Source organism: Nesterenkonia sandarakina (assembly GCF_003003175.1).
Classification (GTDB): Bacteria; Actinomycetota; Actinomycetes; order Actinomycetales; family Micrococcaceae; genus Nesterenkonia; species Nesterenkonia sandarakina_A.
Window position 1 is genome coordinate 1 of the sequence record NZ_PVTY01000016.1, and the last position, 56783, is coordinate 56783.

Consider the following 56783-nt stretch of genomic DNA (forward strand, 5'->3'; position numbering starts at 1 on the left):
TTCTGTGACCCGCACTCGCCCTGGCAGCGGGGCACCAACGAGAACACCAACGGGCTCTTACGACAGTACTTCCCGAAGGGCACTGACCTGTCGTTCCATGGACCAGGGATCCTTGAGAACGTCGCAGCGGAATTAAACAGCCGGCCCCGAAAGCGCCACGGCTACCGAACTCCGGCAGAGGTCCTCGACGGGATACTCTCAGGTCCAGAGAATCAAACCGGTGTTGCGCTCACCGCATGAATTCGCCGTCTTATAAAACTACGATTTTCTGAGACACCGTCGTCTCGACGAGGCCAGTCGATCTCTCGGCGTCGCGGCGTGGTTGAGCTCCGTCTAGCGTCGGCCTGCTAAGGCTCGCTCCAGCGGGATGCTGCCGTCCTGCCACGGCGTCAGAACCCAGACCAGCAGATACGCTCCGACTCCCAACACCGGAAGCAAGAAGGACAGGAAGATCACCAGGCGGACCAACCACACGTTGAATCCGAACTTCTCGGCAATGCTTCCCCCGATGCCTCCGACGACGCGCCCAGGTCCCCGCCGGTAACCGATCCTGCGGATAGATCCAAAGAGTTTTTCCATGCCCTTGATAGTACGCGAGTCCCGCCCGGCCGCCCCGGCCCCGTCAAATCGCTTCGGCCTGGTCATGGCCCCTATCCGGGCAGTGCTGGCTGGCCGATCCTGGAGGCCTGGGCGCACTGAAGAGGAGTCACCGCTGCGGAGGCAGTCCCTGGATGACCTCGTGGTCCTTCTCGATCAGCCCGACCTTGGCCGCGCCGCCGGGTGACCCGACCTCGTCAAAGAACTCGACGTTGGCGCGGTAGTACTCGGACCACTGCTCAGGCACATCGTCTTCGTAGTAGATGGCCTCCACCGGGCAGACCGGTTCGCAGGCGCCGCAGTCCACGCATTCGTCGGGGTGGATGTAGAGCGAACGCTCACCCTCGTAGATGCAGTCCACAGGGCATTCGTCGATGCAGGCCTTGTCCTTCAGATCCACGCAGGGCAGCGCGATGATGTAGGTCATCGGGTGGCCCCCTGCAGTGCCCGGGAGATCTGCACCATATCCTCCCGTGAGACCACCTTGACCCGTTCGCGACTGGAGCCGTCGGCGAGCTGGTGCTGAGTCCCGAGGCGCTGCTCGTGGGCGTCCAGGGCCAGCCACCCGTCCCAGGAGGTCGTCTGCACACCGCGCTCCTGGAGCAGCTCGACCACATCCGCGTCCGACGCCTCGAGGTCCGAGAGATGCGGCAGGTCCTCGAGCAGGTTCCCGATGGTCTCGGCGGCGTCGCTCTTGGTATGACCGATCAGTCCCACCGGACCGCGCTTGATCCACCCGGTGGCATAGAGCCCGGGGATGGGCGCGCCGTCGGCGTCGATCACGCGTCCTGCGCGGTGTGGGATCACGCCGCGGTCGGCGTCGAAGGGCACCTGTGCCAGCGGGCTGCCGAAGTAGCCGACGGCGCGATAGACGGCCTGGACCGCATAGTCGAGGTGCTCTCCGGTGCCGCGCGCGTTACCGCTGCCGTCGAGCTGCTGGCGTTCGAACCGGATGCCGGTGACCTTGCCGTCCTCCCCGGTGATCTCCACCGGGGAGTGCAGGAAGTGCAGGTGGAGTCTGCGTGAGGCCGGCTGCACCTGCGGGTCGGACTGCCGCTCCTCCTGCTCGAGCAGCCAGTTCGTCAGCGTGCTGACCATCGTCTTCACCTGGTTGTTGGACTTGATCAGGGCGTCCGAGGCGTCGTCGAACTCGAAGTCCTCCTCGTAGAGCACGATGTCGACGTCGCGGCTGTGCGAGAGCTCGCGCAGCTCCAGCGGGGTGAACTTCACCTGGGCCGGGCCGCGACGGCCGAACACGTGCACGTCGGTGACGGCGGAGGATCTCAGGCCCTGGTAGACGTTCTCCGGGATCTCCGTGGTGAGCAGATCATCGGCGTGCTTGCTCAGGATCCGTGCGACGTCCAGCGCCACGTTGCCGTTGCCCAGCACCGCGATCTGCGCGGCGTCCAGCGGCCAGCTGCGCGGGTAGTCGGGGTGACCGTCGTACCAGGACACGAAGTCCGCTGCGCCGAAAGATCCCTCCAGCGCGATCCCCGGGAGGTTCAGCTCCGCGTCACCGATCGCGCCGGTCGCGAAGATCACCGCGTGGTAGCGCCGCCGCAGGTCCTCCAGGGTCAGGTCCGTGCCGTAGTCCACGTTGCCGATGAACCGGATCCGGCCGCGGTCCATGACCTTGTGCAGCGCCTTGACGATGCCCTTGATCCGCGGGTGATCAGGGGCGACACCGTAGCGGATCAGCCCGAAGGGCGCCGGGTATCGATCGAACAGGTCGATCGTGATGTCCTCCCCGTCCTCGGAGCGGGACAGGAGGTCTGCGGCGTACACGCCGGCCGGGCCGCTGCCGATGATGGCGATGCGAGGGGTCTGCTCAGTCATGGTGGGATCTCTCCAGGGAAGCGCCTGCCAGGGCAGGCGCCGGGATCTTAGATGTGGGGACTGTGGATGCGGGGGTCTCGGATGCGGGGCTCGTCGGGGCCGGGAACTGGGGCCAGTCGTGGGCGAGGGTGACCACGTCGCCGACGACGATCACGGCGGGGTTCTGCACGCGGCGCTGCACCGCCAGGTCCGCGATTCCGCCGAGCCGGCCCAGCGTCACCCGCTGGTCCGGGGTGCAGCCGGACTCGATGATGCCCACCGGGGTCTCAGCGTCGAAGCCGTGGACCATCAGCTGCGTGGCCGAGCGGCGGAGGGTCTTGACCCCCATCAGGATCACCAGCGTGTGTCCGGAGGCGCGCGGCACGACGTCGAGGTCCTCATGCCCGGAGATCACGGTGAATCCCCGGGAGAGGCCGCGGTGGGTCAGCGGGATCCCGGCGGCGGCCGGGACCGCGATCGCCGAGGTGATGCCCGGGACGACCTCGGTCTCGATGCCGAAGCGGCGGCAGTGTTCCCGCTCCTCCGAGCCGCGGCCCAGGATGTAGGGATCACCTCCCTTGAACCGGACCACCCGCCGGCCGGCGAGCGCGTGGGTGACCAGCAGCGCGTTGATCTCGTCCTGGGTCGCGGCGTGGTTCCCCGGCGCCTTGCCGACGTCGATGATCTCCACGTCCGGGGCGAGTTCCTCGAGCAGTCCGCGCGGTCCGAGCCGGTCGGCGATCACGACGTCGGCGAGGCCGAGCAGCTCCCGGCCGCGGACCGTGACCAGCGCATCGTCGCCGGGGCCGCCTCCAATCAGCGCGACGGGACCGATCGTGGGGCTTGTCAGACTTGTCATGAGTTCAGCCAATCTTCGTCGCTGTCCGGCGCGGTCGCGTCGGCGTCCTGTGGATCGGGAAGCTGGATCATCGCCGCGGCCAGGGTGTTGCCGTCCGCAGGGTCGATCAGCAGTCCGGCACCGGTGCGTTTGGAGACCGCGTAGTCATCCACGGGCAGCACCGAGGCGAGCCGGAGGGTCACGGTGCCGATGTCGTTGAGCTGAAGCTGATCTGCCGGCCCGGAGCGCAGCGTGGTCAGATCGAGACGATCGCTCACCTCGGTCACCAGGGCCTTGATCGTGGCGGTGCCATGTTTGAACAGCACCCGGCTGCCCGCGACGGCGGGACGCTGATGCAGCCAGGCCACCTGCAGGGTCACCTCATCGAGTTCGACGGCGGGGCGCTGCGGATCGGTGAGCACGCTGCCGCGCGCGACGTCGTGGTCTCCGGCCAGGCGGATGGTCAGCGACTCCCCCGCGGCGGCGACCTCTGGCTCCGGGCCGGACGTCCCGGCTGTGGACGTCGCTGCTGTCGATGTGTCAGCCGCGTGCTGTGCCTGCAGCCTGGTGCGTTCCAGCGCCGTGACCTCGGTGAGCTGGTTCCCCGGCTGGATCCGCACCCTGTCACCCGCCCGCAGGGTCCCCGCGGCGATCTGCCCGGCATAGCCCCGGTATCCGTCGTGAGCGCGGATCACGCTCTGGACCGGAAGTCGCAGCGGTTCGGCCCGGCGCGCAAGGGCGTCGGCGTCGGGGAGCTGCTCCAGGATCGGCAGCAGCGCCTGGCCGCTGTACGCCGAGGCACCCTGGGCCTGCGGGGTGTACCAGGGGGTGCGCGCGGAGGTGGTGACGACGTTGTCCCCGTGCAGCGCGGAGACCGGCACGACGATCGGCTCGGGGCCATCCGGGGACCCGTTCCGCCCAGGGCCGCGCAGCTCCCGGGCGACCTGGAGGATGTCACGCTCCGCCGCGCGGAAGGCCTCCTCGCGGTAGTCCACGGCGTCGATCTTGTTGACCGCGACGATCACATGCTCCACGCGCAGCAGGGTGGCCACCGCGAGATGCCGGCGGGTCTGCTCGACCACGCCGTGGCGCACGTCCACCAGAAGCACCACGGCATCGGCGGTCGAGGCGCCGGTGACGGTGTTGCGGGTGTACTGGACGTGGCCCGGGCAGTCAGCCAGCACGAAGCTGCGCCGATCGGTGGCGAAGTAGCGATAGGCCACGTCGATGGTGATGCCCTGCTCGCGCTCATCGCGCAGTCCGTCGGTCAGCAGCGCGAGGTCCAGGGCCGGCCCGGCGTCGGGGTCGTCCCCAGCGTCAGAGCCCGCGGGGGCCGCGCCGAAGCCTCGCTCTGCGGAGCTGCGGGTCACGGCGGCGAGCTGGTCGGAGAGGATGGCATGGGCGTCGTGGAGAAGCCGCCCGACCAGGGTGGATTTGCCGTCGTCGACGCTTCCGGCGGTGGCCAGGCGCAGCAGCGTGCCCGGGGTGGGTGTCTGGGTCATCAGAAGTATCCGTCCTTCTTGCGGTCCTCCATGGCGGCCTCGCTGAGCCGGTCATCGGCGCGGGTGGCGCCGCGCTCGGTGACGGTCGCGCTGGCGACCTCGTTCAGGACCAGGTCGTTGGTGGTGGCGAGGGAGCGCACGGCACCGGTGCAGGACATGTCCCCCACGGTCCGATAGCGCACCCAGAGCCGTTCGACGGGCTCGTCCTCGGCGGGCAGGCTGTGGGGTCCGACGGCGCGGACCATGCTGTCGCGGTGGAAGACCTCACGTTCGTGGGCGTAGTAGAGCGAGGGCAGCGCGATGTCCTCCAGCGCGATGTAGCGCCAGATGTCGAGCTCGGTCCAGTTGCTGATCGGGAAGGCGCGGACATGCTGACCGGGCCGGTGCCGACCGTTGTAGAGGTTCCACAGCTCCGGACGCTGGTTGCGCGGATCCCACTGGCCGAACTCATCACGCAGCGAGAGGATCCGTTCCTTGGCCCGGGCCCGGTCCTCATCGCGGCGCGCACCGCCGAAGAGCGCATCGAACCGGTGCTCCGCGATGGTGTTCAGCAGCGGCACGGTCTGCAGCGGGTTGCGGGTGCCATCGGCGCGTTCCTGCAGGGCGCCGGCGTCGATGAGCTGCTGCACCGAGCCGATCACCAGGCGCAGACCGTGACGCTCCACGGTGCGGTCCCGGAACTCGAGGACCTCCGGGAAGTTGTGCCCGGTGTCGATATGGACCACCGGGAAGGGGACGGGACCGGGAGCGAAGGCCTTGATCGCGAGGTGGAGCATCACCACCGAGTCCTTGCCGCCGGAGAAGAGCATCGCGGGGCGGTCGAACTCCGCCACGACCTCACGGATGATGTGGATCGCTTCGGCTTCCAGTCGTGCCAGCACCGCGGTGCCCGCAGGTGCCGGCGGAGCGGTCGGTGCCTCGGTGGAGAGCGCACTGGTCATGGGGGGCCTTTCGGTATGGGTCAGGCGGAGCAGAGGATGGTCGGTGAGACGACGACGGCGCCGCCACCGGGGGATCGGCGGAGCGTCTGCAGGGCTGGGAGCGCCCGACGGCGGGTGCGGCTAGGCCGTCGCCTCGGTGGTGTGGATGCCGCATTCGACCTTCCCTGATCCGGCCCAGCGGCCCGAGCGAGGGTCCTCCCCCGGCGCCACCGGGAGGGTGCAGGGCTTGCACCCGATGGAGGGGTAGCCGTTGTAGAGCAGCGGATTCACCGGCAGGCCGTGCTGCCGCGAATACTCCACCAGGTCATCGAAGCTCCAAGTGGCAAGCGGGTTGACCTTGATCAGGCCGTGCAGCTCGTCCCAGGTCACCAGGGGCGTGTCGACCCTGGTCGGCGCCTCGTCGCGGCGGACACCGGTGAACCAGAGCCGGTAGCCGGTGAGCACCTCGCCCAGCGGGTCCATCTTGCGCATCCGGCAGCAGGCGGCCGGATCGGTCTTGAACAGGTCCTTGCCGTGGACCCGGTCCTGCTCGGCCACGCTGAGCCGAGGCAGGACATCGACGACGGTGACGTCGAGCGCGCGAGCCACCTCGTTGCGTGCCGCGATGGTCTCCACGAAGTGATAACCGGTCTCCAGGAACAGCACGTCCACGCTGGGAAGCTGGTCGGCGACCAGGGCCGGCAGGACCGAGTCCTGCATCGAGCAGGCCACTGCGACCTCACGCGGGGAGAAGTTCTCGGCCACCCAGGCGATGACGTCCTCAGCGCGGGCCTCCCAGCCCAGCGCCTCCGCCCCGGATGCAGCGAGGGCGCGGGACGCCTCGGCGCTGGGCGCAGGGCCGTCGCCGGTGGTGTTCGGGGTCGGGTTCGTCATGAGACCGTCTCTTTCTGGGGTTCCTCCAGCTGCGGCTCTGGTTCCTCCAGCTGCAGATGGTCCTCGTCCACCCGATGGGCCCAGGCTGCGAAGGTCTCATTGGAGCTGTCCCGGGTGGCCAGGTAGCGACGGATCAGCGCCTCGGTGTAGTCGACCAGCCCCTCCACGGTGACCTTCAGGCCGCGGACCGTCCGTCCGAGCCCTGGATCCTCCCGATCGGAGGAGGCAAGTCCCCCGCCCAGGTGGACTTGGAAGCCGGGCGTCTTCTCGCCGTCGGGGTCGGGCAGCAGCTGTCCCTTGAGCCCGATGTCGGCGGTCTGGATGCGGGCGCAGGAGTTCGGGCAGCCGTTGATGTGCAGGGTGAGCCGCTCGGGCAGCTGGTCGGCCACGTCCGCGAGCCGGATCTCCAGCGCCGAGATCGTCTTCTGGGCGGTGGTCTTGGTCTCCACGATCGCCAGCTTGCAGAACTCGATGCCGGTGCAGGCCATGGTGGATCGGCGGAAGACCGTGGGGTCGGGGTCGAGTCCCAGCTCGCTCAGTCCGGCCTTGACCGTGGCGAGGTTCTGCTCGGGCACGTCGAGCACCACGAGCTTCTGGTGCGGGGTGGTGCGCAGCCGGTAGGACCCGTTGGCCTCCAGCAGCTCGGCCAGCTTCACCAGCAGCTCCCCGTTGACCCGGCCGACGACGGGAGCGGCGCCGATGTAGTAGCGCCCGTCCTTCTGCCGGTGGACGCCCACGTGATCCCCTGGGCGGCTCGGCGCGGGAGCAGGCAGCCCGTCCCGCAGTCGGTGGCCCAGGTACTCGTCCTCGACGACCTGCCGGAACTTCTCCGGGCCCCAGTCGTTGAGCAGGAACTTCAGCCTCGCCTTCTGCCGCAGTCGCCGGTAGCCGTAGTCGCGGAAGACCTGGGTCACCGCGTGCCACACATCCGGCGCCTCGTCCTCGGTGGTGAAGACCCCGAGGCGCTCGGCCAGCCGCGGGTTGGTGGAGAGTCCCCCGCCGACCCAGACGTCGTAGCCCGGGCCGTGTTCGGGGTGCACCACGCCGACCAGGCCGAAGTCGTTGATCTCATGGACCACGTCCTGGCTGGGGTGTCCGGTGATCGCGGTCTTGTACTTGCGCGGGAGGTTCGAGAGCGTCGAATCCCCGATGTAACGGCGGGCGATCTCCGCGATCACCGGAGTCGGGTCGATGATCTCCTCTGCGCAGATGCCTGCCACGGGAGAGCCCAGGATCACCCGCGGAACGTCTCCGCAGGCCTCCGTGGTGCCCAGGTCCACGGACTCGAGACGGCGCCAGATCTCCGGGACGTCCTCGACCCGCACCCAGTGCAGCTGGATGTTCTGCCGGTCGGTCAGGTCCGCGGTGTTGCGGGCGAAGTCCACGGCGATCTGACCGACCACACGCAGCTGCTCGGTGGTCAGTGCGCCGCCGTCGATCCGGACCCGGAGCATGAAGTACTTGTCGTCGACCTCCTCCGGGGGCAGCGAGTTGTGCGCACCGGCGGGGACGCCGGGGCGACGCTGGGTGTAGAGGCCCCACCAGCGGAACCGGCCGCGCAGATCATCGGAGTGGATCGAGTCGAAGCCCTCCTTGGAGTAGACCTGTTCGATCCGCTCGCGGACGTTCAGGCCGTCATCTGCCTGCTTGAGCTCCTCATTGTGGTTCAGCGGGTCCTTGCCGTCGATCTTCCACTGCCCGTTGGGCCGTGGGGATGAACGGTCGGGCCGCCGGCTTGCGGCGGACGTCGTAGCTGTATCGGTCGACAAAATGCCTCCATCGTTCCCGGCGTGAGCACCCGGCATGTGCATGTCAGATCCGGGTTGCTGCGGCGTCGTCGAGCCAGGTCTCTCAGCCGCTCTGGATGGTCGGTCGCCCTCGTGCGGGGCGATAGCTCCACACTAAAATACAATGATGAACTTATCAAACCTATGTGTCATTAAAGTTCACGCTGTGGTGAAACGTGGATCGCGTGACGCCCGTCGTGGACCCACTGGCCGAACCCTCCCGGGAAGAGCACCGGGTCGAAGCCTGCCGCGCTGAGCGCGAGCACCGCATGCGTGGAGTGGACTCCGGAGGCGCAGTAGCAGTGGAGGGGAACTCCGGGCACCACCCCGAGCTCCAGGTAGCGCTGGCGCAGCTGGGCGGCCGGAAGCAGCCGACCCCGCTCGTCGACGTTTCCGGTGACCGGTGCGTTCAGCGCCCCCGGGATGTGCCCGTCCCCGGCGAAGCGCTGGGCGGATCGGGCGTCGATCAGCTGCGCCTCGGGTCCGAGGGCCGCGATCTCATCCGGGGCGGCAGTCTTCATCGTCCCGAACCTGATCTGCGTCTCCGTGGCCTCGGGCAGCTCGAAGCCCTCGGCGAGTGCATGCCCGGCCTGGGTCCAGGCGCGCAGCGAGCCGTCGAGCACCCGCACATCGGCCAGCCCCGCATGGCGCAGCAGCCACCAGGCGCGCGCCGAGGAGAAGTTCTTCAGATCGTCATAGACCACCACGGTGTCCTGCGGTCCGATGCCCCAGCGGCGCACCGAGTCCTGGAACGCGGCAGGGTCGGGAAGCGGATGCGGGCCCTCGGCTGCGGGCCGTCCCGGGGCGCTGAGCTCGTACTCCAGGTCGACGAACACGGCCCCCGGGATGTGCCCGGCCAGGTATTCGGGAAGGCCCTCCGGGCGGTCTTGCCGCCATCGGACGTCGAGCAGGGTCAGCGGCGCACCGGTGCGCTGGAGGGCGCGGAGCTCCTCCACGGTGATGCTGACCTCCGGCGAGGCGGGCGCGCCGGTCATGGCGTCCCCTGCAGCTCGGCCACGGAGGCTGGCACGGACGCGGAGGCCGGCACGGGGACGGCCTGGGAATACCGCTCCAGCACGAGGTCGACCAGCTGTGCCGGAGCCGTGGGGCGGCCGGGAGCCAGCAGCGGCTCGGTGGTCAGGTCGGCGCCGGCCGACTCCAGCAGGGTCTGGAAGTAGCCCGGTGCCAGCAGGTAGCTCGCCACCACCACGCGCCGTCCGGGGTGCTCGGCGCGGGCCCGCGCCACGGCCGCGGTGACGCTGGGCTGCGCGAAGGAGAGATAGGACTCGTGGACTGTGACTCCGAGGTGGTGGGCGAGCATCGCGGCGGCGGTTCCGCAGTCGCGGACCGCTGAGGTGTCGGAGGAGCCTGCCGCACCGAGGATGATGATGTCGCGGTCGGGATCGGCGCCGACCTCCCCCAGCCGGTGGGCCAGCAGCTCGGTGAGTCGATCATCGGGTCCCAGCGCGCGGCACAGCGTGGCCGGCCGGTCGAGGTCCTGCATCGCCTCGCGCAGATCCACGTTGACGTGGAACCCGGTGGAGAGCAGCAGCGGCACGATGGTCGCGCCCATGCCCGCAGGAAGACTCGCCAGGGTGGCGTCGACGTCGGGCTGCTGCACGTCGACGTGGCCGAGCCGCACCGAGGGCGGGCTCGCCGGCGCAGTCCCGGGTGACGCTGGGGCGTGAAGCCGGTGGGCGACGTCGTCGATGAGCTGACGCACCACGGCCTGACCGCGCTTCGAGGAGGTGCCGTGCGATATGCCTACGAGCGCTGCTGTCTGTGTTCGCATAGGTGCACAGTAGTGGCCGACGTCAGAGGATGCACCATTATGAACATTGATATGAACGTTTATTTCCTGGTGCAGCGGTCAGCGCGGTGGGAGCAGCGGCGCGGTCAGCCCCGGCCCTCGGCGAATCCGGTGAAGCGCTGCGCCACCGCGGCGCCTCCGTCGGCCTCGGTGGTGACCACCATGATCGTGTCGTCTCCGGCGATGCAGCCCAGGATCTCCGGGATCCCGGCGTGGTCCACGGCGCTGGCGAGGAACTGCGCCGCACCAGGCGGGGTGCGCAGGATGACCAGGTTCGCGCTGGGCTCGGCGGAGACCAGCAGGTCCTTGCACAGCGCGATCAGCCGCGCCGTCGTCGTGGCGTCGGTCTGATCGGCCTGCAGCTCACGGTCGTGTCCGTCGGAGGGCACCGCGTAGATCAGCGCGCCCTGGGTGCCGCGCACCCGGGCGGCGCCGATCTCCACCAGATCCCGGGAGAGCGTCCCCTGGGTGACGGTGACGCCGGCGTCGGCGAGGCGTTCAGCCAGCTCGGCCTGGGAGCGTACCTGGGAGCGCGAGATCAGCTCGCGGATCTTCGCGTGCCGGGCGGTCTTGGTGGTGGGAGCCATCTCAGCGCTCCGCCGCCCGGACCAGCTCCACGGTCTGCGCATCGGCCAGCCCGGAGTGCACCAGCAGCCAGGCCATCAGCGCCTTCTGCGCGTGCAGCCGGTTCTCCGCCTCGTCCCAGACCACCGACTGCGGGCCCTCGATGACCTCGGCGCTGATCTCCACGCCGCGGTAGGCCGGCAGGCAGTGCAGGACGACGGCGCCCGGTGCGGCGTGTGCCATGGCGGCGGCGTCGACCCGGTAGTCCCCGAAGAGCTGGAGCCGCTGCTGCTTCTCCTCCTCCTGCCCCATCGAGACCCAGGTGTCGGTGGCCACCGCGTCGGCGCCGGTCAGCGCCTGGACCGGGTCGGTGGTGATCAGCACCTTGGCTCCGGTCTGCTCGGCGCGGGCCTGGGCGGCGTCGATGATGTGCTGCTCGGGCAGGTAGCCGGCGGGACCGGCGATGCGCACGTCCATGCCGGCGTTGACCCCGGCGAGCAGGTAGGAGTTCGCCATGTTGTTCGCCGCGTCCCCCAGGTAGGCCAGCGATCGGCCCGCGGTGGAACCGAGGTGTTCGCGCAGGGTCAGCAGGTCCGCCAGCAGCTGGCACGGGTGATAGTCATCGGAGAGCGCGTTGATGACCGGGACGGCGCTGTGCTGGGCCATCTCCTCCAGTCCCGAGTGGGCGTAGGTGCGCCAGATGATCAGGCTGACCATGCGATCGAGCACCCGGGCGGTGTCCGCGATGGTCTCCTTGTGCCCGAGCTGGGACTCCCCGGGGTTGACCACCAGCGGGGAGCCGCCGAGGGCGGAGATCCCGGCCGCGAAGGAGAATCGGGTCCGGGTGGAGGTCTTGTCGAAGAACACCGCGGCCGTCTGTGGGCCCGCCAGGGCCTTGATCGCATACGGATCGGCCTTCATCTGCGCGGCGAGGGTGAGCACCTGGTCGAGCTCGGCGGGGCTGAGGTCGAGGTCGGTGAGGAAGTGGCGGACGGTCATGAGGTGCTCCTGCGGTGGATCTCGGGAAGGGCGTCGATGAACTGCTGGATCTGTTCCACGCTGATGATCAGCGGCGGAGCCAGGCGCAGGGTCCTCGGTCCCGTGGCGTTGATGATGAAACCGGCCTCGAGCGCGGCGGTGACCATGGCGGGCGCGAGCGCGGCGCCGGTCCCGGCAGCGTCCTCGGCTCCGGCGGTCTCGACGTCGAAGCCGATCAGCAGTCCGTGGGCACGGACCGCGGTGACGAAGTCCAGGGCGGCGAGCCTGCTGGCCGCGTAGGCGCTGACCTCCCGGACGTGACGGAGCAGGTCGGTGGACTCGATGACGTGCAGGGTGGCCAGCGCGGCTGCCGTGGCGGCGGGATTGCCGCCGAAGGTGGTGCCGTGCTGGCCGGGGTTCAGCAGCGAGCTGGCATGGTCCCCGAAGGTCAGCATCGCCCCGATCGGGAATCCGCCGCCGAGTCCCTTGGCCAGGGTCATCGCGTCGGGGAGCACCGGGGCCGGACCCGCACCGGAGTCATCTGAGGCGCCTGAGCCGCCAGAGCCGCCATGGGCCGACTCTTCACCCGAGCCGGCCGGGGCGGAGGCGAACCAGGATCCGGTGCGGCCGATGCCGGACTGGACCTCGTCGAAGATCAGCAGCGCCCCGGCGGCGCGGGTGATCTCGCGGGCCGCCTCGAGGTAGCCGGCTGGGTGGCCGTGGACCCCGGCCTCGCCCTGGACGGGTTCGATGATCACGGCGGCCACGGTCTCATCGACCGCTGCGCGCAGCGCCTCGGCGTCTCCGGCGGGCACCCATTCGACGCCGCCGGGCAGCGGCTCGAAGGGTTCGCGGTAGCTGGGCTTGTGCGTCATCGACAGCGCGCCCATGGTGCGTCCGTGGAAGCCGTGCTCCAGCGCGATGATCCGTGGTCGGGCTGTCCCGCCGTGGCGGCGGGCCAGCTTGAACGCGGCCTCATTGGCCTCGGTGCCGGAGTTGGTGAAGAACGCCTTGGAGCCGGCAGGGGCCTGTGCCAGGTGCAGCAGCTTCTCGGCCAGCGCGATCTGGGTCGGGCTGGTGAAGAAGTTCGAGATGTGCCCCAGCGTGCTCAGCTGGGAGGAGACCACGCTGGTGATCAGCGGGTGGGCGTGGCCCAGCGCGTTGACCGCGATGCCGCCGAGCAGGTCGAGGTACTCCCGGCCGTCGGCGTCCCAGACGGTGGCGCCGGAGCCGCGGACCAGCACCCGCTGCGGGGTGCCGAAGACGCCGAGCAGGGATTCGGTGTAGCGCGCCAGCAGCTGCGCCCCGGGCTCGACGGCGAGTGCCGCGGTGTTGAGGTCAGCACTGTTGAGGTCAGCACTCCTGAGGTTCCCCCTGTGGAGGTCATTGCCGTCTGCGCCTGAAGAGCTGTGGTCTGAGTGTGCGGCGTGCGCGTCGGGCGTGCTCTGCGGGCTCATGCGGTCTCCTCATCGGGAACGATCTGGGTGCCGACGCCCTCGGTGGTGACGATCTCCAGGAGCATCGAGTGGGGCGCCCGGCCATCGACGACGTGGGCGCGCGGGACCCCGGCCTCCACGGCCTTCAGCGCCGCGGTCATCTTCGGGATCATGCCCGACTCCAGGCTGGGCAGCATGGCGCGCAGATCGGTGGTGCTCAGCGAGGAGATCAGCGAGGACTTGTCCGGCCAGTTGGCGTAGAGGCCCTCCACGTCGGTGAGCATGACCAGCTTGGCGGCGCCCAGCGCGGAGGCGACGGCGGCGGCGGCAAGGTCTGCATTGACGTTGAGCACCTCCCCGGTGGGGGCGGCGTCGGCGGCGGTGGAGTCGAACTCCGGGGCGATGGTGGAGATCACCGGGATGCGTCCGGCGGCGAGCAGGTCGGTGATCGCGTCGGGGTTGACCCCGCTGACCTCGCCGACCAGGCCGAGGTCAACGGTCTCGCCGTCGATCTCCACGGTGGTGCGGGTGGCGCGCAGCAGCGCGGCGTCCTCCCCGGAGAGGCCCACGGCGTAGGGGCCGTGGCTGTTGATCAGGCCGATGAGCTCGCGGCCGACCTGCCCGGTGAGCACCATCCGGACCACGTCCATGGCCTCGGGTGTGGTCACCCGCTGACCGGCGCGGAACTCGGATTCGATGCCGAGGGTCTCGAGCATCGCGTTGATCTGCGGGCCTCCCCCGTGCACGACGACCGGGTTGACCCCGACGTGGCGCAGGAAGACCACGTCCTCGGCGAAGGCGCGGCGCAGCTCGTCGTTGATCATGGCGTTGCCGCCGTACTTGATCACGATGGTCTCACCGGCGAACTTCTGGATCCAGGGCAGCGCCTCGACCAGGACGGAGGCCTTCTCACCGGCGGAGCTCAGGCTCCCGGCGTCGCGCGGTTTCATGCTGGAGGTCATCGGGGTCCTTCTTCAGCTGGAGTAGGCAGAGTTCTCATGCACGTAGTCATGGGTCAGGTCGTTGGTGAGGATCGTGGCCTCGGCGGCGCCGGCCTTGAGGTCGATGACGACCTTCACGTGGCGCCCGCTGAGGTCCACCAGGTCTCGGTCATCGCCGATGCCTCCGGCCCGGCAGATCCACACCCCGTTGACGCTGACGTCGATGGTGGAGGGGTCGAAGTCGACGTCGGTGGTGCCGACCGCGGAGAGGATCCGGCCCCAGTTGGGGTCCTGTCCGAAGATCGCGGTCTTGAACAGGTTGGACCGGGCCACGGAGCGGCCCGCGGTCTCGGCCTGTTCCTCGGTGGCGGCGTTGATCGTGGAGATCGCGATCTCGTGGTGGGCGCCCTCGGCGTCGGCGATCAGCTGGGTCGCGAGGTCCTGACACACCTGGTTCAGCGCTGCCTGGAACTCGGAGAGGTCCACGCCGGAGGGGTCGGCCTCCGGGTGCGCACCCGAGGCCATCGCGATCACGGTGTCATTGGTGGACATGCAGCCGTCGGAGTCGGCGCGGTTGAAGCTGAGCCGCACGGCCTCGCGCAGCGCGGCGTCGAGGTCGGGCTGCGCGATCACGGCGTCGGTGGTGAGAACCGAGAGCATTGTGGCCATCCCGGGGGCGAGCATTCCGGCGCCCTTGGCCATCCCGCCGATGGTGAAGTCCGCACCGGTCGCGGTCGAGACCTTCATGACCGAGTCGGTGGTCATGATGGCCTGCGCCGCCCGATGTCCGGCGGTCTCGGCCGGTTCCAGCTGCCCGACGGCGGCGTCGATCCCGGTCAGCAGCGCGGGCATGTCCAGGCGCACCCCGATCAGCCCGGTGGAGCAGACCAGCACGTCACCGGCGGAGACGTCCGCCCCGGTGGCCTGCAGCTTCTCGGCCACGACCTCGGCGGTCTGGTGGGTGTCAGCGAAGCCCGGGGCTCCGGTGCAGGCATTGGCGCCGCCGGAGTTCAGCACCACGGCGTCGGCGCGCCCGTCGGTGATCGCCTGCTGGGACCAGAGCACCGGGGCCGCGGCGACCCGGTTGGTGGTGAACACGGCGGCCGCGTGCTTATCGGGTCCGTGGTTGAGCACCAGCGCGACGTCGCGCGGCGCGTGGCCCTCGGCGTCGGCGGACTTCAGCCCGGCGGCGATGCCTGCGGCGCTGAATCCGGTCGCGGCGGTGACACTCATGGGGAGACTCCCAGCAGGTTGAGCCCGGTGGTCTCCTCGAGACCCAGGGCGATGTTCATGGACTGCACGGCGCCGCCGGCGGTGCCCTTGGTCAGGTTGTCGGCGGCCGAGATGACGACGGCGCGTCCGGCGTGCTCATCGATCACCAGCTGCACGGTGACGTGGTTGGAGCCCACGACCTGCTTGGTGGCGGGCCACTGGCCCTCGGGCAGCAGGTGGACGAAGGCTTCGCCGTCGTAGTGCTCGCGGTAGGCCGCGCGCAGCTGGGCCTCGGTGGTGCCGGGGGTGATCTTCGCGGTGGAGGTGGCCAGGATGCCGCGGGGCATCGGAGCCAGGGTGGGGGTGAAGGAGACCTGGACCGGGACCCCGGCCGCGTGGCCGAGTCCCTGTTCGATCTCCGGGGTGTGCCGGTGCACTCCGCCGACCCCGTAGGGACTCATCCCGCCGATGACCTCGGCGCTGAGCAGATGGGGCTTGAGCGCCTTGCCTGCGCCTGAGGTGCCGGTGGCCGCGACGATGACGATGTCGGTGGGCTGGAGCAGTCCGGCGGCCAGCCCCGGGGCGAGGCCGAGCATGACGGTGGTCGGGTAGCAGCCGGGCACCGCGATGCGCCGGGCCTCGGCGAGCCTGGCCCGCTGTCCGGGCAGCTCGGGCAGGCCGTAGGGCCAGGTGCCCTGGTGCGCGGAGCCGTAGAACTTCTCCCAGTCGGAGGCTGATTCCAGCCGGTGGTCTGCGGCGGCGTCGATCACGATGGTGTCCTCGCCCAGCTGGGCGGCGATCTCCGCGGAGGCGCCGTGGGGCAGGGCCAGGAAGACCACGTCGTGTCCGGCCAGGTTCTCCGCCGTGGTGTCGACCAGCACCCGGTCCGCCAGTGAGAGCAGGTGCGGCTGCACGCTCCCCAGCCGCTCCCCCGCGCTCGAGTGGGCGGTGACTGCACCGATCTCCACCTCGGGGTGGCCGGCCAGCAGTCGCAGGACTTCTCCCCCGGCATAGCCTGAGGCTCCGGAGACAGCGATCGAATAGGTCATGCGGAGCAGTCTAGGCGGATATATGCGCCATCTCCAATATTTATGCATAAGTCGGGCCCCCCGACTTCGCCGCTCCGGGCCTGCGTTGGGTACGCTTGCCGCCATGAATGAACAGAGCGTTTTCCCAGAGGATCTGCCCGACAGAGCACGAGTGGTGCATGCCGAGCAGGCAGGCGGGACCGAGGTGCTCGTCGAGGCCCAGGTGTCACTGCCTGAGCCTGGACCGAACCAGGTGCTGGTGGAGACTGCCGCAACCGGGGTCAACTTCATCGAGACCTACCAGCGCAGCGGCGTGTACCCCGTCGAATACCCCTTCACTCCCGGCACCGAAGGCGCCGGGAGGGTGATCGCCGCCGGCGAGGGCGTGGAGTCGCTGTCCATCGGTCAGCGCGTCACCACCCTGGAAGCCTCGACCGGCACCTATGCCTCCCACTTCCTCGTCGACGCCGGCAAGGCCGTGGGCGTCCCGGACGAGGTCACCGACGAGCAGGCGGCAGCTCTGCCGCTGCAGGGCATCACCGCCCACTACCTGGTCAACTCCACCTACCGGGTCTCCCCCGGGGAGACCGTGCTGACCCACGCCGGCGCCGGAGGGGTGGGTCAGATCCTGACCCAGCTGCTCAAGGCCAAGGGCGCCCGGGTGATCACCACCTGCTCCACCGAGGAGAAGGCCCAGATCGCTCAGGCCGCCGGCGCGGACTACGTGCTGGGCTATGAGAACTTCGCCGAGCGGGTCCGTGAGATCACCAAGGGCGAGGGCGTCGCCGCGGTCTTCGACGGCGTCGGCAAGGACACCTACCTCGGGTCCCTGGACTCGCTGGCGATCCGCGGGATGTTCGTCCTCTACGGCGGCGCCTCCGGTCAGGTGCCTGCGCTGGATCCCCAGGAGCTCAACCGCCGCGGCGGACTCTATGTCACCCGTCCGGCCACGCACTGGTACCTGCGCAACGCCGAGGAGCGCAGCTGGCGCTATGCCGAGCTCTTCAGCGCGCTGACCAGCGGCGAGCTGAAGCTGAGCATCGGCGCCAGCTACCCGCTCACTGAGGCCGGCCGCGCCCACGATGACCTGGAGAACCGCCGGACCACCGGCAAGCTGCTGCTGAAGCCCTGAGCGGCACACCGCATGCGGAGTCCGAGGAGCCGTCGGTGACCCAGCTGCTCGTCGCCGACTCCGCGCTGACCCCGGACGGGACGATAGGCCCGTACTGGCTGCGCCTGGCCGGGGATCGCATCCTCCAGGCCGGTCATGGCCGCCCGACGACGACGCCGGATCTGCACCTCAGCGAGGGGGTCCTGGCCCCCGGATTCGTCGACGTGCACGCCCACGGCGGAGGTGGCGCGGCGTTCACCGACGGTGCAGATGCTTCCCGGACCGTGCTGGCGGCACATCGCCGGCGCGGCACCACGACCATGCTCGCCTCCCTGGTCAGCGCGCCGATCCCTGCGCTGCTCGACCAGGCCGAGCAGCTTCGACCCCTGGTGGAGGCGGGCGAGCTCGCCGGGATCCACCTCGAGGGCCCGTGGCTGAGCCCCGCCCATCGCGGCGCCCATGACGCCTCCCTGCTCAGCGACCCCACCCCGGAGGCCGTCTCCGCGGTGCTTGCGCACCCCGCGGCCTCGCTGCTGCGCTATCTCACCCTCGCCCCGGAGCGCGCCGGTGCCGTCGAGGCCGCTGCCCGGCTGCGCGCCGCAGGAGTGGCCGTGGGGATCGGGCACACCGGTGCCGACGGTGCACAGACCCGCGCGGCCCTGGCCGCCGGCGCCAGCGCGGCCACCCACCTGTTCAATGGAATGAAGGGGCTGCACCATCGCGACCCGGGTCCGGCGCTGGCGCTGCTGGAGGACCCCGCCGCGTTCCTGGAGCTGATCCATGACGGGGTGCACCTGCACCCGGAGATGGTCCGCCACATCTGGCACACCGCGACCCGCCAGGGCGGTGCGCGGCGGCTGGTGCTGGTCTCGGATGCGATGGCCGGCGCCGCCGCACAGGAGGGCCGCTACACCCTGGGCGCCCTGGAGGTCGACGTCGCACACGGCGTCGCCCGGCTGGTCGAGCCCGACGGGACGCTGGGTGCGATCGCAGGCTCCGCGGTGACTCTGGCCGAGGCGGTCCGGCGCAGCATCCTCGACGCGGGCATCGACCCGGCGCAGGCGCTGAGGGCCGCCACCGCCAACCCCGCGGAGATGATCGGGCTCGACGACGTCGGCCGGCTGCTGCCCGGAGGACGCGCCGACCTGGTGCTGCTGGATCCAGACTGGCAGGTGCGCCGGGTCATGCACCGCGGCCGGTGGGTCGAGGGAGCGAATGACGACGGTCCGGCCGCGGGCGCCGCACAGACCGATGGTCCGGCAGACTGAGCGTCTGCCGGATCATCGGTGCCTTCACGAGTGAGGCGCGCGCTTCCGCTGCACTCTCACCTGAGCGCTGCATCGACAGCGCAGGGCCGTTAAACCGGCGCTGTCACCGCTGCACAGCTCCGTGGCGCTGCTGCGCCAGGGCGACGGCGCCGGCTCGGGCCTCGGAGGCCTCCTCCGCGGTGAGCGTGCGGTCCTCGGCGCGGAAGCGAAGCGCGAAGGCCAGCGACTTCTGCCCGGCCTCGATGTGCTCGCCGGAGTACACGTCGAAGAGCTCGATGCTCTCGAGCAGCTCTCCAGCCCCCTCGACCAGGGTGGCCTGCAGCGCGGCGGCGGGAAGATCGGCCGCGACGATCAGCGAGACGTCCTGGGTGGTCGGCGGGAAGGTCGAGATCGGCTCGGCGCTGATCTGTTCCGGGGCGCCGTGGATGAGCGCCGAGAGATCCAGCTCCATCACCGCGGTGCGCGCCGGCAGGTCCAGCTCCTCGATGACCTTCGGGTGCAGCTCGCCGGCGTGACCGACTCGCTCCCCGTTGAACCGCAGCTCGGCGGTGCGCCCGGGGTGGAAGGCCTGATGCCGGCCCTGGACCACCTCGAGCTCCACGCGCAGCAGGTCGGCGACCTTCTGCGCCGCGTCCACCGCGTCTGCCCAGTCACGACGGCGCCCGGGAACCCCGGGCAGCTCGGCCGCCTCGGCGCCGCTGAGCGCGGCCGCGATGTGCAGCGGCTGATCTGGGATGCCGGCGTCGAGCCCTGCCAGCACCTCCTCGCCGGGGTAGACGCCGAGATCCGGGATGCTCGGCGAACCGAGCGGGGACTTCGGGTGGAAGACCGAGCCGGCCTCGAAGAGCGCGACGTCAATGAACCCGCGGGAGACGTTGCGGCGCAGCGCCTCGAGCAGCCCGGGAAGCACCGTGGTGCGCAGCGCCGGGTGCTGGCTGGCGATCGGGTTGGCCAGGCGCAGCATCGGCATGGGCTTGCCGGTGTCCTCGGCCTGCCCGAAGCGGGTGTTGGCGGCCTCGGAGTAGAACGGGTAGCTGAGCACCTCGGTGAAGCCGGCGGCGGCCATGCCGGCGTAGACGCTGCGGCGGCGCTGCTGGGATGCGGTGAGGCCGCGGCCGGCCGGTGGCACCGGAAGCCGGGAGGGGATCTGGTCGTAGCCGACGAGTCGGGCGATCTCCTCGACCAGGGCGGCGGGGATGGTCAGGTCCGGGCGCCAGCTGGGCGGGGTGACCAGCAGGTGCTCCCCATCTTCGTGCAGCTCGGCGCCGATGGCTTCCAGCGTGGAGCGGATCTGCTCCTGGGTGTAGGCCACCCCGGTGAGCTTCTCCGGCAGCGTGCGCTCCAGCCGGATCGGCTCCGGCAGCACGGGAGCTCCCGCGTCGGTGACGTCACCCGAGTCGGTGCCGCCGGCGAGCTCGACGAGCAGGTCCACCACGCGCTGTGCGGCGAGCGGGGGCAGCAGCGGGTCCACGCCGCGCTCGAAGCGCTTGGACGCCTCGGAGGGCAGCTTGTGCCGGCGCTTGCTGCGGCTGATGCTGATCGGGTCGAAGTGCGCGGCTTCGACGATGACCGTGGAGGTGGTGGAGTCCACCTCGGTGCGGGCTCCGCCCATCACCCCGGCGATCCCGATGGGGCCGGACTGATCCGCGATCACCAGGTCCTCAGGGTTCAGCGTGCGCACCTTCTCGTCCAGGGTGGTGAGCTTCTCGCCGGCCGTCGCGCGGCGGACCTCGATGCCGCCGTCGAGCTTGGCCGCGTCGTAGCAGTGGTTGGGCTGTCCCAGTTCGAGCATCACATAGTTCGAGACGTCCACCGCGATGCTGATCGAGCGCATCCCGGCCAGGCGCAGCCGGGCGGCCATCCACGGCGGGGTGGGCGCCGCCGGGTTGATCCCGGTGACCTTGTGCGTGACGAACCGGCTGCAGCCCTGGACCCCATAGATGGGTGTGTCGTCGGTGAGCGTCACCTCGTGACCGGGCCGGGCGGCGTCGTCGTCCTGGGCAGTCTTGATCTCGGCGGCCGGGTCGGTGAACGGGGTGCCGGTGGCGTGGGAGTACTCGCGGGCGATCCCGCGCAGCGAGAACGCGTAGCCGCGGTCGGGGGTCACGTTGAGCTCTGCGGCGGAGTCGTAGAGGCCCAGCAGCTCCATGGCGTCGGTGCCGGGCTCCGGGTCGAGCCCGAGGGTGGAGAGCACCAGGATCCCGTCGTGGTCCTCGCCGATGCCGAGCTCGCGCACCGAGGCGATCATGCCGGCGGAGACGTGGCCGTAGGTCTTGCGCGCGGCGATCCGGAAGTCACCGGGCAGCACGGCACCCGGGAGGGTGACCACGACCTTGTCCCCGACCTCGAAGTTGTGCGCGCCGCAGACGATGCCCTGGACGCCTGAAGGGTCGATCCCCTCGTGGGTCAGGGTCTGGGCGGTGCCCTCGGGCACCACTCGGACCTGGCACCAGTTGATGGTCTTGCCGTTGGACTGGGGCTCGGGGAGCTTCTCCAGCACCTCGCCGACGACGATCGGGCCGCTGAGCGAGTCGGTGGGACGGTGCACGTCCTCCTCTTCGAGGCCGACCTTGACCAGCTCGGCCATCAGGTCCTCAGCGGTGCCCTCGGCGGGGAACTGGGTGTATTCACGAATCCAAGAGAGCGGAATGCGCATGTCTCAGACCTCCATTCCGAAGTGCTGGCTGAAGCGGATGTCGCCTTCGATCATGTCGCGCATGTCGGGGACCCCGTTGCGGAACATCAGGGTGCGTTCGATGCCCATGCCGAACGCGAAGCCGGTGTACTCCTCCGGGTCCACGCCGGCGGCGCGCAGCACGGCGGGGTTCATCATGCCGCAGCCGCCCCATTCGACCCAGCGCGGGCCGCCCTTGGCCTGGGCGTGCCAGACGTCGAGCTCCGCGGAGGGCTCGGTGAAGGGGAAGTAGCTGGGGCGCAGCCGGATGGCGGCGTCGGGGCCGAACATCTGCCGGGCGAAGTGCTCCAGGGTGCCCTTCAGATCGGCCATGGTGAGGCCCTTGTCCACGGCGAGACCCTCGAACTGGTGGAACACCGGGGTGTGCGTGGCGTCGAGCTCGTCGGTGCGGAACGTCTTGCCCGGGCAGAGCACGTACACGGGCAGCTCGCGGGTGAGCAGCGACCGGATCTGCACCGGGGAGGTGTGGGTGCGCAGCACCAGGTGAGCCTCGGGGGGCTCCACGAAGAAGGTGTCCTGCATCTCCCGGGAGGGATGGTCCGGGGCGATGTTCAGCGCGTCGAAGTTGAACCACTCGGATTCCACCTCGGGGCCTTCGGCGATCTCCCAGCCCATGGCGATGAAGACGTCGGAGACCCGCTCCTGCAGCACCGAGAGCGGGTGCCGGGCACCGAGCGGACGACGGCGGTGGGCTGCGGTGACGTCGACGGTCTCCTCCACCAGGATCCGCTCCGCGTGCTCGACCTCGAGCACCGTGGTGCGCGCCGCAAGGGCCTTCTGCATCTTCCCGCGAGCGCCGCCGAGCAGCTTGCCGGCAGCGGCCTTCTCGGTCTTGTCCAGCGACCCGATCTGCCGGTTGGCCAGCACGAGCGGTGCCTTGTCTCCGGTGTGCGCCAGCCGGGCGGCCTTGAGCTCCTCGAGGTCGCGGGCTGCGGCGAAGGCGTCGACGGCCTGCTGCACAGCATGGTCGATGGCGGACTCATCCAGCGGATGCGGTGTTTCGGGCGTGGACATTCTGCTCCCGGGTCAGGTGGGTGGAAACAATCCCGGTCAGTTTATGCGGGTCATTGGTAGGAGACGAACCACGGTTTGGGGTCGACCTGGAAGGTCTGCTCCGAGGTGAAGGTCGGCGAGTCCTCGTCGTAGAAGTTCTTCCAGCCGAGCCAGATGTCCTCGCTGAGCTCCTGCTGCAGGGTCTCGTAAGTCTCGGTCTTCATCGCAGGTGTTCCGTGGCCGTCGGCGTGGAGCAGGATCGCCAGCTCCTCGTGGGAGGTGTCGATGTCCTCGCGGTCCGAGATCATGGCGAGCTGGAACTGGTGCAGCACCAGCAGCTTCTGCTGGAGCTCGTGCTCTTCGGTGAGTCCGGCGAGCCAGTCGGAGACCTCGTTGATCTCTGCGGCGCTGACCGACCCGATCTGCTCCATGTGCCGCTGTCCCTCGCCGAGCCGCCATTCAGGGTCCAGGGCGAGACCGACGTGGGGCTGAACCAGGAAGTCTTCGTAGAGCTGGGCCTGTTCCAGGAAGCTGGCGTGGCCCGGCTGCAGGTCCAGCACCACGTAGATGTCCTCCTCCGCAGCAAGGTCCACCCAGGGCTCGATGACCTCGGGGTCCAGAGCATTGGTGTAGTTGCCGTCGAGGCCCGGCTCGGTGATCGCGATGGAGGTGATGATCTCGAAGGCCGGCTGGACCGGCTCCTGCGAGTGCTCCTGATACTGCTCGGCGTAGAACTTCACCCGATCGACGGCGTCCTGAGGCTCGCCCTCACCCAGGACCCCGAGCGCCGGGATGCCCGGGGCGCCGTATGCGGCGAGGAAGCGCCGGTCAGGGAACAGCGTGTCGCCCCCGCCGGGAAGCTCCGCGGGCTCGGCCTCAGGTTCTTCGGCTTCGTCAGGTTCTTCGGAGTCTCCGGCTTCTGCCGAGTCATCACCGCCTGCCGCCTCGTCGCCGTCGGCGTCGTCCGCCGCGTCACCGCTGGACTGATCGGCGGAGGCGTCCTCCGGGGCGGCGCTGCTCGAGCCGCAGGCGGTCAGGGTCACGGCAAGCAGCATGGCGCTGAGCATGAGCCCCGGGCGCAGGGTGTGGGAGGTCGGGGCGGAGATGTCCATGCGTTTCACGCTACCGGTGAATGAGAATGACCCTTGCATCGGTTCCGGTCCGCAGACAGCCCTGTGCCCGCGAGGAAGGCGTTCCAGGGGGTCGGTCAGCTCAGCTGCGACCCCCTGGAAGCGTCAGTGCTCGCGCAGCCAGACGGTGGTCTCCCCCGGCAGCACCTCCGCACTCAGCGGCTGCGAGCTCACCAGCACCTCGCCGGCGGGCAGCGGGACGGCCTGCTCGCTGAAGTTGGTCACGCAGAGCCATCCTCCGGGTCGGCGGAAGGCCAGCACCTCGGAAGCGGACCCGTCAGCGCCGGTCCCCTCGGAACCGAGATCACCGGGACCGGGACCACCGGCACCGGGTAGCTCGATCCACTCCAGGGTGTCGGCCCCCTGCAGCTCGCGGCGCAGTTGCAGCGCGCGCCGGTAGAGGTTCAGGGTCGAGTCCTCGGCAGCGTCCTGGGCCTGCACGCTGTAGCGGGAGAACCACTCGGGCTGCGGCAGATGAGCCTCGCCCGCGCCGAACCCGAAGGTCTCCCCTGCGCTGGACCAGGGCAGCGGGACCCGGCAGCCGTCGCGGCCGACGCTGAACCCTGGGCTGCGGAAGAACGTCGGATCCTGCCGGTCCGCGTCGGGGATCTCCGCGACCTCATGCAGACCGAGCTCCTCGCCCTGATAGAGGTAGGCGCTGCCGGGCAGGGCCAGTTCGAACAGCGAGGCGGCGCGCGCCCGGCGCAGCCCGGCCTCGGCCTGCAGCTCAGGGGTGGTCCCGGCGGTGAGCAGCCAGTGGGTGCCGGCCTTGTCCTCGCCGTCGGCCTTGGGTGGGAGCCCGTAGCGGGTGGCGTGGCGGACCACGTCGTGGTTCGAGAGCACCCAGGTGCTGGAGGACCCGGACGTCGCCGCCAGATCCAGGTTGAAGGTCACGGTCTCGCGGAACTGGGCGGCGTCGAAGTTGGCTTCGAGCAGGTCGAAGTTGAACGCCTGGCCGAGTCCCTCGGCGGAGGCATACGTGGGCCGGCGGGCCGAATCCACCCACGCCTCGGCCACGCCGATCTTCGGCGGATCGTATTCGTTGAAGACCCCGCGCCATTCGCGGTAGATCTCGTGGACCTCATCGCGGTCCCAGAGCGGGTGTGCGCCGTCCTTCGGGATGGCGTCCAGCTCGGCCTGACTGGGCAGGTTCGCCGGCAGGTCCTTGGCCAGTCCGTGCGCGACGTCGACCCGAAACCCGTCCACGCCCCGGTCGGACCAGAAGCGCACGGTCTGCAGGAAGTCCTCGTGGACCTCGCGGTTGTGCCAGTTCAGGTCGGGCTGTTCCTTGGCGAAGCTGTGCAGGAACCACTGCCCCGGTGTGCCGTCGGGCTCGGTGATCCGGGTCCAGGCGGGTCCGCCGAAGATCGAGGTCCAGTCCGACGGCGGGAGCTCTCCGGCGTCCCCTTCACCGTCGCGGAAGATGTAGCGCTCCCGGGCTGCTGAGCCCTTCGGCGAGCGCAGCGCCTCGTGGAACCATTCGTGCCGGTCCGAGGTGTGGTTGGGCACGATGTCCACGATCAGCCGGATCCCGGCCCGGTGCAGCGCGGCGACCATGGCGTCGAAGTCCTCCAGGGTGCCGATCTTGGGGTCGACGTCGCGGTAGTCGTCCACGTCGTAGCCGCCGTCGGCCAGTGCCGAGGGGTAGAAGGGGCTGAGCCAGACGGCGTCGACCCCGAGGTCCTGCAGGTAGCCGACCCGGGAGGTGATGCCGCGCAGGTCGCCGATGCCGTTGCCGTCGGCGTCGGCGAAGGAGCGCGGGTAGATCTGATAGACCGCGGCCTGGCGCCACCAGTGCGGGTCGGCGCCCAGTCCGCTGGTCGTGCTCGGGGCTTCTGCGGTGGAGGTGAATGACAAGGGGTTCTCGTCCTTTCGGTGTGTCGGGTGAGGCTCATGGTGCGGGTGTACATCGGAGCCTGGATCCAGGTCCGAGCGGGTCATTTGACGGCGCCCTGGGTGAGTCCGGAGAGCACCCAGCGCTGGGAGATCACGTAGGCGATGATCGCCGGCGCCATCGCCATCAGATAGGAGGCGAAGGAGACGTGGTAGTTGTTGCTGAACTGGGTCTGGAAGATCTCCTGGATCACCGGCAGCGTCTGCAGCGTCGGGTCCGCGATGATCAGCGAGGGCATCATGAAGTCGTTCCAGGACTTCAGGAAGGCGAAGATCCCCACGGTGGCGCTCCTCGGCGCCATCAGCGGGAAGACGATCCGCCAGAACGCTCCTGCGGTGGAGGCGCCGTCCATCCGGGCGGACTCCTCCAGCTCGGCGGGCAGCGAGCGCAGGAACGCGGTGAACAGCAGCGTGCTGAAGGAGATCTGGAACATGATGTGCAGCAGCGCGACCCCCAGCGGGTTCGCCAGCTCGACCATGCCGGTGAGCTTGACCTGGCTGAGCGCGAGCACCGGGAACGGCAGGAACATCGCGGCCAGCAGGTAGTAGAACGCCCAGCGGTAGGCCTTCTTCTCCCAGTTCCGCGAGATCGCGTAGGAGGCCATCGCGCTGAGCAAGATCGTGCCGATCACGGTGGCCAGGGTGATCAGGATCGAGATGGTGAACGCCCGGGGGAAGTCGGTCAGCGCCCAGGCGGTGGTGAAGCCCTCGACGCTGAACGGGGCAGGCCATGCGAACGCCTCCCCCTCGACGGCCTGCTCTCCGGTCTTGAAGGCCATCGAGATGGTGACGTAGAAGGGCAGGATCACGGTGAGCGCGCCGAGGATGAGCAGCAAGGTGGTGCCCCAGCGGTGCCGATCGGAGCGGCGCGAGGTCGGCAGCCCGGCTCCCTGAGAGTTGTCCGAGGAGCGGCGCGGAATGCTGCTCGCGGCGCCGCCGGGGATGGTGGTGGTGGGCAGAGTCATCAGATTCTCGCGTTTCCTCGGGTCAGGCGCAGCTGGATGAGTGCGATGGTCAGCGTGATCAGGAAGAAGATCGTGGAGTTCGCCATCTGATAGGCGTAGTCGCCGTTGTCGAAGCCGGAGAAGATCGTCATCGCTACGGAGCGGGTGGAGGTGCCCGGACCGCCGTCGGTCAGGCCGACGATGATCTCGTAGGTGCCCAGGAAGTCTTTGAACCCGATGATCACATTGATCAGCACGAAGCCGGAGATCAGCGGCAGGGTGATGCTGCGCAGCTGCTTCCAGGCGGAGGCGCCGTCGATGGCCGAGGCCTCGTAGACGTCCCGCGGGACCGTCATCAGTCCGGCGATGTAGATCAGCATGGCCTGGGGAACCGCCTGCCAGGCGGTCACCAGCACGATGGAGATCCAGGCCAGATCAGGGTCCGCGAGGATCGACTCCTCCAGCACCCCGAGCTGCAGCGCCTGGGCGGCGGCGGGCACCGTATTGGCGAAGATGAACTGGAAGACGAAGGCGATGATGATCCCGGAGACCACCATCGGCATCACGAAGATTGTGCGCAGCGTCGTCTTCGCCCGGATCTTGGCGGTCAGCCCGATGGCCAGGGTCAGGGCGATCACGTTGACCAGGATCACGGTGCACAGCGCGACCCCGATCGTGAAGCCGTAGGAGGAGAGGATCGCCGGGTCGCTGAACATCACCAGGTAGTTGTTGAGGCCGACGAAGTCGAACTCGCCGAAGCCCACGGAGTCGGTGAAGCTGTAGAAGATGCCCATCGCCGCCGGCATGGTGATGCTCAGCGTGAACAGCACCAGGGTGGGCAGCAGGAACCAGAGATAGACCCGGTCCGCGCGGGGTCGGCGGCGCACCGGCGGTCGGGCCCCGGGGTCCCTTCCGGCGGGGGCGTCTGCGGTCTGCGGCGTCCTGCGGGTGGGCTTGGTGGTGGTGGTCATGTCAGGCCTCGGTCTCTCATCGTCGAGCCAGTCGGGCCCAGTCCTCGTCCAGCGTCCGCAGCGTTGCTTCCAGACTCTGACCGGTGACCATGCCTTGGGCGTAGTTCTCGAACGGGATGGTGCGCGGAATGGCCTGGGACACTCCCTGGTAGAAGGCGGCGCGGTCGACGAAGGTCTGCAGGTCCTGCAGCCGGGGGTCCTCCACGGCGGGCGCATCCTCGCGGACTCCGAAGGCGAGGTTGTCCTGGTTATAGGCGTCGGCGATCTCCGGCGTGATCAGATAGCGCAGCAGGTCCCGCGCGGGTTCCTGGGCGTTGGACGCCTCGGGCACCCAGAGCGCGAGGTCAAGGTTCACCCGGACCTTCAGATCCTCGGGATCCTCGGTCATCGGCAGCGGGAAGATCCCGATCTGCGCGTCCGGGTTGAGCGTGGCGATCTCGCCCAGCGCCCAGGGGCCCTGCAGGTACATCGCGGCCTCGCCGCGGGCGAAGGCGACGTTGCCGTCCCCGTAGCCTCGGCTCGCCGCCCCGGGCTGGGAGAAGGCGGCGATCTCGAGCATCTGCTCCAGCGGTTCGCGCAGGGTGCGGGAGAACGAGACCGGCGCGTCGGGTCCGGCGTCGGAGCCCTGGGCGCGCAGCTGCTCGAAGAACGCCGCGACGTCGACCGAGCCGCCCACGCTGTAGTCGACGAGTCCCTGCGCCACGGTCCAGGGATCGGCGTAGGTGGAGTAGATCGGGGTGACCCCGGCGTCCTCGAGCGTGCTGCACACCTCGAGGAACTCAGAGTAGGTGGTCGGGATCGACAGGTCGTGCTCGGCGAAGATCTCTTCGTTGTAGAGCACCGCGGCGGCCATCATCGAATACGGGATCACGCTGGTGCGCCCCGGGTAGGTCGGGTACTGGTCGATCAGGTCCTGGATGCTCGGCGCGATGCGCGCCTCTTCCGCGAGGTCAGCGAGATCGGAGAAGGCGCCGCGCTCCTGGAAGCGGACGATCTCGTAGTTGTAGTTCAGGCAGCCCAGGTCTGGCGGGTTGCCCCGGGCGAAGCCTGCCGAGAGTCCGGAGGAGGTGTCGTGGACCGCCCGCACCCCCGAGGCCTGCTGGTTGAAGTCCCGCACCAGGTCCCCGAAGTACGGGATCGCCTCGGGCTTCGACTGGTGGAACGAGACCTCTTGGGCGCCCCGGCCGGTGCCGCAGCCGCTGAGTCCGGCGGCCAGGGCCACGCCCGCCAGTCCGCCGAGGAAGGCTCGTCGCGAGGGTGTGGGTGGAGCGTAGCTCACCGGGCCCCCTTCTGTGATGTAGAACACTAAAACTTGATGTCCCGATTAAATATAGAGGCTTAATATAAGCGATGCAATAATGTGTGGAGATTTTCTGGCGACCCCCGATCGGAAGCAGGCCACCTATGAGTCAGACGCGTTCTCCGGCGCCGGCCGGTTCCTCGCAGCTGATCCGGCAGCTCAACGCGCAGCGCGTGCTGAGCTGCATGTGGGGCCGCGAACCCAGCACCGCCACCGAGCTGATGCATGCCACCGGCCTGACCCGCGCCACGATCCTGACGCTGTGTCGGGACCTCACCGAGCAGGGCTGGCTCGAGGTCTCGGAGAACTCCCGACAGGCCGGTCAGTACACCAAGGGCCGCCCTGCGCTGCGCTATGCCTTCCGCGAGGACGCCTGCCACGTGATCGGCGTCGACGCCGGGCTGCACCAGGTCACCGCGGCCGTGGCGAACCTGCGCGGCGTCGAGGTCGGCTGTGCCACCCGGCCGTCGAACCCGCAGGGATCCGACGCTCCGCTGCAGCCGGCGGCAGAACGACGACGCACCGTCCTGGACACGGTCGATGCCGCCCTGGGCCAGGCCGGGCTCACCCATGCCGATGTGGCGTGCCTGGTGATCGCGGTGCCCGCGCCGGTGGACTCCGACGGACGCTCCCCCAAGGGGCTCAACGCCTTCTGGAGCCTGATGAACCCCGAGCTGATCACCCTGGGCGCTGAGCACGGCTGGGACTGCGCGGTGGACAACGACGCCAATCTCGCCGCGCTCGCCGAGCTGGACCTGCAGTCCAGCGGTCCGGATGACTCCTTCGCCGTGATCCTCTCCGGCGAGCGCCTGGGCGCCGGACTCGTGATGGATGGACGCCTGCTGCACCAGGCCCGTGGGGGCATCGGCGAGCTCGGCATGTTGGATCTGGTCCAAGGGGTCGAATCCGCCAACGGTCTGGGCTGGTGGGCGCGTCACCTCGCCCGGGAGGCGCTGAGCCGGACCCCGGGACACTCCGGTGCGCTGGGCCAGGTCACGGCGGAGGAGGTGACCAGCGAAGACGTCTTCGCCGCAGCGGATGCAGGAGACCAGCTGGCGCTGGAGATCATGGATCAGCTCGCAGACCGGCTGGCGCGGATCTGCGTGGTGCTCGCCGGCCTGCTGGATCTGGATCGGATCCTGGTCTCCGGAGCGATCGCTCCGGCGCTGACCGATGTGGCCGCGCGCGCCAAGGAGAAGCTCGCCCAGCATCTCTACGCCCCCTGGCTGCAGATCGAGGCCTCGACGCTGGGGGCGCACGCCGTGCGGCGCGGCGCGATCCGGCTCGCGGTGGACCGGATCAAGGATCAGGCGCTGCACCCCGGCCCAGCGGCCTGAACCCGGAGGCCCTGCCCGGGGTGCGGATCCCGGCTAGATTATCTGCCATGGACACGACAGGGCGCAGCCCCATTCAGCACGGGGACTCCTCGCCCGAGGACGCGAGATCCGGACACCAGACGCCCGACCACCAGACACCTGAACACCGGGCACCCGCAGACCAGCGGCCCGTGACCGGCAGCACCGGAGTGACCTGGGACGTCGTCGTCCTGGTCCTGGCTCCGTTCGTCGTGGCGCTGCTGCTGGCCCTCAGGTACGCGCCCGACCCGATCGTCGGACTCGGAGCGGTCCTTGCGGCGCTCATCGCCCCCTGCGTCGCCGCGGTCTCGCTGCTGCGCCGGCGCCCCCGCGCGGTGACCACCGCCGACCGGATCACGCTGCTGCGGGTGGGCCTAATCGGGGGGCTCACTGCCGCCGCGGTGCTGATCCTCGCCGAGGCGATCCCGGCTCGCAGCTGGGCGCTGGCCGTCGTGATCGGAGTCGCGCTGCTGCTCGATGCGGTCGACGGCGCGGTGGCCCGGCGCACGCACAGCTCCAGCGCCTCCGGGGCCCGCCTCGACATGGAGGCCGATGCCGCGGCCCTGCTGGTGGTCTCGCTCATCGCGGCGGTCACCGTGGGCTGGTGGGTGGTCGGGATCGGAGCGATGCGCTACCTCTATGTGGCCGCCGCCCGGATCCGACCGCCGCTGCGCGGGGAGCTGGGCTACAGCCTGTTCCGGCGGACCGTGGCAGCGATCCAGGCCTCGGTGCTGTGGGTGGCGATGCTGCCGCTCACCCCCGTCCCCTTCGCCGCGGCGATCACCGCGATCGCCCTGACCCTGCTGATCATCTCCTTCACTCGGGACGCGATCCACCTGGAACGCTCCGCGCAGCGCGAGGGACGGCGCTGATGGCGCAGCACGCGTTCATCGTGCCGGCGGACCTCCCGGGACCCAGCGGCGGACTCACCTATAACCAGCGGGTGCTCGCGCAATGGCGGGCGAGCGGGCTCGACGTCGAGGAGGTGGCCGTCCCCGGAGGGTGGCCGAACCCGTCCCCCGCCGATCGCCAGGCTCTCGCGCAGCGGCTGCCGCAGCACGGGACGGTGCTGATCGACGGCATCATCGGCTCCGCCGCCCCGGAGGAGCTCGCCCGCGCCGCCGCTGCAGGCACCGAGATCGCGCTGCTGATCCATCTGCCGCTGCCCGCCGAATCGGGACTGAGCCCCGAGGAGCGGCAGCGGCTGGCCGGCAGCGAGCGCGCCGCAGTGCACGCCGCACACACGATCGTGTGCACCAGCAGCTGGGCGCGCGATGATCTGCAGGCACGCTATGGACTCGACGCGGTCGCGGTGGCGGAGCCCGGGGTCGACGCGGCCGCGCTGGCGGCGGGGAGCGCTGCGCCGCGGCTGCTCTTCCTCGGGGCGGTGACCCCGCGGAAGAACCCACTGGGGCTGCTGCAGGCCCTGGGCGGACTCACCGAGCTGCCGTGGACCGGCGTGATCGCCGGACCTGAGGGGCAGGATCCCGGCTACGCGGCGCAGGTCCGCGCCGCCGCGGAGGCGCTCCCCGAGGGTCGTGCCACGGTTGTCGGCGCCGTGGGCGGAGAGCAGCTGGAGACCCTGTGGAGCGAGACGGACCTGCTGGTGCTGCCCTCCCTGGCCGAGACCTACGGGATGGTGGTCACCGAGGCGCTCGCCCGCGGGATCCCCGCACTGGTCGGCGCCGGGACCGGCGCGCAGGACGCCCTGTGCGGCGACGCCGAAGGCTCCCGGGCGGGGCTGCCGACACCGGGAGACGCACTGGATCCCCACGATCCCCGCGCCTGGTCAGCCCGGCTGCAGGAGTTCCTCAGCAATGCGTCGATGCGGCAACAATGGCGCGGCGCGGCGCAGGCTCACCGGGCTAGACTTCGGACATGGTCACACGCAGCGCAGGATCTCAGAACGGCGATCGAATGGTGACGCGGCCGGTGCCCGCGGACTGGCTGGGTCAGCGGCGTCGCGCCGACCACCAGGCCCGAGAGAAGGCGACCCCGCTGATCGAGACGCTGACCACGCGGCTGCAGGAGCTGCTTCCCGCCGAAGCCCAGGCCTCCGACGCCGCAGAGACCGAACGCGCCGTGACCGACGAGGGCGCGGCCGCGACCTCGGTGCACGTCATCGACGTCGGCGCCGGCACCGGCTCCAACCAGGCCTGGCTGGCCCCGCGCCTGGACGTCGCGCAGCGCTGGACCCTGCTGGACCATGACGCGGACCTGCTCGAGGTCGCCGCAGAGGATCCCTCCGCCGCCGGGACGGGTCAGACCACCCGCGTGGTGGGCACCATCGAGGACCTCCCGGGTCTGACCCGCGGCGAGGAGGTCCAGCTGGTGACCTGCTCGGCCCTGCTGGACCTGCTCAGCCCGCACGAGGCCGAGGTGCTCGCGGACTCCATCGCCGGACCCGCCGCCGGCGCGAACGTCACGGCGCTGCTCAGCCTCACCGTGACCGGACAGGTCACGATCACCCCCAGCCACCCCGACGACGCCCTCATCACCGAGGCCTTCGACGCCCACCAGCGCCGTGATGGACTGCTGGGGCCCGACGCGGCGCACGCCGTCGCGAAGCTGCTGCGTGACCGCGGCGCCGAGGTCTCCATCGCGGCGACCGACTGGGAGCTGGACTCCGCCGAGGCGGCGCTCATCCAGCGGTATCTCCGCGACCGCGCCGATGTGGCCGTGGAACACGATCCGTCGCTGGCAGGCGTGGCTGAAGACTGGGTCTCAGCGCGCGAGGCGCAGCTGGCCCAGGACGAGCTGCGCGTGAGCGTCGGCCACCTCGATCTGCTGAGCCTGCCAGGCACCTGACCCGGTGACGCGATGAGCCTCGACCAGCGCAGCCAGACCTCCCGAAGGGGACACACCCTGCTCTTCGCCGGCCTGCAGGTCGCGATCACCCTGGGCATCTTCGGCTTCCTCGCCTCCCAGTGGGGCATGAATCCGTTCATGGACGCGTTCAGGCTGCTTCCGATCTGGATCCTCCCTGCCGCAGCGGTGCTCGGCGGCGTCGGGGTGCTCACCCAGGCGCTGCGCTGGCGCGTGATCGCCCGACACCACCGGATCAGCATCGGCGTCGGCCCCGCCGTCGCACGCTGCTGGCAGGCCGCCTTCCTCAACGGCGTGCTCCCCGGGGGCCTGGCCGGTGACGCGCTGCGCGCCGCCGATGACAGCAGCGACGCCAAGGTCGAGGCCAGCGGCAGCGCGCTGCGCCGCGCCTTCGCGGCCATGGCCGCGGAACGACTGATGGGCACCGCCGTGGCGTTCGTCGCCGCCGGACTGACCCTGCTGGTGCTCGCGCCGCTGGCCGGACTGGCCGCCCTGGGCGTGGCGACCGCCGCCGTCGTCGTGGCCTGGCGCTGGCTGAAGCCGCTCTCCCGCGGTGACGTCATCCAGGTGGTGCTGCTCTCCGCCACCGGGTGGGCGGCCTTCGCCGCGCTGTTCGCGCTCACGATCCTCGCGGTGACGCCGGAGATCCCGCTGGCCTGGGCACCCGGACTCGCCGCCGTCGCGATCGCCGGCATGTCGGTTCCGCTGGGATTCGGCGGCTGGGGACCCCGCGAGGCGGCGGCCGCCTGGGCATTCTCGCTGGCCGGATTCGCCCCGCACCTCGGAGTGACCGCCTCGATCAGCTACGGCCTGCTGGCACTGGCCTCCACGCTTCCCGGTGCCGTCATCCTGGCGCTGCGGGTGCTGCCCCGGCTGGAACGCGCACGTCAGGTCAGAGCGCAGCGCGACGGCCAGGCCGACGGCCGGCAGAGCGGGCGGAACACCGGACGGGACCCCGGGGAGAGCCGCGGCCCGCGCGATCCCATCGAACCTGCGTTCTGATAGATTCCTCACAGAAAAATCCAGTAGAACACATATTCGATCCCGAACCCTGGACGCTTGCGGGTCCCTAGAATAGGTGTTCTAATAGCTTTGCGCGATGGGAAGCGCGATGCGCGCAGAAGCCCTCCTCACTGCTTCTGCGCGCATCTCCCCGCGCAGTCCCAGCTCAGACCCTGGTCTCCGGCCATGCAATGGTCGCGGCTCAGAAGTCTCCCGTCACCTGGAGCTGTCGCGAAGCAGCTGCTCCACGATGGGCCGATCTGCCGGGATCCATGGATAGTCCAGCAGCCGTGCGGTGACCGGGACCCAGTCCACGCGATCATGATCCTGCAGCGGGAACGGCTCGCCGTCGAGGATCTCGCCGCGGAAGAGTCGCATCGCCGTCGTCTCCTTCAGCCACCAGCCGGCCTCGGCGACATAGCCGCCCGGTCCGTCACCGATGACCTCCGCGTACAGCGCCACCTCGACGCCGAGCTCCTCGCTGAGTTCGCGGTGGAGCCCCTCGTGCAGCGACTCCCCGGGCTCGAGCTTGCCGCCCGGGAACTCCCACATGCCGGCGACGGATTCCGGAGAGGTTCGGCGCGCGATGAAGAGCTCCACGTCGTGACCGGGGCGCTGGCGCAGCAGGGCGGCGGCGACGACGGTCTTGGTGAACTTCTCCGCGGTCCCGGTGCGCTGCGTGGTGGTCTGGCTCTCCATGGAGCCCAAGCTTAGGCGGAGGTCTCCACCACGGTCTTCAGGCGCGCAACAGATTGCGCCAGCATCTCGGAGCTGGTGGCCTTCGCCCGCCGGAGCCGTGACTCATCATGGAGCTGTGACCAGTCGTAGGTGTGGGTGACCTCGGTGTCGCCGTCCTCGGTGGCAGCCAGGGACCAGCGCCACAGGTGACCGCTGGGTGCCTTGCCGATCTCGGAGGGCTTCCAGGCGATGAGCTGGCCTTCGGAGAACTCCACCACGTGGTTCTCTCGCACCTGGCCGTTCGTGAGCTCCATCCGGAAGACGTCGCCGACGCCGTGCACCCGCTGACCCGGCTCGGCCTTGGCGAGGTTGTCGTTGCCGTCGAACTCGGCCTGCAGCGCGGGATCGGCCAGGAACTCGAAGACCACCACCGGCAGCGCCTTGATGACCTCGCGCGCGCACACCACACGTCCGCAGAACTCGGGGTCGTAGGAGAGATCCTCCGCGCCGTTCTCGCCGTACTGGGCCGCATGCGCGGGTGTCGCAGGATCCATGGAACCGTCCTCGATTCGCCGTTGAAGTCTTGGAGCCTCAGCTTACGCCGCCGGTGCTGGGCGGCGTCTACACATGAATCCGACCCGAATGAAGATGACGGCCGTGACAGTGCTCACTCAGACCGTTCTTCCGCGCAGATCCGTGGTTGACCAGCTATAGGCTGACGCTCATGTCCGGATCCCAGAACGTTCCTCCCTGGCCAGAGGACAGAACCATCCCGCACACGCCCGCGGAGGATGTCTTCGGCGTGCTCATCGGCACCTTCCTCGCCTCGCTGGGCCTCTACGTGCTCCAGCAGTCCGAGGCCGTGACCGGAGGCACCGCCGGGCTCGCGCTGCTGCTGACCTACGCCAGCCCGCTGAACTTCTCCTGGCTGTTCCTGCTGGTGAACGTGCCCTTCTTCGCGCTGGCCATCTGGAAGAAGGGCTGGACCTTCACGCTGAAGACCGTGGCGGCGGTGGCGATCGTCTCCGGCTATGCGCTGCTGCATGGACCGATGCTGTCGCTGCCCGAGCTCAACCCGCTCTACGGGGTCCCGGCGGGCAACATCCTGATCGGCATGGGCCTGCTCGCGATCTTCCGCCACGGCGCGAGCCTGGGCGGGTTCAACATCGTGGCCCTGGTGGCGCAGGAGCGGCTGGGGCTGCGCGCCGGCTACGTGCAGATGAGCCTGGACGTGGTGGTGATCCTGCTGGCGCTGACCGTCGTCGACCCGCTGAACGTGCTGTACTCCGCGCTCGGTGCAGTGCTGCTGAACCTGGTGCTGGCGCTGAACCACCGCCCCGGACGCTACCGGGCCTGAGCGGTCCCCACTGCGGCGCCTGCTCGCGACGCCGCACCCGGTCCTGGTCTCAGGGGAGCCGGTGCCCGGCTGCGCGCAGCAGCTCGTACCACTCGCTGCGCGAGAGCCTGACCTCGGATCCGGCGGCGGCCTCTTCGACCCGGCTGCCCTAGGTGGTGCCGAGCACCACCTGGATGTCGGCGGGGTGACGAGTCAGCCAGGCGGTGGCGATCCCGGTCGGGGTCACCCCATGCTGCCCGGCCAGCCGGGCCAGCACCGCGTTGAGCTCGGGGTAGTCGGGATTGTCCAGGAAGACCCCGCTCGGCGACTGGTACGGGGACCAGGCCTGGAGCGTGATCGCGTGCCGTCGGCAGTATTCGACGATGTCCGCACCGGCCGGGCTGACGGTCTGGGTCTGACCCAGGGTGTTCGCCTGGGCGCCCTCGGTGAGGATCGGTGCGTGGACCAGGGAGAGCTGCATCTGGTTGACCACCAGCGGCTGGGTCACCGCCGTGCGCAGCAGCTCGATCTGCCCCACCGTGTGGTTGGAGACACCGAAGTGGCGCACCTTCCCCGCGGCCTGGAGCTCGTCGAAGGCGCGGGCGACCTCGGCGGGCTCGACCAGCGGATCGGGCCGGTGCAGCAGCAGGATGTCGAGGTGATCGGTCTGCAGCGAGCGCAGCGACTCCTCCACCTCGGTGATGATGTGCGCATAGGAGAAGTCGTAGTACGGGCCGTCCCTGACGATGCCGACCTTGGACTGGATCAGCACCTCCTCGCGTTCGGCGCTGCTGAGCTTCAGCGCCTCGGCGAAGCGCCGCTCGCACTGGTGCGCGGAGCTGCCGTAGATGTCGGCGTGGTCGAAGAAGTCGACTCCCGCAGCCCGGGCCCGGTCGTAGAGCTCGCGGATCTGCTGGTCGGTCTTGTCGTGGATCCGCATCAGGCCCAGCACCAGCTGGGAGGCGGAGAGTTCGGCGGCGGGCAGCTCGATGGTCCTCATCCCTGCAGACTACTGCGCTGCGGGTCGAAGAGCTCGATGGGGTGCGCGGTTTCTCCGGTCAGCGCCAGATCCGCCAGGATCTCCCCGACCACCGGCACGAACTTGAAGCCGTGGCCGGAGAAGCCGCAGGCCACCGAGACCTGCGGGTGCTCCGGGTGCAGCCCGATGATGAAGTGCTCATCCGGGGTCACCGTGTACAGGCAGGTCTTGGCCTGGACCACCTCCCCGCTGAGGTGCGGGAAGAGCTCCCGCGCGCGGGCCTGCATGCGCACGTTCTCCGCCGGGTAGATGCTGCGGTCGATGGTGTTCGCGGTGGTCGGGATGCCTTCGCGGAAGAAGCCGAGCTTGAAGCCTCCCTCCGGTCCGTCGGTCATCGGGAACCCGTAGATCTGCAGGTTCTCACCCGTCTGCTCCACGTAGATCGGATGCTGCTCCTCGCTCCAGGCCGGTTGGGGTGTCGCGTCGAAGTCCGGGGTGAACCAGTGGAAGACCATCCGCTCCACGCTCAGCGGAAGCCGCATCCCGGCGAGCAGCTCAGGCGCCCAGGCGCCGGGGGTGATCACCAGTCGCGAGGCCCGGTAGTTCCCGAGGGCGGTGCGCACGGTGACGCCCTCACCCTCGGCGGACCAGTAGAGCACCGGCTCGTCGAAGTGCAGCTCGGCGCCCTTGCGCGCGGCGACCTCGACGTTGGCGCGCACCGTCTCCTCAGGCCGCACGTAGCCGGCATTGGCCTCATAGAGGCCCATCGCGTCATCGCGCGGGTCCATGGTCGGGAAGCGTTCGCGGATCTGCGCGGCGGTGAGCACCTCATGCTCAAGCCCGTGCTCCAGGGCTGCGGCATGGGAGCCGGCGAAGGTCTTGGACTCCGGGTGCCCGATGTAGATGCCGCCGCAGAGCTGCATCAGGTCGCGTCCGGATTCCTGCTCCAGCTTGCGGAACCCGGCGTAGGAGCTGAAGAGCAGCGGCACGTAGGCGGAGTCCTCGAAGTAGGACTGGCGGATGATCCGGGTCCCGCCGTGGGCGGAGCCCCGGTCGTGTCCGGGCTGATAGGTCTCCAGCCCCAGGACTCGGGCTCCGCGTTCGGCGAGCGCGTTCGCCGCGGCGCCGCCCATCGACCCCAGTCCGATCACGATCACGTCATAGGGTTGCGATCCCGGCATGTTCATCCCCTCATTCTGGTGCCGCGCGGATCGAAGCGCGGTTCCGCGGCGACGACGGCGGGCAGCCGCTCCCCGAAATAGTCGATCTCCACCGGCTCGCCGATGCTGTGCCCCGCGCCGTCCAACCAGGCGTAGGCGATGGACTCCCCCACCGTATATCCCTGGTCCGCGCTGGTGACATAGCCCAGCGGAGCGGAGCCCCCACGGGCAAAGACCGGTTCGTGGCCCAGGACGACGCGCGCGGAGTCCTCGAGCACCAGAGCGTGCAGCCGACGCCGCGGCGCAGCAGCTCCGGGCTCGGCTGTCCCCGCGACGGCGAAGTCCACCCCCGCCTCGACCGGAGTGTGCTCCCGGGTCATGTCGGTCCCCCATAGCCGGAAGCCCTTCTCCACCCGCAGACTCTCGAAGGCCCGGCGTCCGACGGGGCGGATCTGGTGCGCCTGGCCGGCCTCGGTCAGCGCGTCCCAGAGGTACCCGCCGAACTCCGCCGGCGCGTAGAGCTCCCAGCCGAGCTCCCCGACATAGCTCAGCCGCAGGGCGAGCACCGGGACCCCGGCCACCCGGAGCTGCCGTGCCCGGTAGAACCTGAAGTGTTCATCGGCGAGGTCCTCGTCCACGAGACTCTGCAGCACGGCGCGCGCCTGCGGTCCCCAGAGGCCCAGCCCGCAGGCGCCGGTGCCGGCATCGGTGAGCTGCAGACCCTCACCCGGGGCCGTGTCACGCTCCGCGATGCGGGCCTGCAGCCAGGCGGTGTCCAATGGCCCGTTGATGCCGAGGTGGTAGCTCTGCGGCCCGGTGCGCGCCAGCGTGATGTCGGAGAGCACGCCGCCGCGCTCATCGAGGAGCAGCGCGTAGACGATGCCGCCGACGGTCTTGCTCGGACGCCGGCTGAGCAGCCCGCGGGCGTGCAGGTCCAGCAGGAAGCCGGTGGCGCCGTGCGTATCGGGATGCGCCTCGGGATCCGCTGCGGCGTCGTCGGCTGTTGGGTGCCCCGCGCTGTGCAGCCACAGCCGCGGCAGCGAGGACATGTCCACCAGCCCGACGTGCTGGCGCAGGTGCCGGGCCTCTCGGGCGACGGTCGGGCTCCAATGCTTCGCGCTCCAGTCGTCGCGGTCCGGCAGCGGCTGGTCACCGAGGAGCGCCTCGCCCAGCTCCTGGTTGGACTCGAACCAGAGCGGCCGCTCCCAGCCGGCGGCGGATTCGAAGACCGCGCCCAGGTCCCGGTGCCGGGCGTGGAACGCGGAGGTGCGCAGCCCTCGCATCCGCAGCGTGGCGGCCCTGGGGTGGATGATGTCGTAGACCTCGTCGTAGGACTCCTCGCCCTGTTCGCGGGCCCAGCGGGTCGAGACCACCGCCGGGTCGAAGCGGCTCAGGTCCAGTCCGTGGGTGTCGATGCCGGGGTCTCCGGTGGTGATCCAGTCGGCCATCACCTGGCCGACGCCGGCAGACTGGGTGACCCAGACCGACTGGGCCATCCACAGCCCCGCGGTGCCGGGGACGGGGCCGAGCAGCGGTCCGCCGTCCGGGGTGAAGGAGAAGATCCCGTTGAAGCTGCGCGCGGTGTCCAGTCCCGCCATGCCCGGGCCCCGGCTGATCAGCTGCGGGAGCAGACGCTGCGCCTCGGCCCAGGTGGGGGCGAAGTCTTCGGGGGTGAACGGGTGGATGGCGGGATGGATCCCGGTCCGGGCGAAGTCTTCTGCGCACGCGATCTGTTCCGGGGCCACCGGGAGCGGACGATGCTCGTAGGCGCCCACGGCGATCCGGTCCCCCCACTCCCGCAGGTACATCGCGAAGTCCTGGTGGCGCAGCATCGGTTTGACGACCTCGGTGGCGGCCTCGACCCCGGTGGAGGTGGACAGGCTGAATCCGAATCCGTGCTCCACCGGCAGCATCGGCAGCGCCAGTCCCAGCTGATCGCGCGCCATCCCGGGTCCCCACAGCCCCGCGCAGAGCAGGACGATGTCCGCGGGCAGCGTCTGGGTCTCGACAGCTCCTCGACTCTCGGCGGGCCCCTGGCTCTCAGTGGTTCCGGCACCTCCGGCCTCGACGGGGCTGACCTCGACGCCGGTCACCTTCGAGCCAGCCGTGTGCACCGCGGTGACCCGAGTCCAGGGCAGCAGCCGGGCTCCCCCGGCCTGCGCGCGCCGAGCCTGGAACTCCACCGCCCGCACCCCTTTGACCACCGCATCGGTCGGGGTGTGCAGTCCGCCGAGCAGACCCGTGGTGTCCAGGCCGGGCCACAGCGCAGCGATCTGCTCCGGCGAGATCAGCTCGGCCGGCACTCCCCACGACTGGGCGAAGCCGACCCGACGGCGCAGGTCCCGCAGCCGCGCCTCGGTGCTGGCCAGCTCGATCCCACCGACCCGCTTGGAGACCCATTCGCCGTTCACGCTCAGACCGTCGAACTTGTCCAGCGTGCGCTGCGCGAGCTGGGTCATGGCCCGGTTCGGGGAGGTCTGGAAGACGAATCCCGGCGCGTGCGAGCTGGATCCGCCGGTCTCGAACAATGGGCCCTGTTCGACGACGGTGACATCGGTCCAGCCGCGCAGCACCAGCTCATCGGCCACCGCGGCGCCGACGACGCCGAGGCCCACGATCACTACCCGCGGACCCTTGGAGTGCTGCGCCATCCCTTGCTCCCTCGTCCGTCCATCGGCCGTGCAAACCTCCAGCTCGCGTTGCTTAATTCGCAACGCCACTGTGTATTACGCACCAGCCTAGGGATACGGCGGGACCCGGACAAGAGCCCAGCGAGAATTAACCCGCCGGAAACGAGCCTCCCATGGCCGAGGTCAGTCGCCCGAGGATCGCGGACCGGGCAGGAACCCCAGACGAGACTCCAGCTCCCCGGCGGCTTCCCGGAGCATCTCCACATGCTCGGCGAAGGCGGACTCCGGCAGCCTGAACGCCGGCGCCGTGGTGGAGAACGCCGCCACCACCGCGCCCTGCGGTCCACGCACCGGCACCGCCAGGGCATTGATGCCCTCCTCCCACTCCGCCACCGCGGAGGCCCAGCCACGCTCACGCACTGCGGCCAGCTCGGCCGCGAGCACCTCTGGTGCGGTGATGGTGGAGGCGGTGAACGCCTGCAGCGGTGCGCCGAGCACCCGATTCTGCTCCGCGGCCGGCGAGCACGCCAGCAGAACCTTGCCGGTGGAGGTGGCATGCAGCGGAGCCCGCTGACCGACGTATTGGCGGGCGACGCCGACCATCCGCTGTCCCACGGTCTGCGTGATCGTCACGGCGTAGCCCGCGTCGAGGATCGCGACGTTGACCGTCTCGTTCAACGAGGCCGCGGCGGCGTCGCAGCACACCTGAGCGTCCCGGGAGAGATCCACCCGAGCAGTCACCGCGCTGGCCAGTCGCAACAGCCCGAACCCCAGCCGATACGCCCCTCGCTGACCCTCCTGCTCGACCAGGTCATGGGACTCCAGGGTGGACATCAGCCGCGAGGCCGTGGAGCGGTGGACCTGAAGTCGACGCGAGATCTCGCTGACGCTGAGCGGGGACTCTGCACTGAGCAGCTGCAGGATCTGGGCCGCACGATCCACTGACTGGACTTCACTCATGCGAGCACCTCTGATTCGTTTCGTCCTGATGAATTCGTCTTCAATTTCGGCCAACCCCTTGACGCCCCCTCGGGGGCCCCTTGCATACTTTTGTTGTGCAACACGAACGTTGTTGCACTATATGCAACAGTATCCCTGAGTGGCGGTGAAGGCAATTGAGTTTCCGAGCCTGTTCCATCAATGACCTGGTTCCCGGCGAAGGGCTTCGCATCAGCAGCGTGAGCCCGCCGATCGCCGTGTTCCTCACCGAGGAGGGGACCGTCCACGCACTGGACGACACCTGCACGCATCAGGACGCCTCCCTCGCGGCGGGCTGGGTGGAGAACTGCCGCGTGGAGTGCCCGCTGCATGAGAGCACCTTCTCCCTGCGGACCGGAGAGGTGGATCAGCCCCCGGCCAAGCGAGGCGTGCGAGTGCATCAGGTCACCGTGCAGGACGGGGAGGTGCTGGTGGAGCTCTCCACGGCGGCCCCGCAGCTGCCCCCTGGGGTGGAAGTCCGATGAGCCTCGCCCCAGACGGTCACCTCCTGATCATCGGCGCCGGGCTGGCCGGCTACTACACGGCGCGCCAGATGCGCACCCAGGGCCACACCGGTCCGATCACGATCCTCGGCGCCGAAGAGCATCCCGCCTATGACCGCCCGGCGCTGAGCAAGGCCTACCTGTGCGGCACCACGGATCTCTGCGACCTCTATCTCGATGACCCCTCCGACCCGCTGGACGTGCGCTGGGTCCGGTCCGATGCGGTGATCGGGCTCTCCACGCAGCCGCTGGGCGTGCAGACCGCCTCGGGGACCTTCTACCTGGGCGACGCGGTGGTCATCGCGACCGGCGCCGAGGCTCGACGTCTGGGCGGTCATGCGATCCGCAGCGTGGAGGACGCCGCCGCGCTGCGGGCCGCACCGCTGGCCGGCGCCCGGGTGGCGGTGATCGGGGGCGGATTCCTGGCCCTGGAGACCGCCGCGACGTGCACCACCCGCGGTGCCGGCAGCGTCACGGTGATCGCCGGGGAGGAGCTGCCGGGTCTGCGCCGGCTGGGCCAGCCGGTGGCCCAGGCGCTGCACCGCCTGCATCAGGAGCACGGCGTGCGCTTCCTCGGCTCCGCCCGCGCGCTGAGCGTGAACCCGGTGCCCGCGGCAGCCGACGGCTGCCGGTCAGTGAGGCCGCAGGCCCGCCAGCCAGCGGCACTGCAGGGCAGCCAGGCACCGGGTCCGCATTCGATCACGCTCAGTGACGGCCGGAGCATCGAGGCCGACGTCGTGATCAGCGCCGTGGGCGCAGTCCCCGCCACCGGGTGGCTGACGCGCAGCGCCGTCGCGCTGGACCCCGTGACCGGGGCGGTGCTCGCCGACGACACCGGGTTCACCGGGATCCCCGGAGTCTGGGCCGCAGGAGACTGCGCGCTGTGGGCGGCCCAGCGGACCGGGCTGCGTCCGGTCGGGCACTGGCAGGAGACCGTGGACCAGGCCCAGGCGGTGGCCTCCGCCCTGCTCGGCGGGATCCCCTCCCCCATGCAGGAGCCCTACCTCTGGTCAGACCAGCATCACGTAACGATCCAGGCCGCCGGGATGCTGGCCCTCGCTGATGAGGTCAAGGTGCTGGCGGGAACCATCGAGTCTGGCGACCTGCTGGTGAGCTACCTGCGCGATGGCACCGAGATCGGAATCCTGGGCATGAATCGGCTTCGCGAGGTCGTGCGCTGGCGTCGCTCGCGCCGGGTCCGCCCCGCCGCGCTGGCCGCCTGAATCCGCGCAGCCCCCCCTGCCCCTCACGAAGGACGAACCCATGATCATCGACCAGCTCGACACCCCGCTGAGCGGCACCTCGCTGAAACCGACTCCCGCCGGGTCCGCCTATACCGATGCGGAGATCTTCCGGCGCGAACAGGCAGAGATCTTCGAGAAGATGTGGAACGCCGTGCTGCGCGTCGAGAGCCTGGCCAGTCCGGGACAGTGGCGCACGGTCACGGTGGGTCGTGAGGAGATCATCGTGGTGCGCACCCGCAAGGCCGGGATCAAGGCTTATCTCAACGTCTGCCGACACCGCGGCATGCGGGTCTGCACCACGGCGGAGGGCAGATCCAAGACCCTGCAGTGCGGGTATCACGCCTGGACCTACGCGCTTGAGGGTGAGCTCGTCGCCGCACCGAACCTGACCTCGATGCCGGATGTGGATCGCGGGGAATATGGGCTCAAGACCGTGCATGTGCGCGAATGGCTGGGCTATGTGTGGGTCTGTGTGACCGGATCTGCGGGGAGCCCCGCTCAGAGTGCTGCGGATGGCGCGGCCGGGGGCGCTTCCCCGGGGCCCAGCGCCCCGCCGTCGTTCGAGGAGACCGTGATGGCGGAGGTCTCCACCCGTTTCGGCGAGGTCCAGAGCCTGCAGAACTACGGCGTCGAGGGGCTGCGGGTCGGTGAGACCCGGCGCTATGAGGTGGCGGCGAACTGGAAGCTGATCATCGAGAACTTCATGGAGTGCTATCACTGCGCGACGATCCACCCCGAGCTCACCGAGGTGATCCCGGAGTTCGCCGAAGGCTGGGCGTCCCAGGCCAAGGACGAGATCCACGGAGCCTCCTTCGGCGCGCAGGTGCAGGGCTTCACCGTGGACGGCTCCGCCGGCGTCGCGGCGCTGCCGGCCATCGCGCCGGAGCAGGACCGCAAGTACTACGCCATCACCGTGCGCCCGCAGGTGTTCATCAACACCGTGCCCGATCACGTGATCTTCCACCGGATGTACCCGATCTCGGCGTCGAAGACCATCGTGGAATGCGACTGGCTGTTCCTGCCCGAGGTCATCGAACAGCGGATGGACATCTCGCGATCGGTGGAGCTCTTCCACCGGGTCAACCTCCAGGACTTCGAGGCCTGCGAGCAGACCCAGCCCAATATGTCCTCGCGGGCGTACGAGGAGGGCGGAGCGCTGGTCCCCAGCGAGCACCACATCGCGGAGTTCCACCAGTGGTGGGCGGACCGGATCGGATCGTAGCTGCAGTTCGCCCGTGCGACCCAGATCGGCCGTTCGACCCAGATCGGCCGTCAGACGCAGCTCGGCGGCGGTCGTCCGCTGGTCTGAACCGGGCCGGTCGAGGCCAGCCGTGCTCAGCCGGAGCTGACCAGGGCTGACCTCGACGGTCTGGGATCAGGCGAAGCGCTCCCAGGCGCGGTGGGCGCCCATGAGAGTGAAGAGGTCCTCCGCGAGCTTCTCCGGTGTACCCACCAGGACGCCGGGCGCCGTGGCGGAGATGCCGCTGGCGGCCAGCAGCGGGGAGCCCTCGGGGAGCACCACTGCCTTGCCGTGGCGGTAGGCCTCGGCGGCCATCAGGGTCAGCCGCGGATCGACCTTCGGGTCGCCCGTGGGGTCGCCGAGCTTGTGGTCGGTGTCCGGGCTGGCACCGGCGGCGCCGGCGGCCGTGGCGGTGAGGAAGACGATCGCGTCGAACTCGATGGACCGTGCGGTCAGGTAGGTCCGCTGGGCCGGGGTGCCGTCGGAGAGCGGCGCACCGGTGGGGGCGACCACCAGGGGCACCATGTCCTGGGCGTCGATCGCCTTGCGGAGCTTCTGGATCGCGTCGATGTCGCTGGACTCATCGACGACGACGCCGACCAGCCGGCCCTCGATCGGCCAGGTGCCGCCGATCTGGGACAGCGTGGGGCTGAGCAGCTCGGGCTCCACCGGGGCCTGCAGCGGCTCGGGTACCGGAAGTCCGAGGCCCTCGGCCACACCGGCCGCGAGATCAGCGTCGATGTGGGTCAGCTGCTGCAGCTGGCGCTCCTTGATGGTGGGCTCGTAGCACTTGGCCAGCTCGAAGGTGTACGCCTGGATGACGTGCAGCTGCTCGGTGCGGGTGAGGCTGCGGTAGAACATCGTGACCTGGGTGTAGTGGTCGTCGAAGCTCTGCGGGCTCGCGCGCACCTTGACGCTCTCGGCCACCGGCTCCGGGAAGTCGATCAGCGCGCTGGGCGCATCGGAGGTCTCCGAGATGTCCTTGACCGGGTACGGGTTTCCGCCGTCGAAGGAGTTCGGGTGGTACGGCGCGATTCCGGCGTGATCCGCGGTCTGGTGGTAGCCGTCGCGGAGCGTGTCGTTGACCGCCGCGCGGGGCCGGTTGATCGGGATCTGCGCGAAGTTCGGTCCGCCCAGGCGGGTGATCTGGGTGTCCAGGTAGGAGAAGAGCCGACCCTGCAGCAGCGGGTCGTTGGTGACCTCGATGCCCGGGACCAGGTGGCCCGGGTGGAAGGCGACCTGTTCGGTCTCCGCGAAGTAGTTCTGCGGGTTCGCGTTCAGGGTCATCTTGCCCAGCAGCTGCACCTCGGCGAGCTCCTCGGGGATGAACTTGGTCGGATCCAGCAGGTCGATGCCATGGAACATCTGGTCCTCGCTGTCCGAGAAGACCTGCACGCCGAGCTCCCATTCCGGGAACGCGCCGGCCTCGATGGCGTCGGCCAGGTCCCGGCGGTGGAAGTCCGGGTCCACGCCGTTGGTCATCAGCGCCTCTTCCCAGGTGATGGAGTGCACGCCGAGCTTGGGCTTCCAGTGGAACTTCACCAGTGAGGACTCACCCTCGGCGTTGATCAGCCGGAAGGTGTGGACGCCGAAGCCTTCCATCATGCGCAGCGAGCGCGGGATGCCGCGGTCGGACATGTTCCAGATGGCGTGGTGCTGCGCCTCGGTGTGCAGCGAGACGAAGTCCCAGAAGGTGTCGTGGGCGCTCTGCGCCTGCGGGATCTCCCGATCCGGGTGCGGCTTGCCGGCGTGGATCACGTCGGGGAACTTGATCGCGTCCTGGATGAAGAACACCGGGATGTTGTTGCCCACGAGGTCGTAGTTGCCCTCCTCGGTGTAGAACTTCGTCGAGAAGCCGCGGGTGTCGCGGACCGTGTCGGCGGAGCCGCGGCTGCCGAGCACGGTGGAGAAGCGGGTGAACACTTCGGTGGTGGTCTTCTCTGCCAGGAACTTCGCCCGGGTGAGGTGACCGGCGGTGCCGTAGGACTCGAAGACGCCGTGGGCGGCGGCGCCGCGGGCGTGGACCACGCGCTCCGGGATGCGCTCGTGGTCGAAGTGCATGATCTTCTCGCGCAGGTGGTGGTCCTGCAGCAGGACCGGCCCGCGGCTGCCGGCCTTGAGCGAGTGGTCGGTGTCGCGGACGCGGGCGCCCTGCGCGGTGGTCAGGTACTCGCCCTGCTGGACCCGTCCGGCGTCGCTGCCGGGGACCTCGGCGCCGGTGGGGCTGACCGGCGCGGCGGCGCGCTGGTCCTGCTTGGGCTCTAGCGGTCCGCGGGGCGTGACCGGCTGGCCCTCGGTGGGCGGTTCGGCCTGTGGCGCGCCTGGGATGTGGATGTCGTTCATGGCAACTCTTCTCTGTGGTTCTCGACCAGAGCTGGTCTCACAGAAGAACCGGTTGGTCCTCTCCCCCTGGGATGAGACCTCACGTGATCAGGCTAGTCCTGCTGGCTGGTGGTCGGCAGGGCGCGTGAGGCGCCCTGCCGACCGGGGATGCGTCAGCGGGTGGTATCGATGAGGATCTTGCCGTTGGATCCTGACTGGTTGGCCTCCATGGCGGCGGCGGACTCCTGAAGCGGGAAGACCCGGTCCACGGCCACGCGCAGGGTGTCGGCGGCGACCTTGTCCAGGAGCGCGCCGAGTCGGTCGCCGTCGGGGCGGACCCAGATCCAGCGGCCGCCGTGCTCTTCGACGGTGGGGTCGGCCACGGAGATGTGCCGGCCTCCCTCGGTCAGCACTGCCAGCGTGTCCTCGAGCACGCCGCCGACGAAGTCGGCCACGGTGGTGACGCCCTGGGGCGCGGCCTCGCGCACCCGGTCGGCTAGGCCCTCGCCGTAGCTCAGGGGAGTCACGCCGAGCTCGCGCAGTTTCGCGTGGTTCTTCTCGGACGCGGTGCCGAGCACGGTGGCCCCGCGCTCCACGGCGAGCTGGGCGGCCAGGTGGCCCACCCCGCCGGAGGCGGCGTGGATCAGCAGCGTGTCCTCGGCGGTGACCTCGAGGGTCTCCAGCGAGCGCTGCGCGGTCAGACCGGCCAGCGGCAGTCCGGCGGCGGAGTCGAAGTCGACCCCGTCGGGGATGCGGGCCACGGAGGTGGCAGGCACCGAGACGTACTCGGCGTAGGTCCCCCCGTGGGTGAAGTCTTTGCGGGCGTAGCTGGCGACGCGGTCACCGGCGGAGAACTCCGGCACGTCGGGGCCGGTGGCCTCGATGACCCCGGAGACGTCCCAGCCTGGGATCACCGGGAAGACGACGTCGATCAGCCCGTCGAGCCCACCGGACATCAGCTTCCAGTCCACCGGATTCACGGAGGCTCGTTCGATCTTGATCAGGACCGCTCCGGGTGCCACCTTCGGCAGCGGGAGGTCGGTGAGTTCTAGGGTCTGGGGGTCGCCGTATTCTGAATAGCTCATTGCACGCATAGTCATGGCAACCCCTCGGGAAGCAGTTTCTATTCCGCGCTCGCTCAGATCCCTGACGTCGTGGGGATCCGGCCCTGAGCCTGCGGGAGCATCAGCACGAAGCGTGTGGTGGGTCCTGACTCGAGACGCAGCGTGCCTCCGACGGCAGTGGCGAGCTCAGAGGCGACGGCGAGCCCGATCCCCTCTCCCGAGCCCTGGGTGACGCGGCGTTCGAAGAGATCCGTGCGCTCCGGTCGAGGCCCTTCGTTGGCCACGCTAAGCCGCAGGTGGGTTCCGGCGTCCTCGGCGCGCAGCTCCACGGTGCCGCTGCCATGGGTCAGCGCATTCTCGATGAGCACGTCGAAGATCTGCGCGACCGGCCCCTCGTGAATGACGGCGGTCAGCTCTTCCGGGACGGTCACCGCAAGTGCGCGACCACGCTCCCCGGCCAGTCGCGTCCAGCGGGAGGCGTAGTCCTGCAGGAGCTCCGGCAGGTCGACGGCGTGACCGTCACCGAGCCGCTGTCCGCGGGCCAGCTCCAGCAGCTCGGTCACGGCAGCGCTGAGCCGGTCCAGCTCGCCCAGCGAGTGGGTGAGCTGCGCCGACACCGCTGGAGGCGTCTCCGGCCAGTAGGTGAGGTCTTCGAGCTCCAGGCGCAGCGCGGTGATCGGGGTGCGCAGCTGGTGCGAGGCGTTGGCGGCGAATTCGCGCTCATGCTCCAGCAGCTGCTCAAGCTGTCGCGCGCTGTTGGTCAGCGCGGAGCCGATGGCCTGGGCCTCGGGAAGCTTGTAGTCGCGCTCTTCGAGGTCGAATCTGCCGCTGCCCAGCTGGCGGGCGGCGGCGGCGAGGTCCTGGAAGGGACGGGAGAGCTTGCGCGCCATCACCAGACACACGATGCCCGCGCTCAGGGTCAGACCCACGCCGATGACCACGACCGGGGTCAGCGCGTCGGCGATGCTGTCCTGGACGTGGAGCCCGGACCGGGTGAGGATCAGCTCCTGCCCCTGGGGCAGCTCACGTGTCGCCACGATGTCGCTGCCATGCTCGGGCAGCTGCTCCCCGGCTTCGACGATCAGCTCACCCTCGGCGTCGAGGTGCTCGATCCGTTCAGACTCCTCGAGCAGTCCTGCAAGATACTCCTGGTCCACACCCTGGGTGCTGGCGCGCTCCGGGATCAGCTCGGCGAGGAAGTCCGCTGAATGGTTGAGCTGGTCCGACTGGACCTGCTCCACGCCATCGGCCAGCAAATAGGCCCGGGGAATCCCGTAGAGCGCGACGATCACCAGGATCAGTGTGCCGAAGGCGACCAGGAGTCGTTCACGCACTGCGGATGAGGTCTTCGAGTCTGAACCCCACGCCGCGCACGGTGACGATCTGGCTGCTGCACTGTGCAGCGTCGAGCTTGTGCCGGAGCCGACCCATGGTGACATCCAAGGTCTTGGTGGATCCGAACCAGTTCGCGTCCCACACCTGCTCCATGAGCTCTTCGCGAGTCACCACGGCGCCACGCTCGGCGTCCACGACGGCCAGCACATCGAACTCCTTGGCGGTCAGCGGAAGCTCGACGCCACCGACGAATGCCTGTCGAGCGTTGGTGTCCACCGACACCCTGGTGTCCTCGCGCGGCACCCGGCGGGGATGAGTGGCTTGGTGGTTCTGCGTGGGGGCGGCGGTGGGCCGCGCGCCGGGAGGACTCGAGTCTGGGGCGGCAGCGGCGACCGGCTGGCTCCGGCGCAGCAGGGCGCGCACCCGGGCGAGCAGCTCGGCAAGCCCGAAGGGTTTGGCCATGTAGTCGTCGGCTCCCACGTCGAGGCCGACGACGCGGTCGATCTCGGCCCCCCCCGGGCGGTGAGGATCAGCACGGCCCCGGCGAATCCGTTCTCCCGGACCCGGCGGCAGACGTCGAGCCCATCGATGTCGGGCAGGCCGAGGTCCAGGATGATCAGGTCCACCGCGTCCTGACCCACGCGCAGCACCGCGGGCTCGCCGGCCGCCTCGCGCTGGACCGCATAGCCCTCCCGCGTCAGGGCGCGGGTGAGCGGCAGGGCGATGCCGTCGTCGTCTTCGACGAGAAGTATGTGATGGGCCACGTTCGGAGCTTAGCGCACCCCTGTTGCACAACTGTGGCAGATTTGAAGCAAATTTGAAGGAACCCTGTAGGGCTGCTGTGGCAATGGTCTCCGTAGCGTTGTTGTCATCACCTCGACCACATCGCTTCTCAGGAGAATCCCCATGAAGAACACCGCATCCACCGCTGCCGCCGCCGAGACCTCCGCCCCCGTCAAGTCGAGCTCCCGGCGTCGTCGGGTGCTGCTGCCGTTGGCCGGCCTGCTCACCGCCGCCGCCCTGGTGGTCGGTTCCGGCGCAGACTTCACCTCCAGCTCGGTCAACGAGGGCAACGCCTACACCACCGGCACACTGACCCAGAGCAACTCCAAGGCTGGTGAGGCGATCTTCGACCTGGACGGCCTGAAGCCAGGCGACACCATCAACGGTGGCGTCACGCTCGAGAACACGGGTTCACTGCCGGCCTCCTTCAAGCTCACCGAGGAGGCGACCAACGGTTTCGTCGACAAGTCCAACCTGCAGCTGACCATCACCGAGGCCGGCAAGACCGCACCGGTCTGGAACGGCACCTTCGGCGAGCTCACCACCGCCGGCTCCCTCGACCTGGGCACCTGGCAGGCCGGAGCCTCCCGCGAGTTCACCTTCTCGGTGACGCTGGCCCAGAGTGCCGACGACAAGGAGCAGGGCAAGACCGCCACGGCGACCTACAAGTGGGACGCCATCCAGGGCGAGGCCACCACCTACGACCAGTGATCTCACGGCGGGCCCGCACCTTGCATCCGGGCCCGCCGCACTGTCACGCCAGTCGGTTCAACAAAACACCAGCTCAGCGCCACGCCCGATCACGCCCAGCCGCCGATCATTCCTGAAGGGACCCGATGATGACTCAGCAGATGAAGGCCCACCGCCTGCGCCGCACCTCGGGCAAGGCGCTCGGCATGCTGGTCAACCTCGCGGTCATCGCCACCGTCCTGCTCGCCGGAATCTTCCTGCTGCCCGGTCTTGCCGGATATGAGCGCTATGTGATCACCGGTGCTTCCATGTCGGGGACCTTTGAACGCGGGTCCCTGGCCTTCGCCGAGACGGTCCCGGTGGAAGAACTCGCGGTGGGCGACATCATCACCTACCTGCCTCCCCCCAGACTCCGGGATCACCGAGCTGGTCACCCACCGCATCGTCGACATCGACACCAGCGGCGAGGATCCGGTCTTCCAGACCCGAGGAGACGCCAACTCCTCCGACGACCCCTGGGTCTTCGGCCTCGACGATCCGACCCAGGCGCGGGTCGAGGCCACGGTTCCCGGTCTCGGCTGGGTGTTCCTGGCCCTGGCGGACCGTGAGATCCGGATGCTGATCATCGGCATCCCGGCAGGCGTCGTGGGGGTGCTCAGTCTCATCGAGGTGGTCCGGGCGCTGCGCGGCCCGACGGCGCAGACAGACGTCGGCGCACCCAAGCTGTCCTCCGTCACCCAGAACTGAGACACCGAGCCGCTGATCCGTCCCCTTCCACGGGGGTTTTGTTACTTTCCTGTGGTCTAGACGGCGGTTTCTGTGGGATGTCTGTGACCCGTGGATCTCTAGGCTGGATTGTGAACCGAATCGCTGAATGGAAGCCTGTGGAGATTATGAAGGTACGCACCCTGCTGGTCCTGCTCACGCTGGTGACCGCTCTGCTGGGCCAGACGGCGCCGACCTTCTCCACCGCGGCGTTCACCTCCACCTCAAGCACCGCCGAGAGCACGATCCGGGCCGCTGCGGACTGGACTCCCCCCACGGTCACCATGAACAGCCCCGGCTCCGCAGTCCGGGACATCACCACGGTCTCCGCCGCGGCCACCGACGCCGACTCCGCGATCGCCAGCGTCAGGATCGAACACCGCGGTCCCCACGCGACCGGCTGGACCGAGCTGTGCACCGCCACCGCGGCTCCCTATCGCTGCGCCTGGAACACCAAGGACGGCGACGACGGCACCCACAGCCTCCGCGCCGTGGCCACCGATACGCACGGAAACACCGCGACCTCAGAGGCCGCCACCACGACCGTGGCGAACAAGGTCACCGTGGTTCTCAGCGCACCGAGCCAGACGATTCGCGGCGCCGCCACGCTGACGACCACGCTGCACAATGCGGGTTCCACCGCGTACCGGGTCGACGTGGAGTTCGCGCCCACCGGGACCGACCGCTGGTCCAGCGCCTGCGCCAATCTCAGCTCCCCGTACACCTGCAGCGGGAACACCGTGGCCATGCCCGACGGCGTCTACGATCTGCGCGCCACGGCCACCGCGGGAGCTGCCACGGTCCGCTCGGAGGTGGTCCGCGGCATCCGCGTGGACAACACCGCCCCCAGCGTGACCATGAAGGACCCCGGCGCGACGCTGAGCGGGACGCGCACCTTCGAGAGCACCGCCACCGACGGCGGCTCGGGAGTCGCCCAGGTGCGGATCCAGTACGCCGCAGCCGGCGGCAGCTGGACAGATCTGTGCACCGACTCCTCCAGTCCCTACTCCTGCGAGTACGACACCAGCACGCTCACCGACGGGACCTACAGCTTCCGCGCCGTGGCCACCGACCAGGCCGGCAACACCGCGACCTCAGCAGCCGTGACGAATCGGACGATCAAGAACACCGTCTCGACCGTCACCATGGTGAATCCCGGCTCGACGCTGACCGGAACCCGTCTCCTGCTGGCCAGCGCCAGCTCCACCGCCGGCGTCGGCTCGGTCCAGATCCAGCACTCCCTCAACGGGACGAACAGCTGGACCACCGCCTGCACCGTGACGCGGTGGCCCTACGCCTGCACCTGGGACTCCACGCGCGTGAACAACGGCACCTACTCCTTCCGCGCGGTGCTCACCGACGGCAACGGCGCCGAGACGATCTCCAACGTGACCACCGGATCAAGGGTCGACAACGCCGTGCTCGAAGCCTTGAGCCTTCAGGTGACGAACGGACGCACCGCAGGCAGGATCGATCAGGGTGATTTCGTGAACTTCGTCTACAGCGATCAGGTCAGCCTCAGCTCGATCAGTCCCGGGTGGACCGGAGGGGCACGACCAGTGACGGTCAATGTGCGGGACAACGGAGCTTCAGACATCATCGACATCACTCGGAGCGGCAGCAGCGTCAACCTCGGGTCGGTGAACCTCGGAGCCAACTACATCGGCTCAGGCCGGACCGCCACGTTCCAGGCCACGATGACCCCGTCGATCAGCTCCTTCAACGGAGTGTCGCGAACGCTGATCAATGTCACCCTCCAATCCCCCGGCAGCGGCACCCAGAGCCTGCTCACCACGTCAGGGGCCTCCACGATGCAGTGGACGCCATCTCGATCGGCCAGCAGTCCGGATGGCACTCCAGTGTCAGAATCCCCGATCACGATCTCGGGTCGGTTCTGATGCGGCGCCCCGCGAAGCTCGCCGCGATCAGCGCCGCGCTGCTGGCGACTGCTCATGGGATCAACGGATGGCTGCAGCTGGAGGAGACGGCCTACCTGACCGTGCTCTCAGGCTTCGCCGCCGTGGCGCTGTGCACTCTGGTGGGGCTGCTCCTGGTCACCGCTGTGGGCCTGCCAGGAGAAGGCGCACCCGGTGCGCCCAGCTGGATCGAGGTCCTGCTCGTGGCGCTCTCCTGTTCGACCCTGCTGATGCTGGTGCTGAGCTCCACCCGGTCTCGTCTGCGGCCGAGCCCCGGTCAGGACACGGAACCGTACCGCCAGCGCGCGTAGGATCTGCTCATGATCGAGCTCACCTCAGGAACTCAGATGCCGGAGATCGGATTCGGCACCGGCAGCGCCACCACCGAGGCCATGGTCTCGGCACTGCATGCCGGCTACCGGCTGCTGGACACCGCGCAGATGTACGGCAACGAGGCCGAGGTCGGGGACGCGGTGAGGCTCTCCGGGGTCGACCGTGCCGAGGTCTTCGTCGCCACCAAGCTGAACAACGGCAATCACGATCCGGTCGCCGTGCGGGAGACCTTCGCAAAGTCCCTTGAGACGCTGGGCTTCGACTATGTGGACCTGTTCCTGATGCATTGGCCGATGCCGATGCTCGACGTGGACTACGTGGACACCTTCAAGGCGATGCTGCAGCTCACCGAGGACGGGCGCGCCCGCGCCGTCGGCGTCTCGAACTTCACCCCGGCCCAGCTTGAGCGCCTCATCGACGCCACCGGGGAGACCCCGGCGGTGAACCAGGTCGAGATGCACCCCTACTTCCCCAACGATGAGGTCCGCAGCTTCTGCCGGGAGAGCGGGATCGTGGTCCAGGCCTGGAGCCCGCTGGCCCGTACCGATCAGTTCGGCGATGCGGTGCTGACCGGGATCGCGCAGCGACTCGGGGTCAGCACCGCACAGGTGATGCTGCGCTGGCATCTGCAGCGCGGAGTGGTCGCCATCCCGAAGAGCAACAGCCCCGAGCGGATCGCGATGAACCGAGACATCTACAGCTTTGAGCTCGGCGAGGCGGACATGGCCGCCATCACCGCGCTGGACAAGGGTGAGGACGGCCGACGGGGCGGTCACCCTGACACCTTCACCGGCTGAACACCCCCGGACCGAGCCTCAGAAGCGGCAGGTTTCGACGTCGATACGGTTCTGACCTGCGCCTGAACGAGGACCCCGGCCTCGGGCCCCGTTGGCCTCTTATATCGGCGGAGATTCGGGGGTACGCTCACCTCATCCGCGGGGGTTGGGCACTGTGCAGCAGTCATTGGTGGGGGCCTGACTGTCCACCGCGATCAGTGTCGCTCCCGAATGACCTTCGAGGGTGAAGGATGTGTTCGTGCGAACTTTTGGCGTTGAAGAAGAGCTGCTGCTGGTGGACGAATCCGAGCTGACTCCCCTGCCCCTGGGGTGGCAGGTCGCGGAGCGCAACAGCTTCCGCGCCCACAGCGGCCACGAGCTCACCGCAGAGCTTCAGCAGGAGCAGCTCGAGGTGGTCAATCCGCCGCAGAGCACGCTGAGCGGCCAGTTGGCGAGCATCCAGACCGGTCGCGCCTGGGCGGACGCCTGCGCCGCCGAGTTCGGCGGCCGGGTCGTGGCGCTGGCCACCGTGCCCGGGGCGGTGACCCCTCACCTGGTTCCGCAGCACCGGTTCCAGCAGATGGCCGGGTGGGCGGGCATCACCGCCCGGCAGCAGCTCACCGGAGGGCTGCACATCCATGTATTGGTCCACTCGCGGGCCGAGGGCGTGGCGGTGCTGGACCGGATCCGGGTCTGGCTGCCCACGCTGCTGGCACTCAGCAGCAACTCCCCCTTCTGGGAGGACGACGACACGGCCTTCCACAGCTACCGCTATCAGACCTGGAGCCGCTGGCCGAACACCGGGCCGCCCGATCTCTTCGGCAGCATCGAGCGCTACGACCGGCAGCGGGAATCCCTGCTCCGGTCCCGGGTGCCGCTCGATGAAGGCATGCTCTACTTCGACGCGCGCATCTGTGACCGCCATTCAACGGTGGAGATCCGGGTCCCCGACGTCTGCCTCTTCGCCAGGCACGCTGCGGTGATCGCCGCACTGACCCGTGCCCTGGTGGAGACGGCGGCCCGGGACTGGCGAGCCGGGGTGCCCCCGCTGCTGGTGGAGACCGCGGTGCTTCGGGCCTGGACCTGGCGGGCCAGTCGCTGCGGGGTCGAGTCGCTGCTGGTGGATCCGTACACCGCGATGCCGGCTCCCGCCGGGGAGGTGGTGACGCGGCTGATCGACACCGTTGCGCCGGTCCTCGCGGAGTACAGGGAGGACCGCCAGGTGGACTCGCTGATCAGTGAGATCCTGCGCAACGGGACAGGGGCCTACCACCAGCGTGAGGCCTTCCGCCACGCAGGTGACCTCCGCGACGTCGTCGCTGCCGCGCTGCACTCCACCCATGAGGTCAGTGAACCGATCAGTCCGAAGGCCAAGGCCCTCCGGCGCGAACCGGTGAACGCCGGGGAGGAATGATCGCCCCGTCGGTCGGCTCGAGGCTCAGAGCAGGACGGCGGTGCGGTCCCGGATGTACTCCCAGTCCACGGTGCCCGGGCAGGCGGTGGGGACCACTGACTCGTGCGGGACGATCGCGGTGAGCGGATTCAGCCTGAACTGCCGGCACAGCGTGACACAGCGCGCGATGGACATGTTCAGCGTCTGGGTGGTGGGCGCGCGGTTTGGGTCCGCGGAGTGCTCGATGCCGATGCTGCGCTGGTTGAAGGCAAAGTTCCCGGAGTGCCAGGCGGTGTTGTTCACGCTCACATACTGGTGGATCCGCCCCTCTCCAATCCCGTAGTGGGCGCTGACCTGGGAGTCGGGGTTGAGGAAGGTGGCGTCACAGGCCGCGAGGTTGCCCACGATGTAATGGATGACGATACGGTCCACCGCGGTGCCGCCCCGGCCCGTGGAGAAGTTCGGGGAGGTCTTCCAGATCACGTTCTGCTTCACGGGTCAGTTCTCCATATCGTGTGAGACGGCGGTGAGCGCGTCCGCGTCCTGCGCGGTGAGATCGAGCTGCGCTCCGGCGAGCAGGGCCGGCAGCTGTGCAGTCGTGCGGGCGCTGGCGATCGGAGCCAGGATCTGCGGGCGGGTCCGCAGCCAGGCCAGCGCCACGGTGGGCATCTCGACCTCGAGTCGATCCGCGATCTCCTCCAGGGTCTCCAGGACCCTGGCGCCGGATTCGGAGACGTACTTCCCGGCCATTCCGGCGCGCGCCGCCCCGTCGAGATCCTCGCGGCGGCGGTATTTCCCGGCCAGGAACCCAGAGGCCAGCGCGAAGTACGGCATCACCGCCAGTCCCT

Annotated in this window: 51 protein-coding genes, 3 pseudogenes and 1 riboswitch (1 of these 55 running past the window's edge); of the genes and pseudogenes, 18 read left to right on the plus strand and 36 right to left on the minus strand. The window is 69.4% G+C overall.

The annotated features are described in order from the left end of the window. The coding region (locus BCL67_RS12355; RefSeq protein WP_146131157.1) for an IS30 family transposase at positions 1–240 on the plus strand (240 nt) is incomplete at its 5' end. Positions 241–333: 93 nt separating this feature from the next. On the opposite strand, the gene BCL67_RS12360 is transcribed toward BCL67_RS12355, so the two are convergent. The 16 genes and pseudogenes from BCL67_RS12360 to argC form a co-directional block, all read right to left on the minus strand. Next, on the minus strand, positions 334–579 hold the full coding sequence (locus BCL67_RS12360) for a PspC domain-containing protein (RefSeq protein WP_106123791.1): 246 nt from the start codon (positions 577–579) through the stop codon (positions 334–336). A 127-nt stretch (positions 580–706) separates the two neighbouring features. Beyond that, positions 707–1024 (minus strand): ferredoxin, encoded by a 318-nt coding sequence (fdxA, locus tag BCL67_RS12365; RefSeq protein WP_106123735.1) that lies wholly within the window; start codon positions 1022–1024, stop codon positions 707–709. Continuing rightward, positions 1021–2433 (minus strand): FAD-dependent oxidoreductase, encoded by a 1413-nt coding sequence (locus tag BCL67_RS12370; protein WP_106123736.1) that lies wholly within the window; start codon positions 2431–2433, stop codon positions 1021–1023. The genes fdxA and BCL67_RS12370 overlap by 4 nt, the downstream gene beginning before the upstream one ends. Next, positions 2426–3244: pseudogene (cobA, locus tag BCL67_RS12375) on the minus strand (uroporphyrinogen-III C-methyltransferase); the annotation flags it as partial. The pseudogene cobA and the gene BCL67_RS12370, both read right to left, overlap by 8 nt. 23 nt (positions 3245–3267) lie before the next feature. After that, the gene (locus tag BCL67_RS12380; RefSeq protein WP_106123738.1) at positions 3268–4752 is read right to left on the minus strand and encodes a sulfate adenylyltransferase subunit 1; all 1485 of its coding nucleotides are present in this window, start codon (positions 4750–4752) and stop codon (positions 3268–3270) included. Continuing rightward, a complete protein-coding gene (cysD, locus tag BCL67_RS12385; RefSeq protein WP_106123739.1) occupies positions 4752–5693 on the minus strand; it encodes a sulfate adenylyltransferase subunit CysD in 942 nt (313 codons plus the stop codon). Before cysD ends, BCL67_RS12380 begins: the two co-directional genes overlap by 1 nt. Positions 5694–5813: 120 nt before the next feature. Then, a complete protein-coding gene (locus BCL67_RS12390) occupies positions 5814–6566 on the minus strand; it encodes a phosphoadenylyl-sulfate reductase (protein WP_106123740.1) in 753 nt (250 codons plus the stop codon). Continuing rightward, positions 6563–8335 (minus strand): nitrite/sulfite reductase, encoded by a 1773-nt coding sequence (locus BCL67_RS12395; RefSeq protein WP_308738003.1) that lies wholly within the window; start codon positions 8333–8335, stop codon positions 6563–6565. Before BCL67_RS12395 ends, BCL67_RS12390 begins: the two co-directional genes overlap by 4 nt. Positions 8336–8339: 4 nt before the next feature. Then, positions 8340–8437: riboswitch (SAM riboswitch) on the minus strand. A gap of 68 nt (positions 8438–8505) precedes the next feature. Then, a complete protein-coding gene (locus BCL67_RS12400) occupies positions 8506–9348 on the minus strand; it encodes a sulfurtransferase (protein WP_106123741.1) in 843 nt (280 codons plus the stop codon). Further along, positions 9345–10145: a sirohydrochlorin chelatase gene (locus tag BCL67_RS12405; RefSeq protein ID WP_106123742.1), complete on the minus strand. Its 801-nt coding sequence runs from the start codon at positions 10143–10145 to the stop codon at positions 9345–9347. The genes BCL67_RS12400 and BCL67_RS12405 overlap by 4 nt, the downstream gene beginning before the upstream one ends. A gap of 104 nt (positions 10146–10249) precedes the next feature. After that, complete coding sequence (locus BCL67_RS12410; RefSeq protein ID WP_106123743.1) at positions 10250–10750, minus strand: arginine repressor; 501 nt, start codon at positions 10748–10750, stop codon at positions 10250–10252. Position 10751: 1 nt separating this feature from the next. Next, positions 10752–11726 (minus strand): ornithine carbamoyltransferase, encoded by a 975-nt coding sequence (argF, locus tag BCL67_RS12415; protein ID WP_106123744.1) that lies wholly within the window; start codon positions 11724–11726, stop codon positions 10752–10754. Next, positions 11723–13162 carry an acetylornithine transaminase gene (locus tag BCL67_RS12420; RefSeq protein ID WP_106123745.1) on the minus strand — a complete coding sequence of 480 codons (1440 nt, stop codon included), beginning with the start codon at positions 13160–13162 and terminating at the stop codon, positions 11723–11725. The genes argF and BCL67_RS12420 overlap by 4 nt, the downstream gene beginning before the upstream one ends. After that, a complete protein-coding gene (gene argB / locus BCL67_RS12425) occupies positions 13159–14103 on the minus strand; it encodes an acetylglutamate kinase (protein ID WP_258175044.1) in 945 nt (314 codons plus the stop codon). Before argB ends, BCL67_RS12420 begins: the two co-directional genes overlap by 4 nt. A 12-nt stretch (positions 14104–14115) precedes the next feature. Beyond that, positions 14116–15315 (minus strand): bifunctional glutamate N-acetyltransferase/amino-acid acetyltransferase ArgJ, encoded by a 1200-nt coding sequence (gene argJ, locus BCL67_RS12430; RefSeq protein WP_106123746.1) that lies wholly within the window; start codon positions 15313–15315, stop codon positions 14116–14118. Then, positions 15312–16343 (minus strand): N-acetyl-gamma-glutamyl-phosphate reductase, encoded by a 1032-nt coding sequence (argC, locus tag BCL67_RS12435; RefSeq protein WP_106123747.1) that lies wholly within the window; start codon positions 16341–16343, stop codon positions 15312–15314. The genes argJ and argC overlap by 4 nt, the downstream gene beginning before the upstream one ends. A gap of 103 nt (positions 16344–16446) precedes the next feature. Here argC and BCL67_RS12440 point away from each other — a divergent pair, with 103 nt between their 5' ends. Next, entirely contained in the window at positions 16447–17454 is a 1008-nt protein-coding gene (locus BCL67_RS12440) for a quinone oxidoreductase family protein (RefSeq protein ID WP_106123748.1), read from the plus strand. A gap of 35 nt (positions 17455–17489) precedes the next feature. Beyond that, the gene (locus BCL67_RS12445; protein WP_258175045.1) at positions 17490–18701 is read left to right on the plus strand and encodes an N-acetylglucosamine-6-phosphate deacetylase; all 1212 of its coding nucleotides are present in this window, start codon (positions 17490–17492) and stop codon (positions 18699–18701) included. A gap of 103 nt (positions 18702–18804) precedes the next feature. Here the strand turns inward: BCL67_RS12445 and pheT are convergent, their stop codons facing one another. From pheT to BCL67_RS12480, 7 genes are all read right to left on the minus strand, one after another. Then, complete coding sequence (pheT, locus tag BCL67_RS12450; RefSeq protein ID WP_106123749.1) at positions 18805–21357, minus strand: phenylalanine--tRNA ligase subunit beta; 2553 nt, start codon at positions 21355–21357, stop codon at positions 18805–18807. 3 nt (positions 21358–21360) lie between these two features. Continuing rightward, entirely contained in the window at positions 21361–22410 is a 1050-nt protein-coding gene (gene pheS, locus BCL67_RS12455) for a phenylalanine--tRNA ligase subunit alpha (protein ID WP_106123750.1), read from the minus strand. 50 nt (positions 22411–22460) lie between these two features. Further along, positions 22461–23501 (minus strand): hypothetical protein, encoded by a 1041-nt coding sequence (locus tag BCL67_RS12460; RefSeq protein ID WP_258175047.1) that lies wholly within the window; start codon positions 23499–23501, stop codon positions 22461–22463. Positions 23502–23624: 123 nt separating this feature from the next. Continuing rightward, complete coding sequence (locus BCL67_RS12465) at positions 23625–25376, minus strand: glycoside hydrolase family 13 protein (protein WP_374955650.1); 1752 nt, start codon at positions 25374–25376, stop codon at positions 23625–23627. A gap of 80 nt (positions 25377–25456) precedes the next feature. Next, positions 25457–26377: a carbohydrate ABC transporter permease gene (locus BCL67_RS12470; RefSeq protein ID WP_106123752.1), complete on the minus strand. Its 921-nt coding sequence runs from the start codon at positions 26375–26377 to the stop codon at positions 25457–25459. Beyond that, the gene (locus BCL67_RS12475) at positions 26377–27327 is read right to left on the minus strand and encodes a carbohydrate ABC transporter permease (protein ID WP_106123753.1); all 951 of its coding nucleotides are present in this window, start codon (positions 27325–27327) and stop codon (positions 26377–26379) included. The genes BCL67_RS12470 and BCL67_RS12475 overlap by 1 nt, the downstream gene beginning before the upstream one ends. Positions 27328–27343: 16 nt before the next feature. After that, a complete protein-coding gene (locus BCL67_RS12480) occupies positions 27344–28606 on the minus strand; it encodes an ABC transporter substrate-binding protein (protein ID WP_106123796.1) in 1263 nt (420 codons plus the stop codon). Between the two features lie 125 nt (positions 28607–28731). Here BCL67_RS12480 and BCL67_RS12485 point away from each other — a divergent pair, with 125 nt between their 5' ends. Genes BCL67_RS12485 through BCL67_RS12505 form a run of 5 tightly spaced genes read left to right on the plus strand, consistent with a single transcriptional unit; the run spans position 28732 to position 33810 of the window. Further along, positions 28732–29964, plus strand: a complete 1233-nt coding sequence (locus tag BCL67_RS12485; protein WP_106123754.1) for an ROK family protein — start codon at positions 28732–28734, stop codon at positions 29962–29964. Between the two features lie 47 nt (positions 29965–30011). Then, positions 30012–30854 (plus strand): CDP-alcohol phosphatidyltransferase family protein, encoded by an 843-nt coding sequence (locus tag BCL67_RS12490; protein ID WP_106123755.1) that lies wholly within the window; start codon positions 30012–30014, stop codon positions 30852–30854. Continuing rightward, positions 30854–31906: a glycosyltransferase family 4 protein gene (locus BCL67_RS12495; RefSeq protein WP_106123756.1), complete on the plus strand. Its 1053-nt coding sequence runs from the start codon at positions 30854–30856 to the stop codon at positions 31904–31906. Before BCL67_RS12490 ends, BCL67_RS12495 begins: the two co-directional genes overlap by 1 nt. After that, positions 31861–32790: a class I SAM-dependent methyltransferase gene (locus BCL67_RS12500; RefSeq protein ID WP_106123757.1), complete on the plus strand. Its 930-nt coding sequence runs from the start codon at positions 31861–31863 to the stop codon at positions 32788–32790. The genes BCL67_RS12495 and BCL67_RS12500 overlap by 46 nt, the downstream gene beginning before the upstream one ends. A gap of 12 nt (positions 32791–32802) precedes the next feature. Continuing rightward, complete coding sequence (locus tag BCL67_RS12505; RefSeq protein ID WP_106123758.1) at positions 32803–33810, plus strand: lysylphosphatidylglycerol synthase transmembrane domain-containing protein; 1008 nt, start codon at positions 32803–32805, stop codon at positions 33808–33810. 216 nt (positions 33811–34026) lie between these two features. Here the strand turns inward: BCL67_RS12505 and BCL67_RS12510 are convergent, their stop codons facing one another. Together BCL67_RS12510 and BCL67_RS12515 are read right to left on the minus strand one after the other, a co-directional pair. Further along, positions 34027–34509 (minus strand): (deoxy)nucleoside triphosphate pyrophosphohydrolase, encoded by a 483-nt coding sequence (locus BCL67_RS12510; protein WP_106123797.1) that lies wholly within the window; start codon positions 34507–34509, stop codon positions 34027–34029. Positions 34510–34520: 11 nt separating this feature from the next. Next, a complete protein-coding gene (locus BCL67_RS12515) occupies positions 34521–35042 on the minus strand; it encodes a polyketide cyclase (protein ID WP_258175049.1) in 522 nt (173 codons plus the stop codon). A gap of 170 nt (positions 35043–35212) precedes the next feature. On the opposite strand from BCL67_RS12515, the gene BCL67_RS12520 reads away from it, so the two are divergent. Beyond that, on the plus strand, positions 35213–35845 hold the full coding sequence (locus tag BCL67_RS12520) for a YitT family protein (RefSeq protein WP_106123759.1): 633 nt from the start codon (positions 35213–35215) through the stop codon (positions 35843–35845). Between the two features lie 49 nt (positions 35846–35894). Here the strand turns inward: BCL67_RS12520 and BCL67_RS12525 are convergent. The 4 genes and pseudogenes from BCL67_RS12525 to BCL67_RS12540 all read right to left on the minus strand — a co-directional run bounded on the left by BCL67_RS12525 (position 35895) and on the right by BCL67_RS12540 (position 41553). Next, positions 35895–36824, minus strand: a pseudogene (locus tag BCL67_RS12525) (aldo/keto reductase). After that, the gene (gene solA, locus BCL67_RS12530; RefSeq protein ID WP_106123760.1) at positions 36821–37984 is read right to left on the minus strand and encodes an N-methyl-L-tryptophan oxidase; all 1164 of its coding nucleotides are present in this window, start codon (positions 37982–37984) and stop codon (positions 36821–36823) included. Before solA ends, BCL67_RS12525 begins: the two are co-directional and overlap by 4 nt. A 2-nt stretch (positions 37985–37986) precedes the next feature. Further along, entirely contained in the window at positions 37987–40614 is a 2628-nt protein-coding gene (locus tag BCL67_RS12535; RefSeq protein WP_106123761.1) for a GcvT family protein, read from the minus strand. Positions 40615–40776: 162 nt separating this feature from the next. Next, a complete protein-coding gene (locus BCL67_RS12540; RefSeq protein ID WP_106123762.1) occupies positions 40777–41553 on the minus strand; it encodes an IclR family transcriptional regulator in 777 nt (258 codons plus the stop codon). A 155-nt stretch (positions 41554–41708) separates the two neighbouring features. On the opposite strand from BCL67_RS12540, the gene BCL67_RS12545 reads away from it, so the two are divergent. Genes BCL67_RS12545 through BCL67_RS12555 form a run of 3 tightly spaced genes read left to right on the plus strand, consistent with a single transcriptional unit; the run spans position 41709 to position 44540 of the window. Further along, a complete protein-coding gene (locus tag BCL67_RS12545; RefSeq protein WP_106123763.1) occupies positions 41709–42056 on the plus strand; it encodes a bifunctional 3-phenylpropionate/cinnamic acid dioxygenase ferredoxin subunit in 348 nt (115 codons plus the stop codon). After that, positions 42053–43297: an NAD(P)/FAD-dependent oxidoreductase gene (locus tag BCL67_RS12550; RefSeq protein WP_106123764.1), complete on the plus strand. Its 1245-nt coding sequence runs from the start codon at positions 42053–42055 to the stop codon at positions 43295–43297. The genes BCL67_RS12545 and BCL67_RS12550 overlap by 4 nt, the downstream gene beginning before the upstream one ends. Before the next feature lie 40 nt (positions 43298–43337). Next, positions 43338–44540 carry an aromatic ring-hydroxylating oxygenase subunit alpha gene (locus BCL67_RS12555; protein WP_106123765.1) on the plus strand — a complete coding sequence of 401 codons (1203 nt, stop codon included), beginning with the start codon at positions 43338–43340 and terminating at the stop codon, positions 44538–44540. Between the two features lie 153 nt (positions 44541–44693). Here the strand turns inward: BCL67_RS12555 and BCL67_RS12560 are convergent, their stop codons facing one another. From BCL67_RS12560 to BCL67_RS16080, 5 genes and pseudogenes are all read right to left on the minus strand, one after another. After that, on the minus strand, positions 44694–46901 hold the full coding sequence (locus tag BCL67_RS12560) for a catalase (RefSeq protein WP_106123766.1): 2208 nt from the start codon (positions 46899–46901) through the stop codon (positions 44694–44696). A gap of 152 nt (positions 46902–47053) precedes the next feature. After that, positions 47054–47965 carry an NADP-dependent oxidoreductase gene (locus BCL67_RS12565; RefSeq protein WP_308738004.1) on the minus strand — a complete coding sequence of 304 codons (912 nt, stop codon included), beginning with the start codon at positions 47963–47965 and terminating at the stop codon, positions 47054–47056. Positions 47966–48018: 53 nt separating this feature from the next. Next, on the minus strand, positions 48019–49278 hold the full coding sequence (locus BCL67_RS12570) for a sensor histidine kinase (RefSeq protein WP_181256002.1): 1260 nt from the start codon (positions 49276–49278) through the stop codon (positions 48019–48021). Continuing rightward, a complete protein-coding gene (locus BCL67_RS16075) occupies positions 49271–49741 on the minus strand; it encodes a winged helix-turn-helix domain-containing protein (RefSeq protein WP_308738005.1) in 471 nt (156 codons plus the stop codon). Before BCL67_RS16075 ends, BCL67_RS12570 begins: the two co-directional genes overlap by 8 nt. A gap of 107 nt (positions 49742–49848) precedes the next feature. Beyond that, positions 49849–50043, minus strand: a pseudogene (locus BCL67_RS16080) (response regulator); the annotation flags it as partial. A gap of 142 nt (positions 50044–50185) precedes the next feature. On the opposite strand from BCL67_RS16080, the gene BCL67_RS12580 reads away from it, so the two are divergent. From BCL67_RS12580 to BCL67_RS12605, 6 genes are all read left to right on the plus strand, one after another. Further along, positions 50186–50773 carry a TasA family protein gene (locus BCL67_RS12580; RefSeq protein WP_146131158.1) on the plus strand — a complete coding sequence of 196 codons (588 nt, stop codon included), beginning with the start codon at positions 50186–50188 and terminating at the stop codon, positions 50771–50773. Positions 50774–51073: 300 nt separating this feature from the next. After that, the gene (locus BCL67_RS12585) at positions 51074–51499 is read left to right on the plus strand and encodes a hypothetical protein (RefSeq protein WP_106123769.1); all 426 of its coding nucleotides are present in this window, start codon (positions 51074–51076) and stop codon (positions 51497–51499) included. 146 nt (positions 51500–51645) lie between these two features. Beyond that, a complete protein-coding gene (locus tag BCL67_RS12590; protein WP_106123770.1) occupies positions 51646–53415 on the plus strand; it encodes an Ig-like domain-containing protein in 1770 nt (589 codons plus the stop codon). Beyond that, positions 53415–53744, plus strand: coding sequence for a hypothetical protein (locus BCL67_RS12595; protein ID WP_106123771.1), 330 nt, complete (start codon positions 53415–53417; stop codon positions 53742–53744). Before BCL67_RS12590 ends, BCL67_RS12595 begins: the two co-directional genes overlap by 1 nt. A 9-nt stretch (positions 53745–53753) precedes the next feature. Further along, positions 53754–54563, plus strand: a complete 810-nt coding sequence (locus BCL67_RS12600) for an aldo/keto reductase (protein ID WP_181256003.1) — start codon at positions 53754–53756, stop codon at positions 54561–54563. A gap of 238 nt (positions 54564–54801) precedes the next feature. After that, positions 54802–55956 (plus strand): glutamate--cysteine ligase, encoded by a 1155-nt coding sequence (locus tag BCL67_RS12605; protein WP_106123800.1) that lies wholly within the window; start codon positions 54802–54804, stop codon positions 55954–55956. Between the two features lie 24 nt (positions 55957–55980). Here the strand turns inward: BCL67_RS12605 and BCL67_RS12610 are convergent, their stop codons facing one another. Beyond that, the gene (locus tag BCL67_RS12610) at positions 55981–56430 is read right to left on the minus strand and encodes an N-acetylmuramoyl-L-alanine amidase (RefSeq protein ID WP_106123773.1); all 450 of its coding nucleotides are present in this window, start codon (positions 56428–56430) and stop codon (positions 55981–55983) included. Positions 56431–56433: 3 nt separating this feature from the next. Continuing rightward, a protein-coding gene (locus tag BCL67_RS12615; protein WP_106123774.1) for an aldo/keto reductase crosses the window boundary here: on the minus strand, positions 56434–56783 show its 3' portion. It continues 592 nt past the right edge of the window; only the last 350 of its 942 coding nucleotides appear in the window; its start codon lies off the right edge, out of view; the stop codon is at positions 56434–56436.

Coding starts and splice junctions, on each gene's coding strand:
- BCL67_RS12540 (WP_106123762.1), bottom strand. CDS start 41,553: ATGAGTGAAGTCCAGTCAGTGGATCGTGCGGCCCAGATCCTGCAGCTG.
- BCL67_RS16075 (WP_308738005.1), bottom strand. CDS start 49,741: ATGGCCAAACCCTTCGGGCTTGCCGAGCTGCTCGCCCGGGTGCGCGCC.
- argJ (WP_106123746.1), bottom strand. CDS start 15,315: ATGAGTGTCACCGCCGCGACCGGATTCAGCGCCGCAGGCATCGCCGCC.
- BCL67_RS12370 (WP_106123736.1), bottom strand. CDS start 2,433: ATGACTGAGCAGACCCCTCGCATCGCCATCATCGGCAGCGGCCCGGCC.
- pheT (WP_106123749.1), bottom strand. CDS start 21,357: ATGCGCATTCCGCTCTCTTGGATTCGTGAATACACCCAGTTCCCCGCC.
- BCL67_RS12500 (WP_106123757.1), top strand. CDS start 31,861: ATGGTCACACGCAGCGCAGGATCTCAGAACGGCGATCGAATGGTGACG.
- BCL67_RS12420 (WP_106123745.1), bottom strand. CDS start 13,162: ATGAGCCCGCAGAGCACGCCCGACGCGCACGCCGCACACTCAGACCAC.
- BCL67_RS12520 (WP_106123759.1), top strand. CDS start 35,213: ATGTCCGGATCCCAGAACGTTCCTCCCTGGCCAGAGGACAGAACCATC.
- cysD (WP_106123739.1), bottom strand. CDS start 5,693: ATGACCAGTGCGCTCTCCACCGAGGCACCGACCGCTCCGCCGGCACCT.
- BCL67_RS12590 (WP_106123770.1), top strand. CDS start 51,646: ATGAAGGTACGCACCCTGCTGGTCCTGCTCACGCTGGTGACCGCTCTG.
- BCL67_RS12495 (WP_106123756.1), top strand. CDS start 30,854: ATGGCGCAGCACGCGTTCATCGTGCCGGCGGACCTCCCGGGACCCAGC.
- BCL67_RS12410 (WP_106123743.1), bottom strand. CDS start 10,750: ATGGCTCCCACCACCAAGACCGCCCGGCACGCGAAGATCCGCGAGCTG.
- BCL67_RS12595 (WP_106123771.1), top strand. CDS start 53,415: ATGCGGCGCCCCGCGAAGCTCGCCGCGATCAGCGCCGCGCTGCTGGCG.
- BCL67_RS12535 (WP_106123761.1), bottom strand. CDS start 40,614: ATGGCGCAGCACTCCAAGGGTCCGCGGGTAGTGATCGTGGGCCTCGGC.
- BCL67_RS12510 (WP_106123797.1), bottom strand. CDS start 34,509: ATGGAGAGCCAGACCACCACGCAGCGCACCGGGACCGCGGAGAAGTTC.
- BCL67_RS12515 (WP_258175049.1), bottom strand. CDS start 35,042: ATGGATCCTGCGACACCCGCGCATGCGGCCCAGTACGGCGAGAACGGC.
- BCL67_RS12490 (WP_106123755.1), top strand. CDS start 30,012: ATGGACACGACAGGGCGCAGCCCCATTCAGCACGGGGACTCCTCGCCC.
- pheS (WP_106123750.1), bottom strand. CDS start 22,410: ATGTCCACGCCCGAAACACCGCATCCGCTGGATGAGTCCGCCATCGAC.
- BCL67_RS12560 (WP_106123766.1), bottom strand. CDS start 46,901: ATGAACGACATCCACATCCCAGGCGCGCCACAGGCCGAACCGCCCACC.
- argC (WP_106123747.1), bottom strand. CDS start 16,343: ATGACCTATTCGATCGCTGTCTCCGGAGCCTCAGGCTATGCCGGGGGA.
- BCL67_RS12600 (WP_181256003.1), top strand. CDS start 53,754: ATGATCGAGCTCACCTCAGGAACTCAGATGCCGGAGATCGGATTCGGC.
- BCL67_RS12505 (WP_106123758.1), top strand. CDS start 32,803: ATGAGCCTCGACCAGCGCAGCCAGACCTCCCGAAGGGGACACACCCTG.
- BCL67_RS12485 (WP_106123754.1), top strand. CDS start 28,732: ATGAGTCAGACGCGTTCTCCGGCGCCGGCCGGTTCCTCGCAGCTGATC.
- BCL67_RS12405 (WP_106123742.1), bottom strand. CDS start 10,145: ATGCGAACACAGACAGCAGCGCTCGTAGGCATATCGCACGGCACCTCC.
- BCL67_RS12380 (WP_106123738.1), bottom strand. CDS start 4,752: ATGACCCAGACACCCACCCCGGGCACGCTGCTGCGCCTGGCCACCGCC.
- solA (WP_106123760.1), bottom strand. CDS start 37,984: ATGCCGGGATCGCAACCCTATGACGTGATCGTGATCGGACTGGGGTCG.
- BCL67_RS12400 (WP_106123741.1), bottom strand. CDS start 9,348: ATGACCGGCGCGCCCGCCTCGCCGGAGGTCAGCATCACCGTGGAGGAG.
- BCL67_RS12390 (WP_106123740.1), bottom strand. CDS start 6,566: ATGACGAACCCGACCCCGAACACCACCGGCGACGGCCCTGCGCCCAGC.
- BCL67_RS12555 (WP_106123765.1), top strand. CDS start 43,338: ATGATCATCGACCAGCTCGACACCCCGCTGAGCGGCACCTCGCTGAAA.
- BCL67_RS12460 (WP_258175047.1), bottom strand. CDS start 23,501: ATGGACATCTCCGCCCCGACCTCCCACACCCTGCGCCCGGGGCTCATG.
- BCL67_RS12475 (WP_106123753.1), bottom strand. CDS start 27,327: ATGACCACCACCACCAAGCCCACCCGCAGGACGCCGCAGACCGCAGAC.
- fdxA (WP_106123735.1), bottom strand. CDS start 1,024: ATGACCTACATCATCGCGCTGCCCTGCGTGGATCTGAAGGACAAGGCC.
- BCL67_RS12550 (WP_106123764.1), top strand. CDS start 42,053: ATGAGCCTCGCCCCAGACGGTCACCTCCTGATCATCGGCGCCGGGCTG.
- BCL67_RS12580 (WP_146131158.1), top strand. CDS start 50,186: ATGAAGAACACCGCATCCACCGCTGCCGCCGCCGAGACCTCCGCCCCC.
- BCL67_RS12360 (WP_106123791.1), bottom strand. CDS start 579: ATGGAAAAACTCTTTGGATCTATCCGCAGGATCGGTTACCGGCGGGGA.
- argB (WP_258175044.1), bottom strand. CDS start 14,103: ATGACCTCCAGCATGAAACCGCGCGACGCCGGGAGCCTGAGCTCCGCC.
- argF (WP_106123744.1), bottom strand. CDS start 11,726: ATGACCGTCCGCCACTTCCTCACCGACCTCGACCTCAGCCCCGCCGAG.
- BCL67_RS12565 (WP_308738004.1), bottom strand. CDS start 47,965: ATGAGCTATTCAGAATACGGCGACCCCCAGACCCTAGAACTCACCGAC.
- BCL67_RS12470 (WP_106123752.1), bottom strand. CDS start 26,377: ATGACTCTGCCCACCACCACCATCCCCGGCGGCGCCGCGAGCAGCATT.
- BCL67_RS12440 (WP_106123748.1), top strand. CDS start 16,447: ATGAATGAACAGAGCGTTTTCCCAGAGGATCTGCCCGACAGAGCACGA.